The organism is Streptomyces sp. NPDC059900, assembly GCF_050270335.1.
In the GTDB taxonomy this organism is placed as follows: domain Bacteria; phylum Actinomycetota; class Actinomycetes; order Streptomycetales; family Streptomycetaceae; genus Streptomyces.
The window spans coordinates 1-56,274 of record NZ_JBNNJZ010000009.1; the positions used below are offsets into that span (position 1 = coordinate 1).

The window sequence follows — 56,274 nt, forward strand, 5'->3', positions numbered from 1 at the left end:
GTTCCCCGCGCCCCTGGCGGGGAGCGAGCCCCTTTAGGGGCGCGGGGAACTGCGCGACAAGCCCCCACGCACGTGCATCCGAACCAACGACGGGCAACCCCCGCCAGGGGCGCGGGGAACGGCGCGAGCAACCCCCACCCACCCGCAGCCGAAACACGACGGGCAAGCCCCGCAAGGGGCGCGGGGAACTGCGCGACAAGCCCCCGCGGGCCCGCGGCCGAAGAACCGCCCAAGCCCCCCGGCAGGGGTCAGCGCCAGTCGTCGCCCGGCCGCGTAGGCAAGGACGACCGCCGAGCCCGCCGCGCAGAGCGAAACGCGGCAAGCACCCTGCGCTGAGCCTCGGCGTCGACCTGCCCGCCCCGCACCGCCTCCGCAAGAAGCACGGCAACAGGCTTCCCGAAGCCCACGCCCAGCGGCTCCAGCTCCAGCTCCAGCCCCAGCTCCGACTTTCCCGTCATCCCGGCTCTCCCAACTGCAACTGCTCCGCAAGGCGTTTGAGCCCCCGATAAGAAGCGGTCCGCACCGCCCCGGGGCGCTTGCCGAGCACCCGCGCCGCCGCCGGAGCATCGAGCCCCACGACGACCCGGAGCAACACCGCCTCCGCCTGGTCCCGCGGCAGCCCCGCGATCAGCGCGAGCGCCTTCTCCGTGGAGATGGACTCAAGGGCCTGCTCCGGCGTGCTGTGCGGCCCCGGAAGATCAAGAAGGTCCTGCTCGAGCGCGGCCGGCCGCGGCCGGACCTTCTGGCGCCGCAGATGATCGAGCGCCCGGTGGCGCGCGATGGTCGCCGTCCAGCCACGGAACCCCGCCCCGTCACCGCGGAACCGCCCCAGGTCGCGCGCGATCTCCAGCCAGGCCTCGGCGGCGATGTCCTCGGCGACCTCCCCGTCATGGCCGACCAGGCCCCGCAGATAGCCGACGAGCCCCGGCTGCACCAGGCGGTACGCGACGGCGAAGGCCGCCTCGTCACCCTCCTGTGCCCGCGCGACCGCGGCGCCCAGCTCCTCGTCACGCGCCCGTGCGCGACGGGGTTCCCCTCCTCGACCCACGCTTTCCCATCCGTACCTGTGCGACGCCGCTCACCGTGTCCGTCCCCCACGCTGAGCTGCGCCAGGGCGCACGGAAATGTCACAGGCCACCCGGATGCCCTTCACAGCTGTCAGCTGACCCAGCGCAATGTCCCGCCCGTACGTCACACCTCAGGGGTGCGGGATACGTCACGTCACATTTCGCCCTTCCCCGTACAACCGTTTGCCCCTTGGGGCAGTCGTACGCACTCGCTGTGGTCAACAAGGCCAACCGCCAGCTTCGGCTACTTCGGCAACTTCGGTAACTTCGCTAAGGGGTGGGGCATTTGAGCCCGCGGGAACCACGTAGTCCGCGTAGTCCACGTAATCCGCGCGCGTCGGCGCGAGCGACGCACGCGTACAGACCGCTGAGCCTCAAGCGCAGGGCATGGCTGACGATCGGAGCCGTCGTGCTGGGCGGCGCGGGGGCCGTCACGTACGCGATGGCCGATCCGTCGACCGGGGACCTGCCCGCCGGCGTCTCGCGCGACAAGCGCCCGGTGAGCGTGCACGACATCGCGCTCAAGGCGGACGGCGCCAAGGAGAGGGAGCTGCCGCGCACGTCGACGAAACAGTTCTCGCTGCTCGGCGTCTCGTGGACCGGCGTGACGAAGGAACTCGACGGCACGGCGCAGGTCCGTACGCGCTCCGTCGAGAGCGACAAGTGGACCGGCTGGCAGCACCTCGACCTGGAGCTGCACCTGCCCGAGAAGGCCGAGGCGGGCATGCGTGCCGCGTCCGAGCCGCTGTGGGTGGGCCCCTCGGACGGCGTCGAGGTCCGCGTGGTCGCGGCGGACGGCACCTCAAGTGCCGTGCTGCCCAAGGGGCTTGAGGTCAACCTCGTGGATCCGGGCGTGACGTCCAAGGAGGCTAAGAACCCGGCGCTCGACGGTTCGGCGATGGCACCGGCGGCGTTCGCGGCGGACGCGGTGCCCGCCGACGAGACCGAGACCCCGGTACCGACTGATCCGGCGTCACCGGAGCCGACGGACGCGGAGCCGACCGCCCCGGAGCCGACCGGCCCGGCGTCACCTACGCCGTCGGACGCGCCCACGACTCCCGCGCCCACCGGCTCCCCCTCCACCTCTCCCGACCCCGACCCGGAGCCCACGGTTCCGGAGGCCCCGCCCTCCACGGTCACCAAGCCGCCCATGATCAGCAGGGCGGCATGGGGCGCGGACGAGTCGCAGGTCGAGGATCCGCCGGAGTACATAGACAAGGTCAAGGCGGTCTTCGTCCACCACACGGTCGGTACGAACGACTACAGCTGCGCCCAGTCGCCGGCCCTGGTCCGCGGCATCATGACGTACCACGTGGAGACCGAGGGCTGGAACGACCTCGGCTACAACTTCCTCGTGGACAAGTGCGGCCAGGTCTTCGAGGGCCGCGGCGGCGGCACCGATCTGCCGGTGCGGGGCGCGCACACGTACGGCTTCAACGGCGAGTCCGCGGGCATCGCGGTCCTCGGCGACTTCGAGGGCGACCCGGCGACGAACAAGCCGGCGGGCAAGCCGACCCGCGCCGCCCTCCAGTCGGTGGCCCGCGTGGCGGCCTGGAAGCTGGGCCAGTACGAGGGCAACCCGTCGGGCAAGGTCACGCTGACGGCGGCCGACGACACGGGCGTGTGGAAGAAGGGCGACACCCCGTCCCTCAACACGATCTCGGGCCACCGGGACGGCTTCGCCACAGCCTGCCCCGGCAAGAACCTCTACTCGAAGCTCACCGAGATCCGCCGCTACGCGACGAGCGCGGGCCGCAACTCGGCCGCCCCCACCGCCGACTTCAACAGGGACGGCATCACTGACCTGGTGGCGGGCACGCCCAAGGCTTCGGGCGGCGTGGGCAGCCTGACGGTCGTCCCCGGCGGCCTCGACGGCCCCGTGAGCAGCTCCAAGAAGACCCTCACGCAGTCCAGCCCCGGCGTCCCCGGCGCATCGGAGGCGGGCGACAACTGGGCCGCGGCCACGGCCTGGGGCGACCTCAACGGCGACGGTTACGCGGACTTGGTGATCGGCGCGCCGGGTGAGGACGACGCCACGAACAAGGACCGCGGCGCGGTGACGATGCTCTACGGCCCGGACTTCACCTCCGGCACGGACATGCAGCTGGCGGACGACTTCCACTACCCGGGCGCCAAGTTCGGCTCCGCGGTGGCGGTCGGCGACTTCAACGCGGACGGCAAGGCGGACGTCTTCGCGGCGTCCACCGGCACCGGCGGCACGTGGGCGGCGCGCTTCAAGGCGGGCAACGAGGTGGGCGGCACGCTGACGTCGGGCGACACGGCCATCTCGTACGCCGATGCCGCGTCCGGCGACTTCAACCGTGACGGCTACGCGGACGTGGCGCTGACCTACCGCGACCAGGCAGGACTCGGCAAGGTCCAGTGGTTCAAGGGCACGAGGTCGGGCCTGAGCAGGGTCGGCTCCCTCTCGGTCAAGGGCGGGCGCTCCGTGGCGGTGGGCGACGTGAACGGCAACGGCTACGACGACCTGGTCATCGGCCAGCCGTACACGGCGGAGTCGGGCGCGCACGCGGGCGGCCAGGTAACGGTGGTCCCCGGCACGTCAACAGGCTTCACGACCACCGGCATGAAGACGATCCACCAGGACACGTCCGGAGTGCCGGGCGCCGCCGAGTCGGGCGACGCGATGGGCTGGTCGGTCTCGGCGGGCGACTTCAACCTGGACGGTTACGCGGACGTCCTGACGGGCGCCCCGAACGAGGACATCACGCGCGACGCAAAGGCGAGGACGGACGCAGGCACGACCCTCCTCCTGAAGGGCACGTCATCAGGCCTGACGGGCACAGGCTCGCAGGCCTTCACCCAGGACACGGAGGGCATCACCGGCTCCACGGAGACGGCGGACCGCCTCGGCTCCTCGGTGGTCCTGACGGACCTGTCGGGCTACGGCCGCGCGGACCTGGCGATCGGCGTGGACGGCGAGGACGAGGGCAACGGCACGATCCTCCAACTGGACACCGGCGCATCGGGCGTCTCGACATCGAGCGGCGTCTACTACGGCCGCACGCAACTGGGCACCCCGGCGACGGCCCACCTGGGCGAATCCCTGACCCCCTGACCCCGTAACCAAGGCCGCTGACTGAGGGCCCTCCGTTGCAGAAAAGTCCCACTGCTCTCCCGCAAACGCCCAGGTCACTGGGTGCCGGGGTGGGACTTTTCTGCAACTCACCACCACCCCCGGTTGATCGCCACGACGAACCGCTCGACGGCGGCTCTGCGCCGAGCCTCGGAGCCGAACCGCCACGCTCGGATGTCCTCCCCGCAGGTAACGGTGAACTCGCGCCGCTTCGAGATGAGTTCGGCCGAGCAATCGCGTCTCGGCGCCTGCCAGACAAGCGCTGTCGGAATGTCGGTCACCCGGTTGTGGGCGAACACCAGAACCCGCCGATTGGTGACCACGAGGAAACATCCGGCCCCGACCAGCCTCCTGGGGAAGGAGGTCCGGACAGACCGCACCGGAAAGACCGTCACCGGCTCCTCCCCGTCATCCAGGAGGGCCCGCACCCGCTCGGGGTTCCTCCAGGCCTGCCCGCCGTACAGCACGGTGTACGTCAGCCCCTGCACAAGCCGAACATCAGCGCGTTCGAGTCGATGCCAAGTACGGCATACGCCAGGAGGAGCACCAAGGGGAGGACGACCAGACAGCGCACGACCAGCACGACCCGGTTCCGCAAGCCGCGTCGACGCACCCGGCCCAACCCCGCCTCAAAGTCCCCCATAAGCCACCGCTCACGGCTCCTCAACACTCGACACAGACCCGTCTCTCCCTGCGTACGGCGTATTCGCCGCCCGTGGTACGGCGTCGAGAAGGCCCCGTGACCTCCAGCTGCCGTGCGAGCCGTCGCAGTCCTCGATACGTCGCGGACCGCACGGCCCCCGGGCGCTTCCCGAGAACACGCGCGGCTGCCGCGCCGTCAAGCCCCACCACCACACGCAACAGCACTGCCTCACCCTGGTCCGGGGGCAGCTCCGCCACAAGCCCCAGCACACGCGAGGTGGTCATCGACTCCACGACCTCACCGGCGGTGTCGTCGGCGGCAGGCAGGGCGAACGCGTCCCACTCCAGCAGGGAGGCACGGGGCCTGCTCTTCTGACGACGGAGGTGGTCGATGGCGCGGTGGCGCGCGACGGTTGCGCTCCAGCGCCGGAAGTCGGCTCCGCCCCCACGGAACCGCCCCAGGTCCCGGACAATCTGCAACCACGCTTCGGAAGCCACGTCCTCGGCATCCTCACGAACAAGCCCGCGCAAATACCCGAGAAGCCCCGGCTGAACGCACCGATAGACGATGGCAAAAGCCGCTTCGTCCCCGCCCCTGGCACCCCCCAGGGCCCGCGTCAGCTCCTCGTCGCTGCCCCCTGCACGGCAACGCTGTTCCCCACCCTGCCCCACGCTCTCCTCTTAACCCCGTTGACACTGTTCACCGTGCCCGTGCCCTCAAAGCGTCAAGAATCATGCCGCATTTCGCGTACGGCCGGGCAGGGTTAGATAGAAAGTCTGCAGGGACTTCTCGGCAGAATCTGTGGCGGCTTCAAAGCAATTGATCACTTTGCCCAGTGGATTCCATACGCGGCCGTCCGGCATGCGTACACCCACAGATTGTCCGAAGTAGGCGCGCTGTTCTTTGTCGAAATCGACCCAGACGGCGCCGGCGCGACGCACGAGCACTTCCCCTACGTAAGCGCCGAGCCCGAAGAGTGCCCCGGCGACCTCGTCGCGACCGCGGCCGCCCTTGCGCAGGCCCGCGATGAGGAAGTCGACCACGCGCAGACTCGCGACGGAGAAGTCGAGCGGCAACCGATTCCGCACGGTCACCCGAGCCACGAACTCGCGAGCCCGCCCCCGCATCTCCTCAGCTCCCGGCACTTGTCTTCTACCCTCATCGTCCACGACTCCCACCCCTTCGGCTCAGCTGTCGAGAGAGCGCGACGCACCCTCCCTCCACCAAGCGAAAGCCGCTCCTCGACCATGACGGCTGCCAGCCGTGTCTATTCTCACTCGGTAAATTTCTCCGGCTCGTACAACCATCCACCCGGCTCGAGCGTCTACCCCTCTCCCCCTCAAAGCCCTATGAGTGGAAACGGATCCGTACCACCAGAACATCCGCATCCAGGCCCAGCAGATACCGGTCCGCGAACCTCAAGTATTCCAGCGTCCTCGCGAACCTTTCTCGAATGTTCCCTACACAGGAATCATCCCGCCACTTACCGTCGAGCCCTATCAGAGCCGCCGTAGGGATAACTCGGCTTCGTTCTCTCTCCAGAAATTCAGCCCACCCGAGTTCAAGCCGGGCGACTGGGTCATCGGCCTCTTGCACCACTGTCGAGGTCATCAGACCGGACGCAAAGGCTGCCCGGATGAAGGGCTGTTCCATGTAGTCCTGACGCGCCTGCGTCACGGGATAGGTCGCATCGCGCGCGAAGCGGTCGAGGAAATCGCGCAGCGGGCTGGCCGCCTGGCTGCGCTCGGCGAGGGCGCTGAGGGCCTGCCACGTGGCGAGGGCCTTCTCTTCGGCAGCAGCTCGGTCCGTGTCGAAGTCCAGAAGTCCTCTAGGTCCTCCGTCACAACGGGACCTGGTACCGAGGCGCTTCTCACCCTCTCTGTATACGGGGTTACGGATGATCCGCGGGTCGTCCTCGAAACCGGAACGGACACGAAGCCCCCTCTCGTCGTCACCGCCGAAAACGTGCCACCAGTCCCATTCCCCCTGCCACTCACCCCCCGACACCCCGGAATCCATATTCTGGTCGTACGGCGCCATGACCTCCACGAGTGCGTCATGGACGCGCTCGGGCGCCACGGGCGGCAAACACACTGTGACGATATTGGTAGCCATTTGAATCAACCATTCTGTGCGAGTTCAAAGGCGGGATGCCAGGGGCCGCCACCCCCCGCAAGAGTGCGGGGGGTGGCGGCGCAGGTCGGACCCTACGCCTGCGGAGTATCGCCGCAGCTCATAGGCCAGACACAGCTGTCACCTCGGGTGACCTTGTACGCGTCGTACCAGAAAGCTAGTTCGCCCAGAATTCCCATACCGCCAAATATTTTACCGCCGAGCTTTCCGGACCTTCCTCCTCCCTTTCCGCCGCCACCCCGCACGCCCGGCGAGCCGTTCGGGGACGGGGCGCGGCTCCCGAACTCGCCGGTGTCGAACCCCGAATCCAGGTGAAGCACTCGTACGTTCGCATTTCCTGCGAACCGTTTCGACACCTTCTCTGCCTGTTCTCGGCTCGTGGCGTTGAAGACCACGTGCTGCGTCTGCTGCTTCCTTCCTCCCAGCATCTTGTTTTTAATGGTTCCGGCTATGTCGTCGATATTCGACGATGTAGAGGTCGTGTCGTCGACCGACTCCACACTGGCGATCACCCCCAATTTCCAGGTGACCTTGATGATGTCGGAGGTCGTTCCCCTGACTGTCTCTTTCCCGTCCACACCCATGATGGTCCCCTTTGCGACGATTGCCCTTTCGGCGTCCTGGAACAGATAGCGGGAACCGTTCCCGGTGCTCATGTCGTACGCCTGACCACTCGCCACAAGCTTGGTGTTCATATGTGCGAGACTTTGCCTAGTGGAGTCCGAGTCGCCATCTTTCGAAACGAGATGAGGTACTGCGTTGGCGTCCACATAGACATCTCCCAGGGCGTCCTTCAGGAAGCTCAGCGGGGACCAGGTCTTACTGGGATTTCCGGGGTCGGTCTGGTGTCCGTCGAGCTCGATCAGGCTCGTCGGGTTCCCCCCGGCAAACGCATAGCGATTCCCCGTAAGAGGATCGCCACCCAGGTCCATGTCCGAAAGAGCCCCGTTATACATATCCCGAGTGGTGAACCGATTGAGCCCCGGACTGTAATCGCGGAACCCCATGTCGTACGTCGCCGAAGCCGCGTCCCAGCGCTTCGAGTTGAAGCGGTACGGGTTGTACGACTCCTTCGTGGGGTTGCCCGCTTCCGGCTTGTCGATGCCCGTGAAGTCGGCGGAGTCATCCGAGCCGTACGCCGAATAGCCGTACGTCGCCTTCGTGTTGCCGTCCTTGTCGGTCAGCGTCTCGACGTCCGTGTGGCTGTTGTAGCCGTAGAAGGTGGACTCCCCGGCCGAGCCGTCCGCCGCGTGCTTCACCTGTGAGAGGCGATCGCCCCACGGCCCGTACTGGTACGACTTCGTCAGCTTGCCGGCGACCTCCTCACCCAGGACCTCGCCCGACATGCCGAGGTAGGTGTAGTCCGTCGACTTGCCTCCCGCGTCCGTCCGTGACGACGTGCGGTCCAGTGGGTCGTACGCGTACTTCGTCGTCTTCAAAGCGCCCGTCGACGCGTCCGCCTTCTCGTGCTGCTTCACGCGGTCGAAGCCGTCGTACCCGTTGCGCTCGATGACCTTGCCGCCCGCCGTCACCGACTCCTGGCGGCCGAAGGCGTCGTACAGGTGGGAGGCCGATGCGCCGCCCGTCGTCGTCTTCAGCAGACGGTTGCGGTCGTAGCCGAACGTCGTCGTCTTGCCCTTGACCGTCTGCGAGATGACGTTCGCGTTGTCGTCGTGGACGTATGTCTCGGTGCCTGCCCCGTCGCCCGTACGCGTCGACTTCGCGAGGCGGTCCGCCGGGTCGTAGGTGTAGGCCGTCGTCGACGACACGTACTTCGCGTGGTCGTCGGCGTTCATCTTCTTCGCCACGTCCTGCGCCTTGTTGCCGTTGGCGTCATAGGCGTAGGTGTGGGACGAGACCAGCGCGCCGTTGCCCGGCTTCTTCTCCGTCTGGGACTTGAGCGCCCCGTCCAGGTAGTAGACGTAGTCGACGGTGTTCTTGTTGGCCTTGGTCTCCGTCTTCCGCTCGCCCCGGTAGGTGTAGTCGTAAGACGTCACCTTCGGGGAGGCATCCGACGCGGACTTGCCCACCGTTGCCGTCTTGACCAGCTCACGCAGGTCGTACGTGTACTTCGCGTACTGGTCCGGGTGCTTGAGCGTCTCCGGTTGGCCGTTCGCGTCGTACGTGTAGGAGGTGGTCTTCTTCTCCTGGCCCGCCAGGGCCTCCGCCACCTTCTCGACCTGGTTCAGGCCGGTGTACGACATCGTGTACGCGTCGACCTTCGTGCTGGTCGAGGTGTCGTCGATCGAGGTGAGATTGCCGTTGACGTCGTACGCGTACGCGAAGCGCTTGCGCTCCGTGTCCGCGGCCTTCTCCGCCGAGTTGTCGCGGACCAGCTTCACGGTGTCCGCGGCCGCCTTCAGGTCGGCGTTCTCGCCCTTCTTGTAGGTGGTCGCCGCCCCGAGCTTCGTCCACTCCCCCGACTGCTCGGACTGCTCGTACGCCGTGTACTTGCCGGCCTTCGCGATGTTCAGCTTCCAGGTGTGCGGGGACGACTTCGTTCCCTTGCCCCCGGTCACCTGCGACTCGTACGCGACCAGCTCGTTGGCCCCCACCGGGATGCCGTCGTCGTCACGCGACTTGAGCTTGCCGTCGGGGTAGTGGCCCCACCGCATGGTCCGGCTCGTCGAGCCGCCCGCCGACGTCAGCTGGCGGGCCGTCTGCTGGCCCAAGGCGTTGTAGTCGTACGTCGTGCGGATGTCCCACACGTCCAGCGACGTCTTCACCCAGCCGTTGTCGTAGTAGCCGTATGTGGTGTCGTTGCGGGTGCTCTCGCCCTCCGAGGGCGGCATCGACGTCTTCTGCACCCGCCCCACGGCGTCATACGTCGTCTCCGACCAGACCTTCTTGTTGTAGCGAGGGTCCTTCGGGTCGTACGGCTGGATCTGCCGGGAGGGGCGGTTCAGGGGGTCGTACGTCGTCTCGGCGACGAAGTCGTCGGGCTCACCCTCAGTCGCCACACCGCGCGGCGTGAAGACCTTGATCTGGTTGCCGACCTCGTCGTAGCCGAACTTCGTCGTACGGACCGTCGTGCCCTCGTGCGGGGCCTCCACCACCGCGAGCTTGCCGCGCTCGTCGTAGTGGTTCCGGGTCGTGTTGTTCTCCGCGTCCGTCGTCGAGACGGTCAGGGAGTCCTTGTCGTACGACTGCTTGACCGTGCGCCCGGCCGCGTCAGCGACGGCCACGACGCGGTGGTTCATGTCGTAGTCGGTCTTGGTCGTGTAATCGTCCGGGTCAGGAGTCGCGTTCTTCTTGGGGTCGATGACACGGACCGGGTTGCCGACCCCGTCGTAGACGTAGCTGACCTTGTCCTTCTTGGCGTTGACCACCGATTCGAGCTGGTAGATCGCGTCGTAGTGGTTCGTCGTGACGTAGTCGTCTGGGTTCGAGGGCGTGGCCGTGCCCTTCGGTTCCGTCGTCGTCTTGAGGTTGCCGACGCTGTCGTACGTGTACGCCGTCTTGCGCTCACCGGACGTGTCCGTGTCCTTCGGCGCGGTGGCCGTCAGGATCTGGTCGGCCTTGTCGTAACTCGCTGTCGAGACGGCGCCGTTCGGTGCCGTCGACTTGGTGACGTTGTCGTTCGCGTCGTACTCGGGAGCCGGCGTCGTGATGAAGACGCCCGCTGCCTGGTCCTTCGGTGTCTTCGACACCAGTGGGCGGCCGAACGCGTCGTACGTCTGGGTCGTCTTCTTGCCCAGCGCGTCGACGACCTCGGTCACCTGGCCCCTGGCGTCGTACTCCGTCGTCGAGATCTTCGCCAGGGCGTCCGTCGTGGTGCGCGGGTAGCCCGCCGCGACGAAGTCCTTGTAGGCCGTCGGGTTGCCGTTGGCGTCCGTCGCCCGCGTCAACTGGCCGTAGGCGTCGTACTCGTACGACGTCGTGTAATCGCCGTCCTCCGACGAGGCGACGCCCTTCGGGTCCGTAACCGTCTTCAGGTTGCCCTTGGCGTCATGGTCGAACTGCCAGACACGGCTCTCCGCCGAGGTCTTCTTGATCAGGTCTGCCGAGTAGCCGTCCGCACGGGTCTTGTACTCGTAGCGGACCGAGTGGGCCGGTGACTTGCCCGGCGCGCATTCCGCGGCGTCCGGCACACCGCCCTTGTTCTCCTCCGCCGAGCGCTCCCAGAGCGGGTAGCCGGTCTTCTCGTCGTAGCAGTACGCCGTCTTCGCTCCGTTGTTCTCCTCCAGGAGCGTGACGTTGTGGTCGGCGTCCCACGTCATCCTGGTCTTCTCGGACTTGGCGTTGGTGACCTGCACCGGACGGTCCTGTGCGTCCGTCGCGTACGTCGTCGCGTTCTTCTCGGCGTCGGTGACCTTGGCCTCGGTGCCTCCGTCCGTCCTGGACGTGTACGTGAAGCCGGTGGCTGCGCGCTGCCGGTCCGTGATCGTCTTGACCGACCAGCTGGACTCCGGGCCGTCTCCGTACTCGACGTCGGTGGCGTTGCCACGAGGGTCGGTGACCTTGGTCAGCTTCGTGTTCTTGTTGCCCTGCGCCGCTTCGTAGCCGAAGGAGAAGACCTTCGGCTGCGCCGTGCCCTCGCCGTCCGTGAGGCGGCCGAGGTGGCCCTTCTCCGTGTAGAGGAAGGAGAGCTTGCGGCCCGAGATGTCCGTCATGGACTTCAGGTGGTCGTAGATCTTCGGGTTCCACAGGTCCGTGCCCGTGGCCTTCTCGCTCTTATCGTCGATGTAGTCGTACGTCGCGTCGCCGGCCCCGTAGTAGTCGAGCTTCAGGGAGCTGCGACCTGCCGGGTCCTTGATCTCCTTGAGGAACTTCACCCAGCGGTTGCCGGAGTCGCGCACCTCGTAGACGTACGTCTGGGTGTTGCCGTTCTTGTCGACGACCGAGGTGAGGTAGCCGTCGCAGCCGATCACGAAGCGGGTGCCGTCGGGACGGGTCAGGGTCCAGGCGTCCGGGACCTCTGGGCTGCTGCCGGTCTGGCAGACCTTCACGACGTCCGGCTTGGAGGTGAGCCGGTAGTGGTAGCCCGCCGACGGCTTCCAGCTGCCGTCACCCTGCTTCCGGAACAGGTGCTGCGTGCCGTCACCGTCGATGACGTACGCCTCGCCGGGGTCGGCGTCCGGGTGGAAGTCGAGCATCGCGCCGAGCCGCAGCGGGCCCGCCGCCTGCGCCGACCAGCCGTATCCGAGCTGGCTGTCGGAGGAGTCCTGGGCGTTGTAGGTGAAGCGCGCGAAGGTGTTGATTCCGCGGCCGGGGTTGGTGAACGCGTTGTACGACCAGACCGCGTTGCCCGATCCGAGGTTGCCCATCAGGGTCGAGCCCGCGCCGGTGTTCTTGCCCGTGTACGCGTGCTGCTTCTCCATGCCGACGCGGTCCGCGGTCGGGTCCTCGACGGCGGTCGCCTGCTCCAGACCTCCGATGCCCGGCTTCTGGGAGAGCCAGCTGTTGTCGGCCTTGTTGAGGATGTCCCAGGTGAGCGTGTAGCCGGAGCGCCGGTTGCCGTCGGCGGTGTACGGCGACTTGACCGTCGCCTCGACGGTGGCGGTGGCCCCGGGAGCGAGGGCCGGGATGTCCGCCTTCAGCTGGTTGTCGGCGGTGGTGGCGTCCGTGCCGTCCGGCAGGGACCACTTGTACGACAGCGCGCGCTCGCCCGCGGGCCAGGCGGTGGTCGTGGTGTTGGCGACCGTCACTTCCACCGGATACGTGTTGTTCTCGGACATGCGGGTGGGCGTGTCCGGTGCGTAGTACGTGTCCCAGGGGGTGGGTTCGGCGGTGATGACCCGGAGCTGGGGCCGCTGTGCCGCGTCGGCCGCCTCGCTCGACAGGAAGCGTGTGGGCTTGTGCCGCCGGGGCGCTGAGGGCTCAGCGTCCTTTGACGTCAAAGGCGGCTCATCCGCGGCGTTCAGGAGGACGCCCTTGTTGGTGCTCGGGCGCTTGGCCCACTGACGGGCGAGCGAGGTGACGTCCCAGGCGTACGCCCCGCCCTGGCCGGTGGTGTCGGAGACGGCCGCCGAGGCGTCACCGCCGCTCGCGGACCATGGGGTCTTGGAGGTCGATTTCTTCCAGGTGGCGGACTTCTCGTTGAACTCGCTTTTCAGCGGGCTGAGTTCGATGAGCCGAGCCTTGGCCGCCCCCTGCCCGGTCTCCCGCAGGCGCAGCTCGGCCTGGAGGACGGTCGCCTTCTTGGGAACACCGAAGGTCGGGAACCTCAGGGCCGCGCGGGTCGTGCCGTAGACACCGTCGCCCGCTCCGACGCTCAGCCACTTCTCGTCTAGGTTCACACCCGGCTTGGCGGAAGAGAGGGTGGCGTCGGACTGCCCCGCCCGCAAGATCCGCAGCGTGTGTCCGGCCTTGGGCACGCCCACACGGCGCGCGGGCGAGGCGAGTAATCGTCCGTCTCTGGTCTCCGCCAGGAGACGATACGAGTAGTGGCGCCCGGTCTCCGTCGCGCTGTTCGCGCGGGTCGGCTCGGCGGTCGTGTCCCTGTAGGAGGTCGCACCTTTGCCGAGCGGGGCCACGAGAGTGGCGCGGGTCACCTTGAAGTCGGCGCGGGTGGAGCGGTGCAGCTGGTATCCGACCAGGTCGTCGCCCTTGCCCTTTCCGGATACGTACTTCGGCCAGGACAGTTCGGGGCCGGTGGCGTGCACCACGGTGGGGGCGTTGAGGGTGGTCCCTCCCGCGCCGTAGGTGACTTGAGGGTCGCGGGAGTTGGTGGGGTACTTCCGGGGCGGGGTCCTCGGGATCTTGGGGCCCTTCGCAGGGCCCTCGTCCGCCGCCGGCGCCCGCACGGGCGCCGATCTCTCCTCCGCGTGGGCGGCCGCAGGCAGCACAGCGCCCACCACCGCCGACGCGACAAGGCCGACCAGCAGCCTTCGATAACTGTTTCTCACCGTGTCGACTACCCTTCCGGAGCCTTCTTTCGTAAATTCGCGCAGCTCGCCCGCACGAAAAGAAAGAGGGCAGGATCGAGTACCGCTCGAGGAATTCCAGGAGCGGCGCAGAAGCATGGATCAAGTAGCAGGCGAGAGTTCTACGCAGTTGTTCGACGCGGCGTCAACCGCCGTGGCATTACGGACAATCGGTGATCCATCGCCAGCAGCCGATCAATTCGGCAGGTGATAAGTCCGTTATATTCCCACCCTGGTGAACACTCGCGAAGGTGTTGTATAACCAACCGGATTCACAGGGCTGCCACTGGCTCGAATCACCTATGGGGGCAGGGAAAATGGACAGCGAATACGAGACAGTCGGCGAGATCTCTAATCGGCGCGTGATAGCCGTGGGCACGACGCTGCTCGGCGTCTTCTGCACGGCATTCGTCGCGTGGGGCTTCCTCGGCGACGACCAGCCGGAGGAACGCCCGGTGCCCACCGCCTCGGTGACCTACGACATCACCGGCACAGGACTGGCCAGCGTCTCGTATCTGGCACGGAGCGCGGAGGGCAGCGCCACTGTCGAGAAGGGCGTTGAACTTCCGTGGCGAAAAACGGTGCGCGTGCCGCTCGGCAAGGACCCGGCCGTCAGCATCCAGCTCGGCAAGAAGGGCGGCCAGGCAAGTTGCTCCCTGGCGGTCCGGGGTGAGCACAAGCAGCGGGCAACCGCGTTCGGCTCCTACGGGAGGGCCACCTGCACCGCCGATTCCGCCGAGTAAGGCCCCCGGGTAGTCAGACCCGGCTCCCCCGCACCCGTCGTGAGACAACGGCGCGCAGTACCCGTCGGCCCTCCGTGGAGACGTCGAGTGCCTGGCGCAGGCCGGCCGTGCTCGTGGCTGCGCCGGGGGTGGCGAGGAGTTCCAGGATTCGGATCTGGCGTCGCAGTTCCGCGGCCACCAGTGGTGGCATTCCCTCCGTGTGGCCCTCCCGGCGTGCGTGCAGCCGGGTCGAGTCGTCCGGCACCGGGTCCAGCAGGCGGTGGATCTGCAGTGCCGCGACGGAGCAGGCGTCGGCCCATTCGCGCAGTTCGGCGGCGGTGCGCCGGGAGGGCGCCGCGCCCAGCATCCGGTAGGCGAGGGTGATGGCCTCGTCCGCGGAGGAGTCCTCCAGGACGTCCGCGCCGCCCAGCGCCACCCGCGCCTCCGCGAGCGCCGTGTCCCAGGCGCTGCCCTCCGCGAGGCGCCCCCACAGCGGGCGCAGCACCTCGTCGCTGCCGCCCAGCAGCGGTACGCACCGGTCGAGGCAGGCGAGCCCGCTGGCCGCCAGGCCCCTCTCGTCGGCGTCGGCTATCAACTCGACCAGACTCAGACTCGGACTCAGTCCCGGGCCGCCCATGGTGTACGCCTTCCGTTGCGGACAGTGCGAAGTGCGACAGTGCAGGTGACGTTGCGTTGCGTTGCCTTGCTCGTCCCCTACTGCGCCCGGACCGCCGGGAACGTCACTGCGGCACCACGCCGAGCCGCCCGAGGAAGCGGAAGAAGAGCTCTTCGGCCGATGGCTCGGCCGCGGCGTTCAGTACGTCGAGGAGCGGTCCCGCCGTCACCGTGCTGCCCGCCTCCGCCGCCCACGACACCGCCCGTTCCGCCGCGTCGCGGGGCTCAAGAAAGTAGTCGTCCAGGCTCAGGCCGTCGTCGCCGAGGTAGCCGTTCATCGCCTCGCGGGCCAGGCACGTCGTCCACGCGCCGCTCTCCGGGGCCGCCGCCTCCACGACCACGCAGTCGCTGTCCATGACGTACCCGAAGAGGGCGGGCGAACCTGTCTCCAGGGCAAGGGTGTTCATGTTGCCGACATCGCGCGCGCCGTCGCCGCCCGGCACCTCCCACACCTGCCAGCCGTCGTCGCGCTGCACGAGGAGGCTGAGCTCGTCCCGCACGCTCGCGATTGCCGCGAGCTCGACGAGCGGCCGCTCGCTCCTGCCCACGACGTAATAGCCCCAGTAGCCCATGCCGCGTCTCCCCGTGTACTCGAATCTGCTCAACTGCGCTCGACGGCCGCGCACGACGGCCGTGGTCGGCTTTGGCCGAATACACCACAGATGTAAGCAAGTTCGCCACCAGTTCGCCGCCAAAGAGCCGAAAACGGAACTCGTGGACCCATCGGGCCGCTCGGGCCGGCCACCGACACACCGCAGCCCGCCACAGACACACCGCAGAGGCCGCCCGCGCCCTTCCCGGGGCGCCGCAGAGGCCGCCCGCGTCCCTCCCCGGGGCGCCGGCGGCCTCCGGGATTTACCCCACCTGGTCCGCCAGCTTCACGAATTCGCCCCAGGAGGGGCCCGGCGTACGGGAGTCCCACAGCTTCTGGACCGTCGCCCGCAGCGGCATCCGGATCCCCTGCGCGACCTGCTCCTGCGTCTGCGAGTTCGCCAGGTCGCACCAGACCGCGAAGGAGCCGCCGAGGATCTGGTCGTCGTAGTCCGCGCTCACCGGCTTCGTCCCGCGGATCACGCGCGGGGTCCACTGCTCGTAGATCCGCTGCCCGGTGGGATAGCGGAAGTCGTTGGGCTGGCCGAGGACGTAGTAGAGGTACTCGTCGTTGTAGTTGACGACATCGCGGCCCTCCTTCAGATACTCCGTCGGCTCCCTCGCCCCGGTCTCCTTGCCCGTCCAGTACGCGACGGTGAGGTCGTCGTCGGCCTTCTCGGTGCCGCCGCGGAAGAATCCGTCGTTCCACGCCCTGAGCCCGCGCTCGTAGGGGCGCATGGTCTCGGCGCGGTCGTTGAGCCAGCCGGTCGCCAGGTCCTGGATGCGGGCGCCGGACCCGTACTTGTCGCGGGCCGCGGAGGCCAGCTGCGGATAGCTGGCCTCCGGGTTGCTGACCGTGAGGGCCTGGTACTCGTCGGCGCCGAGGTGCCAGTAGCGGCCGGGGAAGAGGTCCGCGTACTCCTCCAGGAGGTCGTCGATGATCTCCGCCGCCTGCGGCTTCGAGATGTCGACCGCGCCGCGCGACGCGACGCCGCGGGTGTCACGGAGCTGGAGCGAGGGGTGCGCGGCGATGACCGCTCCGAGGTGGCCGGGCGAGTCGATCTCGGGCACGACGGTGATGTGGCGGCTCGCGGCGAGCTTGAGGATGCCGCGGACCTGGGCCTTGCTGAGGTGATCGCGCGAGACGATCTCCGGGTGCGAGTCCGACTCGATTCGGAAGGACTGGTCGTCGGAGAAGTGCAGGCCGAGCTGGTTGTACTTGAGGTCGCCGAGCTCCCGGATGCGGTCCTCGATCCACTTCGCGTCGAAGTGCTTGCGCGCGATGTCCATCATGAATCCGCGCTGCGGCTTGGCGGGACGGTCGCGTACGACGCCTTCGGGCGCCGTCCTCCCGCCGTGCACCTCCTGCTTGAGGGTGCGGGTCCCGTAGAAGACGCCCGCCTCCTCCGGGGCGCTGATCTTCACGCGCTGCGCCTTCACGGAGAGGGTGTACGACTCGTCCCTGCCCTCGGAGGCATCCGCGTCCCCGGGGGCGAGCGCGAGCTCCACGTCTCCCTTGCGCGGGTCGGCGTCACCGGCGTACTTGAGCTTCAGCTCACCGGCGAGCAGCTTGCCCTCGTCCGCGAGTTCGTCGTCGCCGACGACCACGCGCCCGCCGCCCCCGGGCTTCCACCCCGGCCCGCGCGCCGCCTTGTGCTCGCGTACGGCGGGGATGGTGGCGGGGGTCTTGGACAGGGCGTACGACTTCGAGGGGGTCGGCGAGGCGGACCTGCTCTCGGACGGCGCAGCCGTACCGGCGGACGGCGACCCGTCCCCGCCGCCCCCGCCGTCCGGCCAGACGGCCACGGTCAGGGCGGCGGCCCCGGCGGCGACCGCCGCGGCGCCGAGGGCGAGCCGGCGGGGGATCACTGGTCGCCGCCCCGGAGCGGGGCGGTCCCGGCACTACGGACATCAGGCAGGAGAACGCTGCGGACATCAGACAGATGGACGCTGTGGACATCAGGCGGGAGAACGCTGTGGGCATCAGACAGATGGACGCTGTGGACATCAGGCAGGTGGGCGCTACGGACATCAGCAGTCAGAGCCAGCATCCGCCCACGGTAAAGCGGGGCCCGCGGCCACCCCGTCCACCACGCGAAACGAAACTCTCCCATCCGGGTGATATTTAACGCATCCGTCCGCCACTGGTCACCACACCTCGCTAGCGTTACGACAAAACCCCCACAGCCCCTCATCGATGCCCCCTGCCCTGGAGCCCCCGCTGCCCACGCACAGTTCGCCACCCGTCCCGGAGCAACTGAACGCCGCAGAGCCCGGCGCCGCCGAAGCCGCGCTGCTCACCTGCTGCGGCAGCCACCTCTGGGCCCGCCGCCTGGTCGCCCACCGGCCGTACCCCGACCTGGACGCCCTGCTCGCCGCCTGTGACGAAGCGGCGTACGACCTCCCGCTCGCGGACCTCTACGAGGCTCTGGCCTGCGAACCTCTGCGTCCCGTGCTCCCCAGGCAGGGCACCTACACCGCCGCCCACACCGCCCTGCGGGCCGCGCACGCCGCGTACGAGAGCCGCTTCGGGCACGTCTTCGTGATCTGTCTGGACGACGTCCCGCCGAGCCAGGCCCTCGATCATCTGCTCGCCGGAATCCGCGCGCGGCTCACCAACGACCCGGAGGAAGAGCGGGTCCTGGCGACCGAAGAACTGAGGAAACTGGCCCGCGGGCGACTCACCCGTCTGGTGCACGACCTGAATAGCCCGTACGTGCCTGTTTGATTGCCTGTTTGATCACACCTGGCTACCCCGCGCGAGCGAACCGACAACTCGTCGATACGATGACGAGCGGCCGGTGGACCGTACCCGGCCGGGCCCGTCCGACCACCCAAGCCGGCTGGCCCCAATCCCCGCTCCCGGAGGGTTCTGCCGTGCCGGCTGGAACGCTGTACCGCGGCCGGGAAGGAATGTGGTCCTGGGTGGCTCACCGAGTCACCGGCGTCCTCATCTTCTTCTTCCTGTTCGTGCATGTGCTGGACACCGCTCTCGTCCGCGTCTCCCCGGAGGCGTACGACGATGTCGTCAGCACCTACAAGACCCCCCTCGTCGCACTCCTTGAGTACGGCCTGGTGGCCGCCATCCTCTTCCACGCCCTGAACGGCCTGCGTGTCATCGCCGTCGACTTCTGGTCGAAGGGCCCGCGCTTCCAGAAGCAGATGCTCTGGACCGTCGTGGGCATCTGGGTCGTCCTGATGGTGGGGGCGCTCTACCCGGTCCTCGGCCACGCCGTCCGCGAAGTCTTCGGGAGCTGACGCCAGACATGTCCGACACCACGCTCGAGAAGTCCGGCGGGTCCGGAGTGGGCCCCGTCGAAGGCGCCTCGCTCTACGACGCCGACAACCCGGCGCCTCTCATCGAGGCCCCGCGCAAGCGCACCTCCAAGACCCCGCGCTCGACCCGCGGCAACTTCGAGATGGCCGCATGGCTCTTCATGCGCCTGTCCGGCGTCGTCCTCGTCGTCCTGGTCCTGGGCCACCTGCTGATCCAGCTGGTGCTCGACGGTGGCGTGAGCAAGATCGGCTTCGCCTTCGTCGCCGGTCGCTGGGCCTCCCCGTTCTGGCAGGTCTGGGATCTGCTGATGCTGTGGCTCGCGATGCTGCACGGAGCCAACGGCCTGCGCACGGTCATCAACGACTACGCGGAGCGCGCCAACACGCGCCTGTGGCTCAAGGGCCTGCTGTACACCGCCACGGTGTTCACCATCCTTCTGGGCACGCTGGTGATCTTCACCTTCGACCCGAACATCCGCTAAAGCCGAGGCGAACCCAGTGAAGATTCACAAGTACGACACTGTCATCGTCGGCGCCGGCGGCGCGGGCATGCGCGCGGCGATCGAGTCGACGAAGCGCAGCCGCACCGCGGTCCTGACGAAGCTCTACCCCACCCGCTCCCACACGGGCGCGGCGCAGGGCGGCATGGCCGCCGCGCTCGCCAACGTGGAGGAGGACAACTGGGAGTGGCACACCTTCGACACGATCAAGGGCGGCGACTACCTGGTCGACCAGGACGCCGCCGAGATCCTGGCGAAGGAGGCCATCGACGCGGTCCTCGACCTGGAGAAGATGGGCCTGCCCTTCGGCCGTACGCCCAAGGGTGAGATCGACCAGCGCCGTTTCGGCGGTCACTCCCGCAACCACGGCGAGGCTCCTGTCCGCCGTGCCTGCTACTCGGGCGACCGCACCGGCCACATGATCCTCCAGACGCTCTACCAGAACTGCATCAAGGAGGGCGTGGAGTTCTTCAACGAGTTCTACGTCCTGGACCAGCTCCTGGTGGAGGTCGACGGCGTCAAGAAGAGCGCGGGCGTCGTCGCCTACGAACTGGCGACCGGCGAGATCCACATCTTCCAGGCGAAGGCCGTGGTCTACGCGTCGGGCGGCACCGGCAAGTTCTTCAAGGTGACGTCGAACGCGCACACGCTCACCGGTGACGGCCAGGCGGCCTGCTACCGCCGCGGTCTGCCGCTGGAGGACATGGAGTTCTTCCAGTTCCACCCGACCGGCATCTGGCGCATGGGCATCCTTCTCACGGAGGGCGCCCGCGGTGAGGGCGGCATCCTCCGCAACAAGGACGGCGAGCGCTTCATGGAGAAGTACGCGCCGGTCATGAAGGACCTCGCGTCCCGTGACGTCGTCTCGCGCTCCATCTACACGGAGATCCGTGAGGGCCGCGGCTGCGGCCCCGAGGGCGACCACGTCTACCTCGACCTCACGCACCTCCCGCCGGAGCAGCTGGACGCCAAGCTCCCGGACATCACGGAGTTCGCGCGCACGTACCTCGGCATCGAGCCCTACACGGACCCGATCCCGATCCAGCCGACCGCGCACTACGCCATGGGCGGCATCCCGACGAACGTCGAGGGCGAGGTCCTCGCGGACAACACCACGGTGGTCCCGGGCCTGTACGCGGCGGGCGAGGTCGCCTGCGTCTCCGTCCACGGCGCCAACCGCCTGGGCACCAACTCGCTCCTGGACATCAACGTCTTCGGCCGCCGCGCGGGTATCGCCGCGGCGGAGTACTCGGCGAAGAACGACTTCGTCGAGCTCCCGGAGAACGCCGAGGAGCTCGTCGTCGCCCAGGTCGAGCGCCTGCGCGACGCCACGGGCAACGAGCGGGTCGCCGAGCTCCGCAAGGAGCTCCAGGAGACCATGGACGCCAACGTCATGGTGTTCCGCACGGAGCAGACGATCAAGACGGCGGTGGAGAAGATCGCGGAGCTCCGCGAGCGCTACCTCAACGTCTCGATCCAGGACAAGGGCAAGCGCTTCAACACCGACCTCCTGGAGGCCATCGAGCTGGGCAACCTGCTCGACCTGGCCGAGGTCATGGCGCAGTCGGCCCTGGCCCGCAAGGAGTCGCGCGGCGGTCACTACCGCGAGGACTTCCCCAACCGCGACGACGTCAACTTCATGCGCCACACCATGGCGTACCGCGAGGTAGGCGACGACGGCGCCGAGTCCATCCGACTCGACTACAAGCCGGTCGTGCAGACCCGCTACCAGCCGATGGAGCGTAAGTACTGATGGCAACCCCGACCCTCGACAAGGAAGACGCCAAGCCCGAGGCCGGCTTCGCCGACTCCCCGTACATCACGGTCACCTTCCGCATCCGCCGCTTCAACCCCGAGGTCTCGGCGGACGCGACGTGGGAAGACTTCGAGATCGAGATCGACCCGAAGGAGCGTGTCCTCGACGCCCTTCACAAGATCAAGTGGGACATGGACGGGTCGCTGACCTTCCGTCGCTCCTGCGCCCACGGCATCTGCGGCTCGGATGCCATGCGCATCAACGGCCGCAACCGCCTGGCCTGCAAGACCCTGATCAAGGACATCAACCCGTCCAAGCCGATCACGGTCGAGGCGATCAAGGGTCTGACGGTCCTGAAGGACCTGGTCGTCGACATGGACCCGTTCTTCCAGGCATACCGCGACGTCATGCCGTTCCTGGTGACGTCCGGCAACGAGCCGACGCGCGAGCGCCTTCAGTCCCCTGAGGACCGCGAGCGTTTCGACGACACCACGAAGTGCATCCTGTGCGCGGCGTGCACGTCCTCGTGCCCGGTCTTCTGGAACGACGGCCAGTACTTCGGCCCCGCGGCGATCGTGAACGCCCACCGCTTCATCTTCGACTCGCGTGACGAGGCGGGCGAGCAGCGCCTGGAGATCCTGAACGACAAGGACGGCGTGTGGCGCTGCCGCACGACGTTCAACTGCACGGACGCGTGCCCGCGTGGCATCGAGGTCACGAAGGCGATCCAGGAGGTCAAGCGCGCGCTGATCACGCGTCGCTTCTGAGACCTTCTTCGGTCATACGCGGGTGGCCCCGCTCCTGGTTTCGTACTGGGGGCGGGGCTTTCGCCGTCTCGGGGCCTTCGCCGTCAGGGGCGCGGTTGCCCGGGGCGGTGGTCGACAGCGGTCAGGTCGATCTCGACGTCGAAGGGCGAGGAGGCCTTGAGCCGGTCGTGGAAGATGCCGATCAGTCCGTAGGCCTTCGTGGCCGGGTCGAGTTCGAATACGTAGACGACCGGGAGCCCCTTCTCCTCGTCCTGCTCGACACGCCAGAAGTGCGGGACGCCTGCCTCCGCGTACTTGCGGGGCTTGACTTCACGGTCGCGCTCGCGGGAGTCGGGGGAGGCCACTTCGATGGCGAGGAGGACGTCTTCCGGCTTGTGCCAGGTCTGATGCGCACCGGTGGCAGCCTCGACAGGAACCACCAGGAGGTCAGGCTCCGGACGGTTCCTGGCATCCAGCTTGATCGTGAACTCCCGGTCGACTTCCAGATGCTCCGGCGCCTGCTGGAGGAGGCTGTGCTCCAACAGACGCATGCAACGCATGTGGAACCGGGTCTGCGGACTCATGAAGACGAGACTCCCGTCGATCAACTCCGTGTGCGGCGGGAGGCCCGGAATCCGGTCGAGGTCGTCAGCGGTCCAGCCCTCGGCGGGCGGGATCGGCCAGCGGTACGCCGACTCGTCCTCGAGCCCGTTCCCGGATGCGGCGCTCATGATTGCTCCCATGCGACGGAGTCTCGCGTTGCGCCTCAGCGTACCGAGCGGGAATCCCGCGGCCTCACTCATTCGAGTACGGGGCGTGCCACTCCGCCAGCAGCGAGGCCAGTCAACTGCGTCGAACTTGCCGCCACCCCGGACAGCACGCTGCACCTGCGCGAATCCGATGAGCCTGCCATCACCCTGCCCCTGCGACCCGCTTCCCTCACGTCCCTCTTGAGGGCGATACGCCTCGAAAGCGGCCACGCATAGCCGCAGGGATAGCGTGGGTTCACTCGCATTGCCCCCACCCCGAACGGGAGCCCAGAGTGAACCGCCCCACCTGTCTCATGGCGTCCGCGATTGTCGTGTCCGCTGCCCTGCTACTGACCGCGTGCGGTTCGGGCGGCAGCGACGCCGACACTGCCGACAAGGCCAAGGGGGCGGGTGACGGGGACGAGAAGGCGTCGGCCTCCAACGGCACAACGTCGCAGCCGGACGGATCCAAGCGGCCGGAGATCAAGCTGCCCAAGTCTTTCCAGGTCGACTTCACCGGCTGGAAGAACAGCGGACCCGGAGCTCCAGGCCATCATGGATGACGGCAAGGAACGCCTCCTCTCCTCGTACTCCGCGATCATCAAGCGGGACCCGCAGTACGACGGCTTCACCTTCTACAACACCAGTGACGCACTGCGTACCGGAACTACATGGATCAAGCAGTTCACGGACGACGATCTGACCCTTATCGGCAAGGGGCGCGTCTACCAGCCGCAGCCCCGCATCAGCCCCGACGGTTCCGGAACGCTCTTCTACTGCGTCGACGAGAGCAAGGGTTCCACCAAGCACCGCAAGACCGGGGAAATCACCACCACCCCCGCCAAGACGGCCTTGGTGCAGTACCGGACCAAGCTGAGCAAGACCGACGACGGTGTCTGGAAGACCACGACGGTCCAGACGGAGCCGGGAGCCTGCAAGTGAGCGCGAGAGCCTGATGCGGATCCCGTTCCCTTTTGGGAGCGGGATCCACGGCCTTCTGCGCCTCTCGGGACAAACGCCCTCAGTATCCGGTTGGTGTCCCCAAGGTCCCCGCAGATAGCGTGTGTTCGATTGCAACTTCCCCCACACACGCATCACCACCCAACGGGAGAGTCCAGAGTGAACCGCCGCCCCATCCGGCTAGTGACGGCCGCGCTTGCCGTGTCCGCAGCCCTGTTGTTGAACGCGTGTGGATCGGGGGGCGACAAGGACTCCTCGGACAAGATCGAGGGGGCGGGTGACGGCGGCTCGAAGGCTTCCGCTTCGGCCGATCCTTCCGACGGGCCCGGCAAAGCCGGACGTCCGGCGATCAAGCTGCCGAGCTCGTTCAAGATGGAGTTCGTGGGCTGGACCAACAGCGACCCGAAGCTGCAGGCGATTCTGGACGACGGCAAGGAGGCGCTGCGCGCCGATCACGCCGCCATCATCGAGGGCGACCCGGACGCGTCGTACGTGAAGTTCTACAACAACCCCACCTCAGAGGCGTCGTCCAAGAAGTGGATCAAGGGGTTCGTCGACAAGGACCTGACCCTGACCGGCGAAGCGCGGATCTCCAAGCCCCAGGTGCGGATCAACAGCACCGGCTCGGGGATCTTGTTCTACTGCATGGACGAGAGCAAGGGGTTCACGAAGAACCTCAAGACGAAGGAAGTCGAGGGCACGCCCAAGGGCCAGAGCCCGCGCGTGCAGTACCAGACCCGGCTCGACCGCACAAAGGACGGTGTCTGGAAGACGAGTTCGTCCACGACGAAGCGCGGGGGCTGCTGATGACCTTGCGCAAGACCGCAAGGCTCGGGGCACTCCTGACCTCCTCCGCCGCAGTGCTCGTCGCGCTCTCCCCCAGCGCTTACGCGTGGGGCGGGGACGATCCCGGCAAGCAGCCGGCGCCGCCGGCCAACAAGCCCGCCGGCGGGGCCTCGGGCAATACGCTCATGGCCGGAGGGACGAGCGTCACGGTTAAGCAGGTCAGCGGCGGCAAGGGGGGCGGGGGCGGTTCGTCCGCCAAGACCGTCACCCCGGTCGACCCGAACTGGAAGCCCCCGTCCTGCTGGTACGAGCCGGTGGCGACGCCCGAAGAGCTGAAGGCCGGTGTCGAGAAGGTCAAGAATGGTGAAGGCCGCGACGCCGGGACCGTCCCTGTGACGCCGTCCCTCGGCTGGGGCGAGGAACTCATGGTGGACCACTATGAGAAGGGGAAGACCCAGTCGGACGGCGCCGAGGGGTACAAGAACTACAACATCGGCAAGAAGGGCATGTTCTGGCGAGGGGTGATGAACCCCGATGTCGAGGACACCTTCGAGGCGCGTGACTGCGAGCAGCTCCTCTTCTGGCAGAACGCCAACACAGTCCCCGACATCCCGAACTCCCCCACTCCCAAGGTCCTGGCCAGCTACGCCTACAACAAGATCAAGGTCCCCGACACCAAGGTCGAGCTGAAGCCGGAAGCCGCCTCCAAGGTGAACATGCCGACCTGGGTCTGGCTGGACAAGGGCACGTTCGAGGACGTCAAGGTCCGTGCCGAGCTGCCCGGCACGGGTCTGTGGGCGGAGACCACCGCCAAGCCCGTCGCCCTCCACCTGGAACCCGGCACGGGAGACGCGACGACCTTCCCGGCCTCGGGCGACTGCAAGATCAACGACGACGGCAGCATCGGCACTCCGTACACGAAGGGCTCCTCGAAGCAGGACCCGCCGTGCGGCATCGCCTACCTGCGCTCCACCAACGGCACCCCGTTCCAGATGAAGGCCTCCCTGACCTGGGAAATCTCCTGGGAGGGCTCAGGCGGAACCGGCGGCGACCTTCCGAACGGGACGTTCGACGGGACGCAGGCAATCGACGTCGAGGAAGTCCAGTCGGTCAACCGATAGACGACATCACAGCAGGGACGAGAGGGACGGCATGGGGAGCCGATCATTTGACGCAGCAGGGAAGCGTGCGTGCTTTTGTTGCGGGTTCCTCACCCTCGAATCCCGAGGACGCTTCGAAATCTGCCCGGTGTGCGGCTGGGAGGATGCCTGGCAGGACGATCACAACGCCGACGAATATCTCGGGGGGCCAAATCAGGTGACGCTGAGCGAAGCCCGTGAGAACTTCGCCGCTTTCGGCGCATCGGAAGAGCGCCGGAGAAAGGTGTGCGGGAACCCCTCCCCTGCGAATCCCCGAATCCCTGACACCATCACGCGTCGCGTCTGAGTTCCTTCTCGTTCGTACGTGACCGTAGGCCTCAGCTGTCGGCCATTCGGCACCCCCAAGCGCCCTGCGGATAACGCGTGTTCAGTTGCAACCTTCCCTGCCTTTTCGTTGCCTCCACCCCACGGGAGAGTCCAGAGTGAAACACCCCGTCCGTCTCGTGGCGGCCTCGCTGACCGCGTCCGCAGCCCTGCTGTTGACCGCGTGCGGATCGGGGGGCGATGGTGACTCCTCCGGCAAGACCAAAGCCGTGAATGACAGCGGCGCGGAGGCTTCCGCCGGCGCGTCGGCGAAGCCTGGCGGGGCGGAGCGGCCGGATATAAAGCTCCCAGCCGAGTTCCGAGCGGACTTCGCGGGCTGGACGAACAGCGACCCGAAGCTCCAGGCGGTCCTGGACGACGGCAGGGAGGAGCTGCGGGCGAAGTATGCGGCGATCATCGAGGGCAACCCGGAGTCGGACGCGGTGGCGTTCTACGACTCGGGCACCTCTCTCGTCACCGCCCGAAAGTGGATCAAGAGCTTCGTCGAGACCGATGACAGCCTGATCGGCGAGATCAAGGCCTACGACCCCAAGGTCAACGTCAGCAGCAAGGACACAGCGGTGTTCTTCTACTGCGTCGACGAGCGCAAGTCGTCCACGAAGAACCGCAGGACCGACAAGGTCACGGCCACCCCCGACAGCCCGGACTCCGTGCTGCAGTACCGGGCCAGGCTCGCCAAGTCCGAGCAGGGCGTGTGGCAGACCGTCTCCCTGGAGACCATCCCTGGCGGGTGCAAGTAAATCGTGGGCCGGTCCGAGGCGGTGACGTAGCGGTGGGTCCTCTCGATCGACCGGGCGCCGATCGGCCGCACCCGGTGTCGCCAACCGGGTGACATGGGCGCACTGGCGGGGCACGGCTGCTCGTGGAACGCCGGATGGCAGGTCATGAGACTTACTCTGACGGAATGTCAGACAACCAGTCGGTCGGCCTGTCCGTTGAGCAGTCCGTTCGTCAATCCGGTGACCCGTCGGCCGAAGCGCAGTCCATCGAACTGCTCGGGTTCGACAACGTTCTGTTTCCCGTCGGTGATCTCGAAGAAGCCGTCAGCTTCTATGAGCGCGCCGGGTTTCCCGTGACGCATCGGATCGATGAGATCGGGCTCGCGATCCTGAAGGTGGGCAAGGAGACGCCGGGGATTCTGCTGCGGGTGGAGGACGGGGTCGAGCATCGGCCGGTGGCGTGGTCCGCGCCGCGGGTGTGGCTCGAGGTGGGGGACGCGCGGGCCGCCGGGCGGGCCCTGGAGGCCTCCGGGCTCAAGCCGCTCGCCCCCGCCGCCTCCGTGGCCACCGGGTGGACCGTCGAGGTCGCCGATCCGTGGGGCAACGTCGTGGGGTTCACCGACTATCGCAAGCGGCCCGAGCTCGCTCGGAGTTAGAGGGCGGGGGGCCGCGCGTCAGGGCGTCCCCTGCGACAGTGGTGATACCGGCCTCTCGAAGAAGGTTTCCAGGGACACCGTCGCCTGAGTGCCGCTCACCCCGTCGATCCCGTACAGCCGCCGCAGCACGTCCTGGAGTTGCTCCGTCGTGCCCGTGCGGACCTTCACCAGGACGCTTGCCGCGCCCGCGATGACGTGCGCCTCCTGGATCTCGGGGATCGCTGCGAAGTCCGCCGCGCGGTCCCCCATCCACGCCGTCGAGTCGACCATGACGAAGGCCAGTACGCCCTGGCCCACGGCTGCCGGGTCGACCTCGACCGTCGTGCGGCGGATCACCCCGCGCTCGCGCAGTTTCCGTACCCGTTCGTGGGCCGCGCCCGCCGACAGGCCCACCGCCTTGCCCAGGTTCGCGTACGACTGGGCGGCGTCCTGTTGCAGCAGCGCGAGCAGCTCTCGGTCGGTGTCGTCCATGGGGTGCGCTCCTGTCGTCCGCCCGGTCGCCCGGCCGCCAGTCACTTGGTCACTCTTGACGTTAACCATATCTCGTACTGCAGTATCCTCGTACTACAGGATGTGATTCAGTAACTTTCTCATTCCGTCAGATCAGACAGGGGTCGTCATGCCTGCCCAAGTGTCTCCTCAGAAGGTCCCGATGTCGTACGAGGTGCTGGACGAGCGCTTCCGTACCGGGCGGTGTGCCAACGGGGACGCCAAGCTCGAAGTGCTCTACGACGACTGCCGGTGGGCCGAAGGGCCGCTCTACCTGCCCGCCTGGCGCCAGCTCGTCTGGAGTGACATCCCCAACGACCGGCTTCTCCGGTGGGACGAGGCCACCGGTGCGGTGGGCGTCTTCCGTTCGAACGCCGGGTACGTCAACGGCAACACCCTCGACCGCGAAGGCCGCCTGATCTGCTGCGAGCAGGGCAACCGCCGCGTCACCCGCACCGAACACGACGGCAGCGTCACCGTCCTCGCCGACCGCTTCGAGGGCAAGCGGTTCAACAGCCCGAACGACGCCGTGGTCCGCTCGGACGGATCGGTGTGGTTCTCCGACCCCGACTTCGGCATCACCAGTGACTACGAGGGTCATCGTGCGGCTGCCGAGATCGATGGCTGCCACGTCTATCGGATCGATCCCGTGAGCGGAGACGTGCGGATCGTCGCCGACGGCTTCGAGGGGCCGAACGGGCTCGTCTTCTCGCCCGACGAACGGCAGTTGTACGTGTCCGACTCACGCGCCCGCCACATCCGCGCCTTCGACGTGCGCGAGGACGGGACGGCCCTGTCGGACGGCGTCGTCTTCGCCGAGTCGAAGGAGACCGGCTTCGACAACATCCGGTTCGACGACGAGGGGCGGTTGTGGGCCGCCGCATTCGGGGACGGGGTGCACTGCTACGACCCCGACGGCACCCTCATCGGGCGGATCACCGTCCCCGAGGCCGTCGCCAACATCGCCTTCGGCGGGCCGAGGAACAACCGGCTCTTCATCGCGGCGACGACCTCGCTCTACTCGCTGGTGATGTCCGTGACGGGGCTGCCGAGGGTCCGGGCCGGGCGGGCCTGACCCAGCCGCTAGTTCACCGCGTCCATCTCGCCCTGCGCCAGCTCCACGTCGTACACCAGCGGCCCGTCCGCGACCATGACGTGCCGCGCGCGGGCCGCGTACCCGGGAGCCGTCGCGGCAAGGAGGTACGCGCCCGCGGACGGAGCCGCGACGATGTACGAACCGTCCGCGAGGGACGTGACGCGGTCCAGGCGGGTGCCTCCCTTGGAGAGGAGGGTCAGGACCGCGCCCTGCACCGGCTCGCCCTCCGCCGTGCGGATGAAACCGTGCACCACGGAAGCGCCGCCGTGCACCACGGAGGCGCCCCCTTCCCCGTCGGGCTCCTCCACGCGCGCGTGGGGCACACGTACCGGCCCGTCCGTGTCCACCGTCTCCACCGGCTCCACCGGCGCCTCCCTCGGCTCCACCGCCAAGTGCGGCAGGCGCTTCTCCAGGCCCGCCGGAAGCCACCAGTTGGCGCGGCCCAGCAGATGCATGGCGGCCGGTACGAGGGCCGTGCGCAGGATGAACGCGTCCAGGGCGACCGCCGCCGCGAGGCCGATGCCCGCCATCGCGCCCTCCATGTCGCCGCTCAGGACGAACGCGGAGAAGACGCAGATCATGATCAGGGCCGCGCAGTTGATGACCCTGCTCGTCTCGGCGAGACCCACCCGCACGGCGCGGGCGTTGTCCTTGGTGTGCACCCACTCCTCGTGCATGCGGCTGACCAGGAACACCTGGTAGTCCATCGAGAGCCCGAAGAGCAGCGACAGCATGATGACGGGCAGGAAGGCGGTGATGGGGCCCTCCTTGCCGACGCCGAGGATCTCCGTGCCCCAGCCCCACTGGAAGACCGCCACCAGGACGCCGAAGGACGCCGCAGCCGCGATCAGGTTCATCAGGGCCGCCGTCAGGGGCACCACCAGGGAGCGGAACGCGATGAGCAGCAGGAGGAAGCCGAGCGCGATGATCGCTCCTACGAAGTAGGGCAGCCGGTCGCCCGTCACCGCGGCGAAGTCCTTGAAGATGGCGGTCACGCCGCCTACATGGGCTTCGACTCCGGCTTCGGGGATCACGTCTCCCCGTAGCCGGTCGATGAGCTGGTCCGTCTCCTCGGACTGAGGAGAGGTGGTCGGGACGACGGTGATGACCGAGATTCCCTCTGCGGGCGGGGCGGCAGCCACCTGCGCGACGCCCTCTGTCTCGCGGATGGTCGCCACCAGGCCCCCGGTGTCGGCTTCTTCGGCCACTACTTGGAGGGGGCCGTTGAATCCCGGACCGAATCCGTCGGCCAGCATGTCGTAGGCCTGGCGGGTCGTCGTCGACTCCTGGTGGTTGCCCTGATCGGTCGCACCGAGCCGCAGGGAGAGCAGCGGAAGCGCCAGGAAGGCCATCACCACGAAGGCGAGTGCCGCCGTCGAGCGAGGGCGCCTCTGGACGTACGAGGACCAGCGCGCCGCGAGGCCGCTCGCCTCGGCGGGCTCCGGTCCCGTCACGGCGAGCCGGCGCCGCTGCCTGCGGCTGAGCACCCGCGGGCCGAGAAGACCGAGCAGCGAGGGCAGCAGCGTAATGGCCGCCAGGACGCTCAGGACCACCGTCAGGGAGGCCGCGATGACCACGCCGTCCAGGAAGCGCATGTTCATCACCAGCATCCCGGCGAGCGCGATGCACACCGTGCCGCCCGCGAAGAGCACCGCGCGGCCCGAGGTGTTCAGGGCCTGCACCGCGGACGCCTCGGGTTCCATGCCGCGCAGGATGCCGCGCCGGTGCCGGGTGACGATGAACAGCGCGTAGTCGATGCCGACGCCGAGGCCGATCAGCGAGCCGAGCAGCGGGGCCACTTCGGGGATGTCCGTGACGTGGCTGAGCAGCATCGTCGACAGCATGCCGAGGCCCACTCCGAAGACCGCGATGACGATCGGCAGGAGCATCGCGAAGAGCGAGCCGAAGGCCAGGAAGAGGACGACGGCCGCCGCCGCGATGCCGACCATCTCGGCGATGCCGGTGGGCGGCTCCTGGATGCGGGTGATCGCCTGGCCGCCCAGTTCGACCTGGAGGCCGGCGCGTTCGGCGCCCTGAGCCGTGTCCACGACGTCCTGGACGAGGTCCTTGGGGACCGAGTTCGCCTCTTCGGCGAAGGTCACCCTGGCGTAGGCGATGCGTCCGTCCCCGCTGATCTGTGCGGAGCCCGCCTCCCTGGACGCGTACGGGCTCACGACTTCGCCGACGCCCTCCATGCCGGCGATCTCCTTGAGCGCGGGCTCGATACGCGAACGTACGTCCGCGTCACGGGCCGAAGCGCCCTCGTCGACGCGCCAGACGACCGTGTCGGTGTCTCCGGAGCTCTCCGGGAAGGCCTTCGTCATCAGGTCGTACGCGCGCTTGGAATCCGTGTCCGGCAGGGAAAACACATTCGAGTAGTCGGTGCCCGCCGAGGTTCCGGCGGCGCCCAGACCGAACAGGGCTCCCACCCACAGCACAAGGACCACCAGACGGTGCCGATAGCACCACCGCGCCAATGCCGCCACGATCCACTCCTCCTCCGTGTCGTCTCAGGGTCGTCAGGGTCGTAAGGGTCGTCAGGTCCCCCGGGTCCATGCGTCCAGGAGCCTCAGCATCGGCGGCGGCGCGCCCCTGGAGCGCGGCGCGGCCATGATTCTCAAGTAACTCCAAGGCACGGCCCGGGACTTCGTACAACGAGCGCGCCGATACTGGGGGCATGAGCCACGCCGAAGGCCAGCAGGGAACAGATGTCGGAGTACCGCAGGGACCGGGCGCCGCGGCCACCGGCCCGGTCTCCGCGGCCACCGGCCCGGTCTCCGCGGCCACCGTCCTGGTCGTCGAGGACGAGCCGAGCATCGCCGACGTGCTCGCCATCGCCCTGCGCTACCACCGATTCGACGTGATGGTGGCGGGCACGGTGCGCGATGCCCTGGCGCTCGCCGGGCGCACCCGGCCGGATGTGGCGCTCCTGGACGTGATGCTGCCGGACGGCGACGGCCGCGCCCTGGCCAGGGAGCTGCGTGACCGGCACCCCGAAGCGGCCCTGCTCTTCCTGACCGCGCGGGACGCGCCCGCGGAAATCGTGGGCGCCCTCGGCTTCGGCGACGACTACATCACCAAGCCGTTCAACATCGACGAGGTCATCGCCCGTATCGGCGCGGTCCTGCGCCGCACCAGGTCCGTCGACGTACTCCCCCAGCGCCCGCCGCTGCGCCACGGCGATCTGGAGCTGGACGAGACGACGTACGTGGTGCGCCGGGCGGGGCGCTCGGCGCAGCTCACGCCCACCGAGTACGCCCTGCTGCGCTTCCTGGTCCGCAACGGCGGGCGCGTGGTGCCCAAGGAGCAACTCCTTCGCCATGTGTGGCAGTACGAACACCCGGCCGAGTCGACCGTCGTGGAGACCTACATCAGCTATCTGCGGCGCAAGCTGAACGCCCTGGGACCGCCGGTGATCACGACCCGGCGGGGTGTCGGATACGGCCTGGCATGAGGCGTGCGCACCGCGGCATGAGCTCGCTGCGCGCCAAGCTGACGTGGGTGAACGTCGCCCTGCTCGCCCTCGGCGTGATCGTGGCGACCGGCGTCAGCGTCATGGGCATGCGCCACTATCTGCTCGACAGCGTGGACGCCGAGCTGACGCAGTCCCGCAGTTCGCTCCTGAGCACCGGGCTCACCATGAAGGACGTCGAGCAGCTCAGCGAGCTGGGCATCGCCCTCGACAAGCTCTCGCCGGGCGGCAGGGAGAGCGCGAGCGTCCTCCCGCGCGGGGACACGCTGTTCGTGGCGGTGGACCGGCACGGCGACCCCGTCTCCATCGGCACGCTCGCCCCGACCCCGCGCCAGCGCACCCTGGCCGACGCCGTCGACGACCCCGGAACGGTCGCGCGCGAGACCGAGCCCCGGGACGTCACGCTGGACGGCGACGCCCACCGCATGGTGGGCGCGAAGCTCGCCGACGGCACGACGGTCCTGATGGCCGCGGACACGGAGGACGTCGAGTCGGGCATCAACAAGGCGCTCAAGCTCGACGCCGCCTTCGGAGTGGTCCTGCTCGGGCTGCTCGCCGTCCTGACGATGATTTCCGCGCACCACCGGCTGCGCCCCCTTGAGGACATGGTCGAGACCGCGTCGGCCATCGCCGAGGGGGATCTGACCAGGCGCGTTCCGTCGAGCCGGGCCCCGGCCATGGAGACCGAGCAGCTGCGGGTCGCCCTCAACTCCATGCTCCACCAGGTCGAGTCCGCCTTCGACACCCGCGAGCGCAGCTCTGCACAGCTGCGCCGCTTCGTCGCCGACGCCTCGCACGAGCTGCGTACGCCCTTGTCGGCGATCCGCGGCTATCTCCAGCTGTACGACAAGGGGATGCTGCGCGATCCGGCGGAACGCACGCGCGCGTGGAGCCGCGTCATCGCCGAGACCGACCGGATGGGCCGCCTCGTCGACGAGCTGCTCACCCTGGCCCGCCTGGACCAGCAGCCGGAACTTCGCTTCAGGAACGTCGACCTGAGCCGTCTCGTACGGGATGCCGCCGACGATCTGCGGGTGCAGGAGCCGGAGCGTCCGCTCACGGTCCGCGCCGACGGGGCGGTGCTGATACGCGCCGACGAGTCCGGGCTGCGTCAGGTGCTGGGCAATCTCCTCGGCAACGTACGCGTCCATACGCCCGCCGACGCGCCGGTCACGCTGGGCGTGGAGCGGCAGGACGGGGTGGTGCGGCTGCAGGTCGCCGACCAGGGGCCCGGCCTCGCGGAGGACGACGCCGCGCGGGTGTTCGACCGGTTCTTCCGGGCGGGCGGGGGTGCGGGCAGCGGTCTCGGCATGGCGATCGTGCAGGGGGTGGTGACGGCGCACGGCGGCGAGGTGGGGGTGGAGACGGCGCCGGGGGCGGGTCTGACGGTGACGGTCACTCTGCCTGCGGGGTGACAGGCCCTAGGACCGCACCAGCGCCCACACCGTCTTCCCGTGCCGGCCCCGTTGCCAGACCCCCCATGCCTCGGCGATGTTGTCGAGCAGGCGCAGGCCGCGGCCGCTCTCCTCCAAGATGCCCGCTTCCCGCAGCTGCGGGCTGGCCGGGCTCTCGTCGGAGACCTCTATGAAGCAGTCGCCGTCGGAGAGCACCGTGATCGCGACCTCGAACTCCCGCTCCTGGACGCGCCCGTGGCAGACGGCGTTCGTCACCAGCTCCGAGACGAGGAGCACCGCGTCGTCGAGCGCAGCGCTCTCCTCCTTGTGCCCCCAGGCGGCCAGATGGTCGTGCACGCGGAGCCTGGCGAGGGAGACCGATGCCGGATGCGGTGGCAGCCGGAAGGCGTGACGTCGCAGCAACGTTCCCCCCTAGGGCACACCAAAGCGCCAAGAACTACTCACACTTCCAACACTTAATGCTGCGCAGAGGTAGTACTCCGTGTCACACCGTCACCCTCCGGCCCGACTGTATCCAGCCAGACCCGTACAGTGTCGAACCGATGCGCGATTACGCCTGGCGGGAGGCCAGTTCGACGACCGTGACGTCGGACGGCGCCCCAACACGCACAGGCGGCCCCCACGCACCGGCGCCCCGCGTGACGTACAGCTGCGTATCGCCGTAACGCTCAAGGCCGGCGAGCGTCGGGTTGGCCAGATCGGCGATGAAATTGCCTGGCCACAGCTGCCCGCCGTGGGTGTGGCCGGAGAGCTGGAGGTCGACGCCGTGCTTGACGGCGTCATGGATGACGACCGGCTGGTGCGCCAGCAGGACGGCGGCCCGCGAGCGGTCCCGGTCGCCAAGGGCCTTGCCGAAGTCGGGCCCGTGCCCCTCGCTCTCGCCCGCCACGTCGTCCACCCCCGCGAGGTCGAAGCCGGGCAGTTCGGTGCGGGCGTTCTCCAGGGGGCGCAGGCCGAGTTCGCGTACGTGATCGACCCACTGCCCGGCTCCCGAGAAGTACTCGTGGTTGCCGGTCACGAAGTACGTTCCGTGCCGCGCACGCAGCTGTGCAAGGGGCGCGGCGGCGGGCCCCAGGTCCTCGACGCTGCCGTCGACCAGGTCGCCGACGACCGCGATGAGGTCGGGCTGGGTGCCGTTGATCGTGTCGACCACCCGCTGGGTGAAGCCGCGCCCGAGAATCGGCCCCAGGTGGATGTCGCTGACCACCGCGATCCGGAACCCGTGCGCCCCGCGCGGCAGCTTGGCCAGCGGCACGGTGACGCGCTTCACCCGCGGGCCGCGCAGGACGCCGTACGTTCCGTAGCCCACCGTTCCGACGGCGACGGCCGCGGCGGTCCCGCCGACGATCCGGGAGACGAAGAGGCGGCGCGAAGGGGTGACCCGCTCCGGCCGCGGTTCGGCGGGGGCAGCAGGGGCGGGGGCTTCTTCGGCCTCTACGGAGGGGGCTTCTTCTGAACCGGCATCCTCCGTAGCGGCGGGCTTCGAACGGCGCCGCAAGAAGAAGGGCCGTACGAGCTCCCCCACCAGAAGCGCGAGCACGAGGTAGATCGACAGCGCCATCCACATGAAGCCCGGCCAGGCGAGTACCTGCTGGAGCCAGAACGGCGCCCCGGCCCGCTCGCTCGCGACCGCCGCGAACATCAGCAGCGGCCCCGCGACGAAGACCACCGCGCCCGCGCGCCGGGCGAAGCCGGGCCGGGCCGTGGTGTCCCGCACCAGGCGGCGCCACGCGTACCACTGCATTCCGGCAAGGGCCGCGAGCGCGGCGATACCGGCCAACACGAACAGGATGACCACGGAGCGCGCCCCTCGGCAGTGTTCGAACAGTTATGACGTACGGCGCAGAGCACGGACTCCGCGCAACCCGATGGCCCCTACCACCGTCCCCAAGACAAAGGAGGCGACGGCGAGCGTCAGGTGCACCCAGAAATACGCGGTCGGGTCGCCTGCGTCATCGAAGGCGAGCCCACTGCCGTCCTTCCACAGGTTCTTGACGAAAGTGATCCAGATGAACCAGCTCCACACACCGAAGGCGAGCAGGAACCAGGAGACCGGGCGGCTGAGCTTCATGCGTTCAGTATCGCGAGCCTCCATTCCGCGGCCGCGCCGGGGTGGGGAGCGGGACGGGGAGAGGCGCGGGGAGCCCGTGACACAGACCACCTCGGCGGCGACCTCGGCGGCGACTTCCCCAGCGACGCCCTGTACGTTCTTCGCCGTGCCTGCCGTAAAAAAGACCGCCTTGTTGGTCACTTCCGCCGCATTGCTGACCATGTCGACCACAGCTCCCGCATGGGCGGACGACAAGCCGGGGGGCGAGGACAAACCCAAGCCGCCCGCGTCGATGTCGACCGTCGGCGGTGCCAAGCTCGGCGAGCCCGGTACCCAGGTGAGTCTCAAAGCGGGCGCGCCCGTGCTCCCCAAGAAGCTGTCGGCGCGCTCCTGGATGGTCTCCGACGCCGAGACGGGCGAGGTCCTCGCCTCGCACAACTCGCACTGGCGGCTGCCGCCCGCGAGCACCCTGAAGATGCTCTTCGCGGACACGGTCCTGCCGAAGTTCCCCAAGTCGCAGGAGCACAAGGTCGAGCTCTCCGACCTGGCGGGCATCGGCGCGGGCAGCAGCATGGTCGGCGTCAAGGAGAACGAGACGTACTCGGTCCACGACCTGTGGCTCGGCGTCTTCCTGCGGTCGGGCAACGACGCGGTGCACGTCCTTTCGGCGATGAACGGCGGGGTCCCGCAGACCGTCAAGGACATGCAGTCGCACGCCGAAGAGCTGCAGGCCCTGGACACGCACGTGGTCAGCCCCGACGGCTACGACGAGAAGGGGCAGGTCTCCTCCGCGTACGACCTGACGCTCTTCGCCCGCTCCGGGCTCCAGAAGAAGGACTTCCGGGAGTACTGCTCGACGGCCACCGCCAAGTTCCCCGGCGAGACCAAGAAGATCACGAAGGGCAAGGACAAGGGCAAGAAGAAGCGCGAGTCCTTCGCGATCCAGAACACCAACCGACTTCTTACGGGTGACATCGGCCTCGACGCCTACAAGGGCATCGCGGGCGTCAAGAACGGCAGCACGACGAACGCGGGCAACACCTTCACCGGTGTCGCCGAGCGCAACGGCAAGGTGCTCCTGGTGACCGTCATGAACCCCGACTCCGGGGAGCAGCACGCGGTCTACAAGGAGACCGAGCGCCTTCTGGACTGGGGCTTCGCGGCCTCGGGCAAGGTCGATCCGGTGGGCGAGCTGGTCGCTCCGAAGGGTGCCGGTACGGGCAGCGGCAAGGGGGCTCCCGGAGCGGGCAAGAGCCAGGCGGACTCGGCGAAGAAGGTGGCGCACGCCTCCGACAAGGCGTCGGGCGGCGGCGTCGGCATCGCGCTCGGCGTCGTGGGCGGCGTTCTCGTGCTCATCGCCGCCGGGTGGTTCGTGATCAGCCGCCGGATGCCGCTGCCGGACCTGGTGCGGCGGAAGAGCCGCCGCTGACGCCCTCGCCGTCCGCCTGCTTCTGCTGGTCCCGCTGCTCCTGCTGTTGTTCTTCCTCCGTACGCCGCTGCTGCCGCGTCGCCGTCCAGGCGGCGCAGAACAGCAGGAGCTTCGCCGTGAAGTTGATCCACAGGAGCAGCGCGACGGGCACCCCGAAGGCGCCGTACATGCTCTTCGCCGCGACGCCCTTCATGTAGCCGCCGAGCAGCAGCTTGAGCAGCTCGAATCCGGCCGCGCCGATCAGCCCCGCGGTGATCAGATGGCGGCGCGGCGGCTGTACGTCCGGAAGCAGCGTCAGGACGTACAGGAGCAGCAGGAAGTCCGCGAAGACGGCGATGGCGAACGCGACCGCCTGGAGCAGCACCCCGCCCCAGCCGTTCTCGGAGACCCCGAGGAGATCGGCGCTCCAGCCCACCGCGGTCGACGCGAGGGTCGACGCGGCGACGGACGCGAGTCCCGCGCCGCCGAGCCCGAAGAGCACCCCGGCGTCCTTGATCTTGCGCATGACGGGGTTCTCTTCGATGTCCTCCAGCTCCCAGACGGCGCGCAGGCACTCCCGCATCGAGCCGACCCAGCCGATGCCGGTGAAGAGCAGCAGAGCGCCCGCGACGAGGCCGACGGTGCCCGCGTTGGCGACCAGCGCGTCGAGGTTCAGCTGGTCGGAGATGCCGGGGACCTGCTTGGAGATGGTGTCCTCGAGCTTGTTCTGCTGGCTCTTGGAGAGCGTCGCGGCGGCGACCGCGGCGGCGACGGTGATCAGCGGGAAGAGCGCCAGGAAGCTGATGAAGGTCATCGCGGCGGCGAGGCGGGTCCAGTGCACGGTGTCGAGCCGCTCGTACGCGCTCCACGCGTGCGTGCGCATCAGACGCTCCACCTGGGGTCCGATACCGGGGAGCTTTTTCAGCCAGTCCATGATGCCTCCCTGCCCGCTGTACGGAAGACCAAGGTCCGGGTACCCCAGAAACGCAGAACTGTGGCGAGTGCCATGCCGACTCCCGCACCGGAGACAGTGTCGGCGCGCTGTGAGGTGAGGCCAAGGCCATAGTGAGACACCGCGATGCAGAGCAGCTGCACCACGGCGCCGGCGATGTTGACGGCGACGAAGACCCCGTACTGGCGCAGGCGCGAGGCCCGCGGCATTCCGGCCTCCTCGCGCCGCCGGTAGGTGCCCAGCGCGTTGCCCGCGTACGCGACCGTGCAGCCGGCCACGAAGGACAGCGCCTTGGCGGTCAGCGGGTCCAGGCCGACCGGCCCGCGCAGCCAGACGAAGAGGCCGAGGTCGACGGCGTACGCGCAGATCCCGGCGGCCGCGAAGCCGAGGAGTTCGGGGCCCATGGCCCGCAGCCGCTCCTTGAGGGTGTTCACCCCGCAGGCGCTCACCAGTCGGCGACCGCGAGGCCGTACATCGCGATCCACACCAGGCCGATGACGGCGAGCGCCCGGTCGCGCAGCACGACGTCCTCGGGCTCGCCGGCCGTGCCCCGGTCGGCGAACACGGCGTACCGCAGGACCGCGAGCACGAAGGCGGCCATCGACAGCTGCCGCCAGGGCAGCGTGCTGCCGTTCGCGGTACCGCCGCTCTCCATGGCCCACAGGCAGTACGCGAGTACGGCGACACCGGCGGCCAGCTGCCAGACGAAGCGGAGGTAGCCGGTGGTGTATTCGGTGAGCAACGCGCGCGTGGCGCCCAGCTTCTCGGAGCTGCCGGACATCTGGACGGCTTCGGAGTAGCGCTTGGCGGAGACCATGAAGAGCGCGCCGAAGCCCGTGGTGATCAGAAACCAGCGCGAGAGGGGAATGCCGAGCGCCACTCCCCCGATCATCGCCCGCATCAGGAAGCCCGTGGTGACGACGGCGAGATCGACGACGAGGACGTGCTTGAGGCTGACGCAGTAGGCGAGTTGCATCACTACGTAGGCGGCCAGCAGGGCCGCCGTCAGGGGCGTGCAGAACACCGCGGCGGCCAGTGGCGCGAGCACGGCGAGCAGCCCGCCGACCCCGTACGCGACCGTCACCGGCACCTGTCCCGCGGCGACCGGTCTGCGGCACTTGGTGGGGTGGGCGCGGTCGGCGTCGGCGTCGCGCGCGTCGTTGATCAGATAGACGGCTGACGCGGCGGCCGTGAACAGCGCGAACACCAGGAGGAGTTGGATCAGGGAGTGGCGCGAGAAGAGCTCGCCGGCAGCGGCGGGGGCCGCGACGACCAGGACGTTCTTGACCCACTGGCGGGGGCGCGCGGTCTTCAGGAGGCCCAGCGGCAGGGCCAGGGAGTCCGGCCCTGGCGGCCGCGGCGGCCGGGGGCGTTCGAGCAGTGCGGTTTCGTCAGCCACGCGCGCGGCCCCCGTTCATCCAGGACGAGCCCACGCGCGCGGTGACGGCGCCGAGGGCCGCGCCCGCCGCCACGTCGCTCGGGTAGTGGACGCCGACGACCATCCGCGAGACGCACATCGCGGCGGCGAGCGGCGGGACGACGCGGGCCCCCAGAGGGCTCAGCGCGCCGTAGGCGACGGTGGCCGCGGCGGCCGAAGTGGCGTGCGAGCTGGGGAAGGAGTGCCGCCCAGCGGTCCTGACGAGGGGCTGCGCGCCCGGGCCGCCGCCGGGGCGCGGGCGCCGTACGACGCGCTTGACGCCCATGCTCACCAGGTGCGCGGCGGCGGTCAGCGCCGTGGCGCGCAGCCATGTGCCGCGCCGCTCGCGGTCGACGGCGGCGCCCGCGAGCCCCGCGAGGAGCCAGAGGGCGGCGTGCTCGCCGGCCTGCGACAGGCCCCGTGCGGCGGCGGCCACGCGCGCGTCGGAGCCGCAGTCGCGCAGGGCCGACAGCAGCCGGTGGTCCATGTCGTGCATGTGGCCTCCCTCTACGGGGACTTCGAAAACCTGACCTCCCGACCCTCCTAGGTAACCTCTCAATATTTACGCCAATATAGGACGACACTCCATCAATCACCCATTTCGGTGAGGGGCTGGATGTATATGAGCAAACTGCCCTTACTCGGACGATACGGTCACGCCTATGCCTGCCGACTCCGCTCCGACCGCCGACTCCGCAACCGCGACGACGCCCGAGACCGTGTCCGTGTCGGGCTGGGGGCGCACCGCACCCTCCACCGCCCGCCTGATCCGCCCCCGTTCGCCCGAGGAGGCCGTGGCCGCCCTGAGCGCCTGCGGGGAGCGCGGCGGCATCGCCAGGGGCCTCGGGCGTGCCTACGGGGACGCCGCGCAGAACGCGGGCGGCGCGGTGCTCGACATGACCGGCATGGACCGCATCCACGCCATCGACGCGGACGCGGGCACCGTCCTGTGCGACGCCGGGGTCTCCCTGCACCATCTGATGGAAGTCCTGCTTCCGCTCGGCTGGTTCGTGCCCGTCACGCCGGGGACCCGCTATGTGACGGTCGGCGGCGCGATCGGCACCGACATCCACGGCAAGAACCACCACGGCTCCGGATCGTTCTCGCGCCATGTGATGGCCGTGGAACTGCTCACCGCGGACGGCTCGGTGCAGGCGGTCGAGCGCGGCAGCGCCCTGTTCGACGCGACGGCGGGCGGCATGGGCCTGACCGGCGTGATCCTCGCCGCGACGCTGCAACTCCAGCCGGTCGAGACCTCGTTGATGACGGTGGACACGGAGCGCGCCACCGACCTCGACGACCTGATGGCCCGCCTCACCGCCACCGACCACCGCTACCGCTACTCGGTCGCCTGGATCGACCTCCTCGCGCGCGGTGCCTCGATGGGCCGCGCGGTGCTCACGCGCGGCGACCACGCTCCCCTGGACGCCCTTCCGCCACGCGCGCGCAGCGCCCCGCTGACGTTCCGCCCCGGCCGGCTGCCGTCCGCCCCGCGCTTCCTGCCCGAAGGGCTGCTCGGCCGGAAGTCGGTGGGGCTCTTCAACGAGCTCTGGTACCGCAAGGCCCCCCGCCTGCGGATCGGCGAACTCCAGAAGATGTCGACGTTCTTCCACCCCCTGGACGGCGTCCCGCACTGGAACCGCGTGTACGGCCGCGGCGGCTTCGTGCAGTACCAATTCGTCGTCGGGTACGGCAAGGAGGAGGCCCTGCGGCGCATCGTGCGGCGCATCTCGGACCGCGGCTGCCCGTCGTTCCTCGCCGTCCTCAAGCGCTTCGGAGAGGGCGATCCGGGCTGGCTGTCCTTCCCGATGCCCGGCTGGACCCTCGCCCTGGACATCCCGGCGAACCTGCCGGGCCTCGGCGCCTTCCTCGACGAACTCGACGAGGAGGTCGCCGCGTCCGACGGCCGCGTCTACCTGGCCAAGGACTCCCGTCTGCGGCCGGAGATGCTCGCCGCGATGTATCCCCGGCTCGACGATTTCCGCGCGCTGCGGGCGGACCTCGATCCGCGCGGCGTGTTCCGCTCGGACCTCTCGCGCCGCCTCGCCCTCTAGCACCTCAAGGAGTTGGCCCCATGAAGGACGCCTTCGGCACCCCCCAGTCCCTGCTCGTACTCGGCGGCACCTCCGAGATCGGCCTCGCCACCGCCCGCCGTCTGGTCGCGCGGCGCACCCGCACGGTCTGGCTGGCCGGTCGTCCTTCGCCGGGCCTGGAGAAGGCCGCCGCGGGCCTGCGCGAGCTGGGCGCGGACGTGCGCACCGTCGCCTTCGACGCGCTCGACTCCGAGTCCCACGAGGCGACGCTCGGCAAGATCTTCGCCGAGGGCGACATCGACATGGTCCTGCTGGCCTTCGGCATCCTCGGCGACCAGGCACGCGACGAGGACGAGCCGCTCTCGGCGGTGCGGGTGGCGCAGACCAACTACACCGGCGCGGTCTCCGCGGGCCTGGTGTGCGCGCGGTCGCTCCAGGCCCAGGGGCACGGCGCCCTGGTGGTGCTCTCGTCGGTCGCGGGCGAGCGCGCCCGCCGCACGAACTTCATCTACGGCTCGAGCAAGGCGGGCCTCGACGCCTTCGCGCAGGGCCTGGGAGACGCGCTGCACGGCACCGGCGTGCACGTGATGGTGGTCCGCCCCGGCTTCGTGCGCTCCAAGATGACGGCGGGCCTGGAGGAGGCGCCGATGGCGACCACTCCGGAGGCGGTCGCCGAGGCCATCGAGACGGGCCTGCGGCGGCGCTCGGAGACGGTGTGGGTGCCCGGAGCGCTGCGGGTGGTCATGTCGGCGCTGCGGCACGCGCCGCGGGCGGTGTTCCGGCGGCTGCCGCTCTAGGAGTACAGGTCTCGGAGCACAGGTCTAGGAGTACGGGCCCGGCTCAGCGGGCGGGCAGCGTGCTGTGCGCGGCCGGGGCCGTGGCCTGGGGCGGCACCACGGGGCCGCCACCGCCGAAGGCGAACTCGCGCAGCTTGCGCCAGATTCCGTCGGCGCCCTGTTCGTAGAGCGCGAAGCCGGTGCACGGCCACTCGGCCGTGTAGTCCGAAAGCTCCTCATATGCCCGGTCCATGGCTTCTTCAGAGATGCCGTGCGCCACCGTGACATGCGGGTGGTACGGGAACTGGAGCTCGCGCGCCATGGGCCCGGAGGCGTCCCGCACCCGCTCCTGGAGCCAGCCGCAGGCCGCGCCGCCCGCCATCACCTGCACGAAGACGACGGGCGACAGCGGACGGAACGTGCCCGTCCCGGAGAGGCGCATCGGGAAGGGGCGCCCGGCGGCCGCGACGGCCCCCAGATGCGCCTCAACCGCGGGCAGCGCCGTTGCGTCCACCTCTGTGGGAGGCAGCAGCGTGACGTGCGTGGGGATGCCGTGTGCCGCGGGGTCACCGAAGCCCGCGCGCCGCTCCTGGAGCAGGCTGCCGTGAGGCTCCGGAACCGCGATCGACACACCGATCGTTACGGTCCCCACGTCGTACTCCTGTCGGTCGGATGGCGGGCAGAGGGCGCTGCTGTATTCGGCTTGTGGCAGGGGGCTGCGTGCGTGGCTCAGTGCTTGGCGGGCAGGAGGCCCACCGCGTCGTACGCACGGGCGAGGGTCTCCGCGGCGACGGTACGCGCCTTCTCCGCGCCCTTGGCCAGGATCGAGTCGAGCGTCTCCGGGTCGTCCAGGTACGCCTGGGTGCGGTCCCGGAAGGGCGTCACGAAGTCGACCATGACCTCGGCGAGGTCCGTCTTCAGCGCACCGTAGCCCTTGCCGGCGTACTTCTGCTCCAGTTCCGGGATACCGGTGCCGGTGAGCGTGGAGTAGATCGAGAGGAGGTTGCTGACACCGGGCTTCTCCACGGTGTCGTAGCGCACGACGGTGTCGGTGTCGGTGACCGCGCTCTTGACCTTCTTCGCGGTGGCCTTGGGCTCGTCGAGGAGGTTGATCAGGCCCTTGGGGGTGGACGCCGACTTGCTCATCTTGATCGACGGGTCCTGGAGATCGAAGATCTTCGAGGTCTCCTTGAGGATGTACGGCGCCGGGACGGTGAACGTCTCGCCGAGGCGGCCGTTGAAGCGCTCCGCGAGGTCGCGGGTCAGCTCGATGTGCTGGCGCTGGTCCTCGCCGACCGGGACCTGGTTGGCCTGGTAGAGCAGGATGTCCGCGACCTGGAGGATCGGGTACGTGAAGAGGCCCACGGAGGCGCGGTCCGCACCCTGCTTGGCCGCCTTGTCCTTGAACTGCGTCATGCGCGACGCCTCGCCGAAGCCGGTGAGGCAGTTCATGATCCAGGCGAGCTGGGCGTGCTCGGGGACGTGGCTCTGGACGAACAGCGTGCAGCGCTCGGGATCGAGGCCCGCGGCGAGCAGCTGGGCGGCGGCGAGGCGGGTGTTGGCACGCAGGTCGGCCGGGTCCTGCGGGATCGTGATCGCGTGCAGGTCCACCACCATGTAGAACGCGTCGTGGGACTCCTGCAGCGCCACCCACTGGCGGACCGCGCCAAGGTAGTTGCCGAGGTGGAACGAGCCCGCGGTGGGCTGGATTCCGGAGAGCACGCGAGGACGATCAATGGCCATGGGACTCATTCTCTCAGGTGTCTCTCATTGCTCGGAAACAGTCGTGTGACGGGTGTGCCGCGATCTTGTGATCCGGCGCGGGCATACCGCTCCTTGGGGCGGTGCGGGGACGGCTGACCCGGCGTCCGGGCCGTGACTGTCGTCGGCCGTCGCCAATGAGACGAGGAACACAGTGACTGGGGGGTCGGACATGCGGATGCGCAAGCGGATACGGACCCGGATGCGTGAGCGGATGCTGCGGACGGCAAGGGGACTGTGCGGGTCGGTGGCGGGGCTCGCGGCGGCGCTCGTGCTGGTGCTGGCGGGAGCGCCGTCGGCGGTGGCGGGCGGGCCGACGAGCGTCCTCGTGGTCTCGCCGGAGAGCGGGCATAGCGCGGCGCTCCATGTGAGCGACAAGCAGTACGGCGAGCTGCGGCGCTGTCTCGGCGAGCCGGGCGAGGGCAGTCGCGAGCAGCCGCCGGGCCTCGCCATGAGCGAGGGCAGCCGGCAGATCAACGTGACGTGGATGGTGCACGACGTACTGCCGTGGCGGGTGGACCGGGCCTATCCGGTGGCCCCCGGCTCCAAGGCCGGCGGGAAGGCCGGGGCCGTGTGGATCCATACGACGACGGACGTCACGTCGATGGCCGGCACCTGGCACCGGGCGAAGGACCCGGCCCGTCTGACGGCACTGTTCGAGAAGCTCGGGGTCATGGGGGCTCCCTCGGACGACGGCAGTCGGGCGGTGGCCCCCGGGGCGGGCGGGGCGGGCCCGGACGTGGCGGATCCGGCACCGCCGTCGGCGTCCACCCCGGGGGCCGGGTCCGGGCAGGCGGCCACCGGACGGGCGGACGGCACGCGGGGCGACGGCGGCACGGACTGGTGGTGGGCGATACCGGGCGCGGCGGCAGGGGCTGCGGGGGCCCTGCTGCTGCGCGAGCGCCGGTCGCTCCCTGCCGCGCTGCGCGGGCGGCGGCCCCATGAGGACGGACCACGGCAGGAGTTGCGTGACCTGTGACCTGTGACCTGTGGCGGGCCCCGGCCGCCCCCGGCCGCCCCCGGCCGTCGAGCTGACCGGCCGGGGTACGGCTGTCCGGGGTGATCGTCCGTGCGCCCGCGGGTCAGTGGTCCGGCAGGCCCGGGGCGGGGTGGGCGGTCATCAGGTCGGCGACCTCGGAGCGGATCTTCGTCAGGGCGTCCTCGTCACCGGCACGGGCCGCGGCGACGCCCCGGTCGATCCACTCGGCGACGGTCGGCATGTGCTGCGTGCCGAGGCCGCGGGAGGTGAGCGAGGGGGTGCCGATGCGGACGCCGGAGGGGTCGAAGGGCTTCCGAGGGTCGTACGGGACGGTGTTGTGGTTGACGACGATCCCGGCCCGGTCCAGGGCCTTCGCGGCGACCTTGCCGGGGACGTCCTTGGGGGTGAGGTCCATCAGGATCAGGTGGTTGTCGGTGCCGCCGGAGACCAGGTCGAAGCCGCGGGCGAGCAGGGCTTCGGCGAGGGCACGGGCGTTGGCGACGACCGCGTGGGCGTAGTCGCGGAAGGCGGGCCGCGACGCCTCGTGCAGGGCGACGGCGATGGCCGCGGTGGTCTGGTTGTGCGGGCCGCCCTGGAGGCCGGGGAAGACCGCCTTGTCGATGGCCTTGGCGTGCTCCTCGCGGGACATCAGCATCGCGCCGCGCGGGCCGCGCAGGGTCTTGTGGGTGGTCGTGGAGATCACGTCGGCGTGCGGCACCGGTGACGGGTGGGCGCCGCCCGCGATCAGGCCCGCGATGTGCGCGATGTCGGCGACGAGAACGGCCCCTGCCTCCCGGGCGATCTCGGCGAAGGCCGCGAAGTCGATGGTGCGGGGCAGGGCGGTGCCACCGCAGAAGATCAGCTTCGGGCGCTCCTTGAGGGCAAGGTCGCGCACCTCGTCGAAGTCGATGCGGCCCGTGTCGTGACGGACGCCGTACTGGACGCCGCGGAACCACTTGCCCGTGGCGGAGACGCCCCAGCCGTGGGTGAGGTGACCGCCCATGGGCAGGGCCATGCCCATCACCGTGTCGCCGGGTTCGGCGAAGGCGAGGTAGACGGCGAGGTTGGCCGGGGAGCCGGAGTAGGGCTGCACGTTGGCGTGCTCGACGCCGAAGACGGCCTTGGCCCGGGCGACGGCGAGGCGCTCCACGGGGTCGATGTTCTGCTGGCCCTCGTAGTAGCGGCGGCCCGGATAGCCCTCGCTGTACTTGTTCTGGAGGACCGTGCCGGAGGCTTCGAGCACGGCCGTGGAGACGTAGTTCTCGCTGGGGATCAGGCGGAGCGTGTCGGCCTGGAGCTGCTCCTCGGCGGCGACCAGGGCGGCGAGTTCGGGGTCCTCGGCGGTGAGCGCGGGGTGGCCGATGCTGTTCGGCGCGTCCGCGGGATGCGGGGAAACCCGGGAATCGGGCGAAGAGGGGTGAGTCATGGCGTCCTCCGGGGCGAGCGGTCAGTGTCCGGTCGTGGTCCCGGGGTGCCCAGGCGGTCGGCACCTCGAAGGTCTGGCCCCGCACGGCTTCCCCGGGGTCCGTTCCCCGTACGCCAGTCGCCGTGCTGTAGAGACGAGCCTAGCGGGCACGCCGGGTCGGCGGGTTTCCTCGTCCACGATCCGAGCGACGATAGAAATGGGCGCCACACCCGCCCCCTGCCGCAGGACGAACGGAGACCCCGTGTCGACTACCGAAGAGTTCATCACCTCGGCCGAAGCGCACAGCGCGCACAACTACCACCCCCTGCCCGTCGTGGTGGCGTCGGCGGAGGGTGCCTGGATGACCGACGTCGAGGGGCGCCGCTACCTCGACATGCTCGCCGGATACTCCGCGCTGAATTTCGGGCACGGCAACCGCCGCCTGATCGACGCGGCCAAGGCACAGCTGGAGCGGGTGACGCTCACCTCGCGGGCCTTCCACCACGACCGCTTCGCCGAGTTCTGTACGCGGCTCGCGGAGCTGTGCGGCAAGGAGATGGTGCTGCCGATGAACACCGGGGCGGAGGCCGTGGAGACGGCCGTGAAGACCGCCCGGAAGTGGGGATACCAGGTCAAGGGCGTGCCCGACGGGCGGGCGAAGATCGTGGTCGCGCGCGACAACTTCCACGGCAGGACCACGACCATCGTCAGCTTCTCGACGGACGCCGAGGCGCGGGCGGACTTCGGCCCGTACACACCGGGGTTCGAGATCGTTCCGTACGGCGATCTGACGGCGATGCGGGCGGCGGTCACGGAGAACACCGTGGCCGTGCTCCTGGAGCCGATCCAGGGAGAGGCCGGGGTCTTGGTGCCGCCGGCCGGATATCTGGCGGGCGTGCGGGAGTTGACGCGCGAGCGCAACGTCCTGTTCATGGCGGACGAGATCCAGTCGGGGTTCGGCAGGACGGGGAAGACGTTCGCCTGCGAGCACGAGGGCGTGGTGCCCGATGTGTACGTCCTGGGCAAGGCGCTCGGCGGGGGTGTCGTGCCGGTGTCCGCGGTGGTGGCGGACGCGGACGTGCTCGGGGTGTTCAAGCCGGGCGAGCACGGCTCGACGTTCGGCGGCAATCCGCTGGCGTGCGCGGTGGGGCTAGAGGTCGTGGCCATGCTGAGCACGGGCGAGTACCAGCAGCGGGCCACCGAGCTCGGCGAGCATCTGCACGCCGAGCTGGGGCTGCTCACCGGCACGGGCGCGGTGACGCAGGTGCGGGGCCGCGGGCTGTGGGCGGGCGTCGACATCGAGCCGTCGCACGGCACGGGCCGTGAGATCTCCCGGAAGCTGATGGACCTGGGCGTCCTCGTCAAGGACACCCACGGCTCGACGATCCGGATCGCTCCGCCGCTGGTGATCAGCAAGGAGGACCTGGACTGGGGGCTTGACCAACTGCGGGCTGTGCTGGCCTAGTCGGCCTTCCCGTCGGTGCCTGCCTCGCTCGCGGGGGCCGGGGTCTCGTGGCCGCGGGTGTACGCGGCCGCGTAGCCGTCCTCGCCGAGGGCCGTACGGGAGCGGTGCTCGGCTCGGTCGACGTCGTGGCGTTCGGCGGGCGGCAGGGGGCTGCCGGTGCCCTCGCGGAGGGCGGCGGCGGTGCCGAGCAGCTCGGCGGCGCGGGTGTGGTCGCCGGCGAGGGAGCGGGCTCCGGCCAGGCCTTCGAGGGCCAGGGCGACCGCGCGTTCGTCGCCGGTGCCGCGGGCCACGGCGAGGCCCTCCCGGTGCAGCTCCTCCGCCCGCGCCGCGTCACCGCGCTGTTCGGCCACGTATCCGAGCTGGGCCAGGATCAGGGCGGTGCCGGACGGGACGCCGAGCCGGCGGTTCCAGGCGAGCCACGGCAGGAGGTACTTCTCGGCCGCGTCGAGGTCGCCGAGGCGGCGGGCGCCGATGGCTAGCCCCGTCTCGGCGAACTGCTGCGCGGGCCCGTGCGAGTGCTGCGCGGCGAGGCGTGCGGCGCGCTCGTGGAAGTCCGTGGCGGCGGTGTAATCACCGGTGAGCAGCGCGATCCGGCCGAGGCGGGCGAGGCGGAAGGACACCTCGGTCCACAGCTGGAGTTCCTCCGCGCCGCGCATGCCCTCGTTGTGGAGCTCGGCGGCGCCCTCGTAGTCGGCGGCGATCTCGGCGAGTACGCCGAGCTGTTCGGAGGCCTGCAACTGGCCCCAGCGGTCGCCGAGTGCGTCGAACAGGGCGGCGCTGGCCTCCGCGTCGCGGCGCAGGGCCGCGAGGTCGCCTCGGTAGAGGGCGCGGGTGGCGCGGGTGCTGAGGGTTGCGGCCACGCCCCAGCGGTCGCCCGCCGCGCGGAACTCCTCCAGGAGCGCGTCGACCCGGCTGTCCTCGCTTTCCGTGCGGTCGAATCCGCTGCGGGCGTGGGCGAGGAGCCAGCGGGACCGGGGGTCGGCGAGGCCGTCGGCGTTCCCGACGGTGCGGGGGGTGTCGTCGCCGGTGAGCAGGGCGAGGGCGGCGCGGGCCGTGCGGGCGGAGGCGCGGGGATCCGCGCCCGCTTCCGGGGCCGTTTCCGTGGCCGTGGCCGTTCCCGTCGTCGGCGGCAGGCTCAGGGCCAGGGTGAGGGAGCGTTCCGCCTCGCCGAGACGGCCTCGCAGGAACCAGTACCAGGTGCAGTGGTTGGCCAGGAGCAGCGTGAGGGTGGCGTCACCGTCGGCCGCGGCCCAGTCGAGAGCGGCGCGCAGGTTGACGGCCTCGCCGTCGAGGCGGTGCAGCCACTGCTGCTGGCGGGGGCCGAGGAGGTGCGGGACGGCGCGTTCGGCGAGGTCGGCGTAGTGCTGGGCGTGACGGCGGCGGACGGCACGCGTCTCCCCCGCCCGGTCGAGCTGTTCGAGGCTGTAGGCGGCCACGGATTCGAGCAGGCGGTAGCGGACACCGCCGGCGTGGTCGGCACCGGGGGCCGTGGCGAGGAGGGAGCGGTCGACGAGGCGGGTGACGAGGTCGAGCACGTCGGGGTCGTCGTACAGCGCTTCGGCCGACGCCAGGGTGAAACCGCCGTTGAAGACGGCCAGTTGGCGCAGTGCGCGCTGTTCCTCCGGGTTCAGCAGGTTCCAGCTCCAGTCGATCATCGCGCGGAGGGTGCGCTGCCGGGCGGGGGCGTCCCTGCGGACCTGGTTGAGCAGCCGGAACCGGTCGTGCAGCCGTTCGGCGAGGGTGTGGATGCCGAGGGTGCGTACGCGGGTGGCGGCCAGTTCGATCGCGAGCGGGATGCCGTCGAGGCGACGGCAGATGAGCGCGGCGGCGGGGGTGGTCTCCGCGTCCAGTGCGAAGCCGGGGGCAGCGGCGGCGGCCCGCTCGCCGAACAACGCCAGGGCCTCCCCCTCCGCGAGCGGCGCCACGGCCTCCAGCGTCTCGCCGGAGAGGGCGAGGGGTTCCTGGCTGGTGGCGAGTACGCGCAACTCGGGTGCGTGCCGTAGGAGTTCCGACAGCAAGGCGGCCACGGGCTCCAGGACGTGCTCGCAGTTGTCGAGCACGAGGAGGGTGCGCCGGGGCGCGAGAGCGCGGGCGAGGAGTCGCACCAGGGCGGGTACGGCATCGACACCGGCACCCACACCATCGACGCCCGCTCCGGGTGCCCCCGGCACGTCGCGGATGCCCAGTGCGGCGGCCACTGTTTCGGCGACGTCGGCCTTCGTACCGGCCAGTTCCACCAGCCAGACGCCTTCCTCGAAGTCGTCCGCGAGGCCGGTCGCCGCCTCCAGTGCGAGGCGCGTCTTGCCGACGCCGCCCGGTCCCGTCAGGGTGACCAGGCGCGCCGCTCCGACCAGCTTCCGCACCCTGGCCACCGCGTCCTCGCGGCCGACGAGGGCGGTGACGGGGGCGGGCAGGTTCGTACGGGGACGACGCGCGCGGTCGTCGGCTCGGGCCGCCGGTGCCGCCCCCGCTGTCCCCGTCCCCGGCCTCGCGGCCGCCGACCCCGCTCCCGCTCCCGGCAGGTCCAGTTCCGGGGACTGGCGGAGTATCGCCTCGTGCAGTGCGGCGAGTTCCGGGCCAGGGTCGATGCCCAGGTCATCGGCCAGGCGCTCGCGCAGATCGCGATAGGCGTCCAGCGCCAGGGCGGGGCGCCCCGCCAGATACAGCGCCCTCATGTACGCGCCCCGCAGCCTCTCCCGCAGCGGCTGCTCGGCCGCCAGGGGCGCCAACTCATCGGCCAGCGCGATGCGTTCCGACGTTCCGCCCACGTCAAGGCGCAGTTCCGCCCGTACCTCCTGAGCCGTCAGCCGCTGTTCCTCCAGGCGGGCCACCGCCGCCCGCGCGAAGTCGGCGTCACGGAAATCCGCGTACGCCGGTCCACGCCATAGCGTCAGGGCCGCCGAGAGGAGCGAGATCCTCGTACGCGGGTCGGGGGACTCGTCACCGTCGTACGCGCGTGAAGTCAGCGCCGCGAACCGGGCCGCGTCCGTCAGCTCCTCCGGCGCCGTCCCCGCCGGGGCCCGCAGCAGATACCCGGCCGGGCCGTACGCCACGAGTTCCCGCGCGCCCGGTTCCGCCTTCTCCAGGGCCCTGCGCAGCTGGGAGACCTTGGTCTGGAGGGAGTTGGCGGGGTTGCCGGGCAGGCGCTCGCCCCACAAACCGTCGATCAGGACGTCCGCGGAGACCGGGCGCCCCTGGTGGATCAGGAGATGCGCGAGCAGGGCACGGACCTTCGGCTCGGGAACCGGGACGACCGCACCGTCCGCCGTGCGCACCGTCAACGGGCCCAGCACCTCGAATCGCATGCCGCCACGTTAATGCGGCCCGCGGCGGCCTCCGTCAGCGGCCGTGCGCCAGCCGTCAGCGCCCGTGCGCCAGCCGTCAGCGGTTCGTGCGCGGCCCCCGGCACTGTGGTTCCCGTGACCAGGAAAGCCCGGCCACACGCCCGGCGAAACCCGCCCCGTCCCGAAAGGACCACCCACCATGTCCAGCCCCGTCACCCCCACCACTCCCCGCACGCCCACCACCTCCCGCGAAATCCGCCTCGCCGCCCGCCCCACCGGTGAACCCACCGCGTCCGACTTCGAGTTGGCCACCACCGCCGTCCCGGAGCCCGGCGAGGGGCAGATCCTGGTCCGCAACACCTGGATGTCCGTGGACCCGTACATGCGGGGCCGCATGGACGACGTCCCCTCCTACATCCCGCCCTTCGCGCTCGGCGCCGCCCTCGAAGGCAGCGCGGTCGGCGAGGTCGTGGCATCCCGCGCCGAGAGCGTGCCGGTGGGCGCGACGGTCACGCACTTCCTCGGATGGCGCGAGTACGCCGTCCTGGACGCCGCCACCGCCACGGTCATCGACACCACGCTCGCCCCGGAGTCCGCCTACCTCGGCCCCCTGGGCACCACGGGCCTGACCGCGTACGCCGCACTGACCCGCACCGCCCCGGTCCGCGAGGGCGACACCGTGTTCATCTCGGCGGCGGCGGGCGCGGTCGGCAGTGTCGCGGGGCGGATGGCCCGCGAACTCGGCGCGGCCCGCGTGATCGGCTCGGCGGGCGGCCCCGCGAAGACCAAGAAGCTGCTCGACAGCTTCGGCTACGACGCCGCCATCGACTACCGCCAGGGCGGCATCCCCGAACAGCTCGCCCAGGCAGCGCCCGACGGCATCGACGTCTACCTGGACTCCGTCGGCGGCGACCACCTGGAGGCCGCCATCGGCGCCATCCGTACCGGCGGCCGTATCGCCCTGGTCGGCGCCATCAGCGGCTACAACGCCACCGCGCCCGCCCCCGGCCCGAACAACCTCTTCCGTGCCGCCACCCACGAGGCGACCCTGCGCGGCATGCTCGTCAGCAGCCACTTCGACCTGTTCCCCGAGTGGATCGGCAGGGCGGCGGGCCTGCTCGCCGACGGCACCCTGCCCGACGAACAGACCGTCGTCGAGGGCATCGAGCAGGCACCGGACGCCTTCCTCGGCGTGCTGCGCGGCGCCAACACCGGCAAGATGCTCGTCCGGCTGTGAGTCCTCAGCGTTTGGCGCCGACCCCGCCGAACATGGCCACGTCCTCGGCGTCCGCCGCGTCCTGCGTACGCCAGCGGTTGCACGAGACCACACCGGGCTCAAGCAGCTCAAGGCCCTCGAAGAACCCGGTGACCTGCCCTGGCGTGCGCTGCGTCAGCTTGGGCGTGCCGTTCTCGTTCCAGAACGCCACCGCCTCGTCCACGTCGGGCATGTCCGGGCTCGTGATGGTGTGCGAGAGGACGAGGTGGCTGCCGGCGGGCAGGGCGTCGAGCAGGCGGCGCACGATGCCGTACGCCTCGGAGTCGTCCTCGATGAAGATGACGACTCCGAGCAGGATCAGCCCGACCGGCCGGTTGAAGTCCAGTGTCTTGGCGGCGTGATCGAGGATCGTCTCCACGTTGCGGAGATCCTCGTCGAGGTAGTCGGTCCTGCCCTCGGGAGTGCTGGTGAGCAGGGCGCGGGCGTGGGTGAGGACCAGCGGGTCGTTGTCCACGTAGACCACACGCGACTCGGGGGCGATCCGCTGGGCGACCTCGTGGGTGTTGTCGGCGGTCGGCAGGCCCGTGCCGATGTCGAGGAACTGCCGGATGCCGCACTCGGTGACGAGGTGGCTCACCGCGCGCCCGAGGAACTGCCGGTCGGCGAGCGCGTAGTCACCGATACCGGGGTGCAGGGCGCGGATCTGGTCCCCGGCGGCCTGGTCGACGGGGTAGTTGTCCTTGCCGCCGAGCCAGTAGTTCCAGATCCGGGCCGTGTGAGGCTGCGTGGTGTTGATCCTGCTGTCCGACATGTTCGCTCCGCCTCCGAGTGTGTCATCGATCAACCGGCAGCGTACTAGGGGGGTTTGGGTTTGCCCCCGGCCCTCGACCGCTGCCGCAGCCGCTGCCCCTGCCGCTGCCGCTGCCCCTCAGAGGATCACGTGCGGCAGGAACCTCGCGTACTCGTCCGTGATCAGGCCCGACGACTCCCGGATGCCGAGCCCCGCCGACTCGTCCTCGACGACCCACGCGCCGAGCACCACGCGGTTGCCGTCGAAGTCGGGCAGCGGCGCCAACTCCTGGTAGCAGCAGGCCTCCTCGCGTACGAGGGGCCCGGCGGTTTCCGTGCTCGGCGGGTGGATGGTGACTCCGGCGCCTTCCCGGCCGAGGAGCGGCTTGGCGACGTAGCCCCGGCCGGATACAAGGTCCCGCGGGCCGTCCAGATAGGCGGGCAGGAGATTGGGGTGGCCGGGGTACAGCTCCCAGAGGATCGCGAGCAGCGCCTTGTTGGAGAGGAGCATCTTCCAGGCGGGCTCGATCCAGAGGGTGGAACCGGTGCCGCCGCCGTTGTCGAGGGTCTCCAGGACGTGCGGGGCGAAGCGGTCGGTGGTCAGCCACTCCCACGGGTAGAGCTTGAAGCAGCTGCGGATGAAGCCGAGCTTCTTGTCGACGAAGCGCCGCGAGAGACGGTCCCAGCCGATGTCCTCCATGGAAATCGCCTCGGTGTCGAGCCCGGCCTGCTGCGCGGTCTCGCGCAGATACGCGACCGTCATCAGGTCCTCGCCGAGTTCGTCGCCCGCCGAGTGCGCGAAGTACAGCGGGCCGCCGGGCGGCAGCAGCGGGGCCTGCTTCTTCCAGGCGTCCACGAGGCGTTCGTGCAGGGAGTTCCACTGGTCGGCGCCCGGGAAGCACTCCTCCATCCAGAACCACTGGGGGCTCGCGGCCTCGACCAGGGAGGTGGGGGTGTCGGCGTTGTACTCCAGCATCTTGGCCGGGGCGCCGCTCCTGCTGTCGTAGTGGAGGTCGAATCGCCCGTAGAGGGAAGGGAGTTCCGCCTTGCGATGCCAGGCCTCGGTGACCGCTTCGGCCACTCGGGGGTCCGTGATGCCGAGGTCGGCGAGGCGGTCCTGCTCGACGATGTGCCCGGCTGCCGCGAGGCACATCGCGTGCAGTTCCTCGACGACCTCTTCGAGGGCTTCGACCTCGGGCAGCGAGAAGACGTAGCAGGCGGACTCGTCCCAGTAGGGGCGCAGCGAGTCGTCGGGGTAGCGGGTGAGGGGGTAGATGAGCCCCTGGTCCTCGACGGTCTGCTGCCAGCCGGGGCGGGGGGTGAGGGTACGGCGTTCCATGGCCTCGGGTCTCGGGTTCCGGGTGTCGCGTTTCGGTGCGGGGTTCCGGTCTCTGCCGTGGCCGGTTCAGCCGCCGCCGCTGCCCGAGCAGCCGAAGCCGTCGCGGTCGACCGCCTCGCTGCGGCTGAAGGTGCCGTAGTCGGCGCGGCGGCCGTCGACGTCGGCGTCGTAGTACCAGTCGGCGTCCACGCGGCCCGACTTGCCCGTGCCGGACGAACTGCCGCCGGTCTTGCGCGCCTTGCCGGACGAGGACCCGGAGCCTGACGAGGACGAGCCGCTCTTGCAGTTCTTGTCGGCGACGATCTTGTAGCCGGTGAGGTAGTCGTAGCTGTCGCGGTCCACGCACCGCTTGTCCGGTTCCGAGCCGCACGAGGTCAGGGCCGCCGCGAGGACTCCCATTCCGCCCAGTACGACCGTGCTGGACCGCAGCCTGCGCCGCTGCGTCTTCTGTTCTTGCTCCGCTGCCATGTGCACTGCCCCCGTTGTCGTGTACTTGATCGGCATTCAGCGTAGGTAAGGATTCGCGCGCCGTGCCAACCGACTCCGCGGAAACCCCCTCCTCTACAGTCACTTCGTGTCTCTTGGGATGATTTGCGCACTTGGTTCAGCGGTCTGCTTCGGTACGGCCTCCGTCTTCCAGGCGATCGCCGCGCGCGCCACCGCGCCGGGGACGGGCTCCGGGGTCGATCCCGCGCTGCTGCTGCGCGCGGTGCGGCAGTGGCGGTACGTCCTGGGCCTCGGGCTCGACGGGCTCGGATTCCTGCTTCAGATCGTGGCGTTGCGGTCCATCCCGATCTACGCCGTCGGTGCGGCGCTGGCCGCGAGCCTCGCCGTCACGGCGGTGGTGGCCTCGCGGTTGCTGCGGGTGCGGCTGAGCGGGGTGGAGTGGGCGGCCGTGGGGGTGGTGTGCGCGGGGCTCGCGATGCTGGGGCTCGCTTCGGGGGACGAGGGGGAAGGCGCCGGGTCGACGACTCTGCGGTGGGTGATCCTGGGCGTGGCGGTGGGGGTCCTCGGGCTCGGGGCCGCGGCGGGGCGGTTGCCGGGGCGGGGGCGGGCGTTGGCTCTGGGGCTCGGGGCGGGGTTCGGGTTCGGGGTGGTGGAGGTGGGCGTACGGCTCATCGACGATGTCTCGCCGGGGGCGTTGGTGCGTAATCCGGCCGCCTATGCCCTGGTGGTGGGTGGGGGTGCGGCGTTTCTGCTGCTCACCTCCGCCTTGCAGCGGGGGTCGGTGACCACCGCTACCGCGGGGATGGTGATCGGGGAGACGGTGGGGCCCGCGGTGGTGGGGGTGGTCTGGCTGGGGGATCGGACCCGGGAGGGGTTGGGGTGGCTCGCGGTGCTGGGGTTCGTGGTGGCTGTGGCGGGGGCGTTGGCGCTGGCGCGGTTCGGCGAGGCGCCGGCTCCTGCGGAGGGCGGGGCGGTGGAGGGGGTCCGATAAGGGCGGTCCCTGCGGGGCTCTCCCCAATCCCACCCCTTCCCGAAACCGGGGGCTCCGCCCCCGG

Annotated in this window: 51 protein-coding genes and 1 riboswitch; of the genes, 24 read left to right on the forward strand and 27 right to left on the reverse strand. The window is 69.6% G+C overall.

Annotated elements, in window-relative coordinates; genetic code table 11:
• Positions 1 to 248: 248 nt before the first annotated feature.
• Together ACQKIP_RS03010 and ACQKIP_RS03015 are read right to left on the reverse strand one after the other, a co-directional pair.
• Positions 249 to 458, reverse strand: coding sequence for a hypothetical protein (locus tag ACQKIP_RS03010; protein WP_365865923.1), 210 nt, complete (start codon positions 456 to 458; stop codon positions 249 to 251).
• On the reverse strand, positions 455 to 1,048 hold the full coding sequence (locus ACQKIP_RS03015; RefSeq protein ID WP_365865922.1) for an RNA polymerase sigma factor: 594 nt from the start codon (positions 1,046 to 1,048) through the stop codon (positions 455 to 457). The genes ACQKIP_RS03010 and ACQKIP_RS03015 overlap by 4 nt, the downstream gene beginning before the upstream one ends.
• Positions 1,049 to 1,476: 428 nt before the next feature.
• On the opposite strand from ACQKIP_RS03015, the gene ACQKIP_RS03020 reads away from it, so the two are divergent.
• On the forward strand, positions 1,477 to 4,146 hold the full coding sequence (locus ACQKIP_RS03020; RefSeq protein WP_365865920.1) for an FG-GAP-like repeat-containing protein: 2,670 nt from the start codon (positions 1,477 to 1,479) through the stop codon (positions 4,144 to 4,146).
• 107 nt (positions 4,147 to 4,253) lie between these two features.
• Here ACQKIP_RS03020 and ACQKIP_RS03025 read toward each other — a convergent pair whose 3' ends face one another.
• From ACQKIP_RS03025 to ACQKIP_RS03045, 5 genes are all read right to left on the reverse strand, one after another.
• Complete coding sequence (locus tag ACQKIP_RS03025) at positions 4,254 to 4,652, reverse strand: hypothetical protein (RefSeq protein WP_365865919.1); 399 nt, start codon at positions 4,650 to 4,652, stop codon at positions 4,254 to 4,256.
• A gap of 175 nt (positions 4,653 to 4,827) precedes the next feature.
• On the reverse strand, positions 4,828 to 5,478 hold the full coding sequence (locus ACQKIP_RS03030) for an RNA polymerase sigma factor (protein WP_365865917.1): 651 nt from the start codon (positions 5,476 to 5,478) through the stop codon (positions 4,828 to 4,830).
• 60 nt (positions 5,479 to 5,538) lie between these two features.
• On the reverse strand, positions 5,539 to 5,934 hold the full coding sequence (locus ACQKIP_RS03035; protein ID WP_365865978.1) for a hypothetical protein: 396 nt from the start codon (positions 5,932 to 5,934) through the stop codon (positions 5,539 to 5,541).
• Between the two features lie 220 nt (positions 5,935 to 6,154).
• Positions 6,155 to 6,922: a hypothetical protein gene (locus tag ACQKIP_RS03040; protein WP_365865915.1), complete on the reverse strand. Its 768-nt coding sequence runs from the start codon at positions 6,920 to 6,922 to the stop codon at positions 6,155 to 6,157.
• Positions 6,923 to 7,014: 92 nt separating this feature from the next.
• Entirely contained in the window at positions 7,015 to 13,788 is a 6,774-nt protein-coding gene (locus tag ACQKIP_RS03045; protein WP_365865913.1) for a DNRLRE domain-containing protein, read from the reverse strand.
• 335 nt (positions 13,789 to 14,123) lie between these two features.
• Here ACQKIP_RS03045 and ACQKIP_RS03050 point away from each other — a divergent pair, with 335 nt between their 5' ends.
• Positions 14,124 to 14,549 (forward strand): hypothetical protein, encoded by a 426-nt coding sequence (locus ACQKIP_RS03050; protein ID WP_365865912.1) that lies wholly within the window; start codon positions 14,124 to 14,126, stop codon positions 14,547 to 14,549.
• A 13-nt stretch (positions 14,550 to 14,562) separates the two neighbouring features.
• On the opposite strand, the gene ACQKIP_RS03055 is transcribed toward ACQKIP_RS03050, so the two are convergent.
• From ACQKIP_RS03055 to ACQKIP_RS03065, 3 genes are all read right to left on the reverse strand, one after another.
• Positions 14,563 to 15,138: a hypothetical protein gene (locus ACQKIP_RS03055; protein ID WP_365865977.1), complete on the reverse strand. Its 576-nt coding sequence runs from the start codon at positions 15,136 to 15,138 to the stop codon at positions 14,563 to 14,565.
• 130 nt (positions 15,139 to 15,268) lie between these two features.
• Positions 15,269 to 15,775 carry a hypothetical protein gene (locus ACQKIP_RS03060; RefSeq protein WP_365865975.1) on the reverse strand — a complete coding sequence of 169 codons (507 nt, stop codon included), beginning with the start codon at positions 15,773 to 15,775 and terminating at the stop codon, positions 15,269 to 15,271.
• A 283-nt stretch (positions 15,776 to 16,058) separates the two neighbouring features.
• A complete protein-coding gene (locus ACQKIP_RS03065) occupies positions 16,059 to 17,660 on the reverse strand; it encodes a beta-N-acetylhexosaminidase (RefSeq protein WP_427742032.1) in 1,602 nt (533 codons plus the stop codon).
• Positions 17,661 to 17,991: 331 nt separating this feature from the next.
• Here ACQKIP_RS03065 and ACQKIP_RS03070 point away from each other — a divergent pair, with 331 nt between their 5' ends.
• The 5 genes from ACQKIP_RS03070 (at position 17,992) to ACQKIP_RS03090 (ending at position 22,093) form a co-directional block, all read left to right on the forward strand.
• Positions 17,992 to 18,522: a 2-oxo-4-hydroxy-4-carboxy-5-ureidoimidazoline decarboxylase gene (locus tag ACQKIP_RS03070; protein ID WP_365865909.1), complete on the forward strand. Its 531-nt coding sequence runs from the start codon at positions 17,992 to 17,994 to the stop codon at positions 18,520 to 18,522.
• A 149-nt stretch (positions 18,523 to 18,671) separates the two neighbouring features.
• Positions 18,672 to 19,052, forward strand: a complete 381-nt coding sequence (gene sdhC / locus ACQKIP_RS03075; protein ID WP_283779093.1) for a succinate dehydrogenase, cytochrome b556 subunit — start codon at positions 18,672 to 18,674, stop codon at positions 19,050 to 19,052.
• A gap of 8 nt (positions 19,053 to 19,060) precedes the next feature.
• A complete protein-coding gene (locus ACQKIP_RS03080) occupies positions 19,061 to 19,552 on the forward strand; it encodes a succinate dehydrogenase hydrophobic membrane anchor subunit (protein WP_363208840.1) in 492 nt (163 codons plus the stop codon).
• Between the two features lie 16 nt (positions 19,553 to 19,568).
• Positions 19,569 to 21,323, forward strand: coding sequence for a succinate dehydrogenase flavoprotein subunit (sdhA, locus tag ACQKIP_RS03085; RefSeq protein WP_365865907.1), 1,755 nt, complete (start codon positions 19,569 to 19,571; stop codon positions 21,321 to 21,323).
• Entirely contained in the window at positions 21,323 to 22,093 is a 771-nt protein-coding gene (locus tag ACQKIP_RS03090) for a succinate dehydrogenase iron-sulfur subunit (RefSeq protein WP_365865906.1), read from the forward strand. Before sdhA ends, ACQKIP_RS03090 begins: the two co-directional genes overlap by 1 nt.
• Positions 22,094 to 22,176: 83 nt before the next feature.
• Here the strand turns inward: ACQKIP_RS03090 and ACQKIP_RS03095 are convergent, their stop codons facing one another.
• Positions 22,177 to 22,803: a Uma2 family endonuclease gene (locus ACQKIP_RS03095; protein WP_365865904.1), complete on the reverse strand. Its 627-nt coding sequence runs from the start codon at positions 22,801 to 22,803 to the stop codon at positions 22,177 to 22,179.
• A gap of 311 nt (positions 22,804 to 23,114) precedes the next feature.
• On the opposite strand from ACQKIP_RS03095, the gene ACQKIP_RS03100 reads away from it, so the two are divergent.
• The 7 genes from ACQKIP_RS03100 to ACQKIP_RS03130 all read left to right on the forward strand — a co-directional run bounded on the left by ACQKIP_RS03100 (position 23,115) and on the right by ACQKIP_RS03130 (position 27,426).
• Positions 23,115 to 23,384 carry a hypothetical protein gene (locus ACQKIP_RS03100; protein ID WP_365865903.1) on the forward strand — a complete coding sequence of 90 codons (270 nt, stop codon included), beginning with the start codon at positions 23,115 to 23,117 and terminating at the stop codon, positions 23,382 to 23,384.
• The gene (locus ACQKIP_RS03105) at positions 23,377 to 23,763 is read left to right on the forward strand and encodes a hypothetical protein (protein ID WP_365865901.1); all 387 of its coding nucleotides are present in this window, start codon (positions 23,377 to 23,379) and stop codon (positions 23,761 to 23,763) included. The genes ACQKIP_RS03100 and ACQKIP_RS03105 overlap by 8 nt, the downstream gene beginning before the upstream one ends.
• 177 nt (positions 23,764 to 23,940) lie before the next feature.
• Positions 23,941 to 24,588: a hypothetical protein gene (locus ACQKIP_RS03110; RefSeq protein ID WP_365865899.1), complete on the forward strand. Its 648-nt coding sequence runs from the start codon at positions 23,941 to 23,943 to the stop codon at positions 24,586 to 24,588.
• Positions 24,588 to 25,688 (forward strand): hypothetical protein, encoded by a 1,101-nt coding sequence (locus tag ACQKIP_RS03115; protein ID WP_365865897.1) that lies wholly within the window; start codon positions 24,588 to 24,590, stop codon positions 25,686 to 25,688. Before ACQKIP_RS03110 ends, ACQKIP_RS03115 begins: the two co-directional genes overlap by 1 nt.
• 31 nt (positions 25,689 to 25,719) lie before the next feature.
• On the forward strand, positions 25,720 to 26,013 hold the full coding sequence (locus ACQKIP_RS03120) for a CPCC family cysteine-rich protein (RefSeq protein WP_365865895.1): 294 nt from the start codon (positions 25,720 to 25,722) through the stop codon (positions 26,011 to 26,013).
• Positions 26,014 to 26,149: 136 nt separating this feature from the next.
• Positions 26,150 to 26,791, forward strand: a complete 642-nt coding sequence (locus ACQKIP_RS03125) for a hypothetical protein (protein ID WP_365865894.1) — start codon at positions 26,150 to 26,152, stop codon at positions 26,789 to 26,791.
• A gap of 164 nt (positions 26,792 to 26,955) precedes the next feature.
• On the forward strand, positions 26,956 to 27,426 hold the full coding sequence (locus tag ACQKIP_RS03130; protein WP_365865893.1) for a VOC family protein: 471 nt from the start codon (positions 26,956 to 26,958) through the stop codon (positions 27,424 to 27,426).
• 18 nt (positions 27,427 to 27,444) lie between these two features.
• On the opposite strand, the gene ACQKIP_RS03135 is transcribed toward ACQKIP_RS03130, so the two are convergent.
• Positions 27,445 to 27,897, reverse strand: a complete 453-nt coding sequence (locus ACQKIP_RS03135; RefSeq protein WP_365865891.1) for an Lrp/AsnC family transcriptional regulator — start codon at positions 27,895 to 27,897, stop codon at positions 27,445 to 27,447.
• Between the two features lie 181 nt (positions 27,898 to 28,078).
• On the opposite strand from ACQKIP_RS03135, the gene ACQKIP_RS03140 reads away from it, so the two are divergent.
• A complete protein-coding gene (locus ACQKIP_RS03140) occupies positions 28,079 to 28,990 on the forward strand; it encodes an SMP-30/gluconolactonase/LRE family protein (RefSeq protein WP_365865890.1) in 912 nt (303 codons plus the stop codon).
• A gap of 8 nt (positions 28,991 to 28,998) precedes the next feature.
• Here ACQKIP_RS03140 and ACQKIP_RS03145 read toward each other — a convergent pair whose 3' ends face one another.
• The gene (locus ACQKIP_RS03145; protein WP_365865973.1) at positions 28,999 to 31,488 is read right to left on the reverse strand and encodes an MMPL family transporter; all 2,490 of its coding nucleotides are present in this window, start codon (positions 31,486 to 31,488) and stop codon (positions 28,999 to 29,001) included.
• Between the two features lie 200 nt (positions 31,489 to 31,688).
• Here ACQKIP_RS03145 and ACQKIP_RS03150 point away from each other — a divergent pair, with 200 nt between their 5' ends.
• Together ACQKIP_RS03150 and ACQKIP_RS03155 are read left to right on the forward strand one after the other, a co-directional pair.
• Positions 31,689 to 32,465 (forward strand): response regulator transcription factor, encoded by a 777-nt coding sequence (locus tag ACQKIP_RS03150; protein ID WP_365865888.1) that lies wholly within the window; start codon positions 31,689 to 31,691, stop codon positions 32,463 to 32,465.
• On the forward strand, positions 32,462 to 33,898 hold the full coding sequence (locus ACQKIP_RS03155; RefSeq protein ID WP_365865886.1) for a sensor histidine kinase: 1,437 nt from the start codon (positions 32,462 to 32,464) through the stop codon (positions 33,896 to 33,898). The genes ACQKIP_RS03150 and ACQKIP_RS03155 overlap by 4 nt, the downstream gene beginning before the upstream one ends.
• Before the next feature lie 6 nt (positions 33,899 to 33,904).
• On the opposite strand, the gene ACQKIP_RS03160 is transcribed toward ACQKIP_RS03155, so the two are convergent.
• The 3 genes from ACQKIP_RS03160 to ACQKIP_RS03170 form a co-directional block, all read right to left on the reverse strand.
• A complete protein-coding gene (locus ACQKIP_RS03160; RefSeq protein WP_365865884.1) occupies positions 33,905 to 34,300 on the reverse strand; it encodes an ATP-binding protein in 396 nt (131 codons plus the stop codon).
• Positions 34,301 to 34,448: 148 nt separating this feature from the next.
• Positions 34,449 to 35,696 carry a metallophosphoesterase gene (locus tag ACQKIP_RS03165; protein ID WP_365865882.1) on the reverse strand — a complete coding sequence of 416 codons (1,248 nt, stop codon included), beginning with the start codon at positions 35,694 to 35,696 and terminating at the stop codon, positions 34,449 to 34,451.
• Between the two features lie 30 nt (positions 35,697 to 35,726).
• The gene (locus tag ACQKIP_RS03170; RefSeq protein WP_160506782.1) at positions 35,727 to 35,969 is read right to left on the reverse strand and encodes an SCO4848 family membrane protein; all 243 of its coding nucleotides are present in this window, start codon (positions 35,967 to 35,969) and stop codon (positions 35,727 to 35,729) included.
• Positions 35,970 to 36,114: 145 nt separating this feature from the next.
• Here ACQKIP_RS03170 and ACQKIP_RS03175 point away from each other — a divergent pair, with 145 nt between their 5' ends.
• Positions 36,115 to 37,377: a D-alanyl-D-alanine carboxypeptidase family protein gene (locus tag ACQKIP_RS03175; protein WP_427742023.1), complete on the forward strand. Its 1,263-nt coding sequence runs from the start codon at positions 36,115 to 36,117 to the stop codon at positions 37,375 to 37,377.
• Here ACQKIP_RS03175 and ACQKIP_RS03180 read toward each other — a convergent pair.
• Genes ACQKIP_RS03180 through ACQKIP_RS03195 form a run of 4 tightly spaced genes read right to left on the reverse strand, consistent with a single transcriptional unit; the run spans position 37,325 to position 40,221 of the window.
• Positions 37,325 to 38,290 (reverse strand): YihY/virulence factor BrkB family protein, encoded by a 966-nt coding sequence (locus tag ACQKIP_RS03180; protein ID WP_365865878.1) that lies wholly within the window; start codon positions 38,288 to 38,290, stop codon positions 37,325 to 37,327. The two genes, ACQKIP_RS03175 and ACQKIP_RS03180, sit on opposite strands and share 53 nt — an antisense overlap.
• On the reverse strand, positions 38,278 to 38,712 hold the full coding sequence (locus tag ACQKIP_RS03185; protein ID WP_365865971.1) for a GtrA family protein: 435 nt from the start codon (positions 38,710 to 38,712) through the stop codon (positions 38,278 to 38,280). The genes ACQKIP_RS03180 and ACQKIP_RS03185 overlap by 13 nt, the downstream gene beginning before the upstream one ends.
• A 41-nt stretch (positions 38,713 to 38,753) precedes the next feature.
• Complete coding sequence (locus ACQKIP_RS03190) at positions 38,754 to 39,707, reverse strand: decaprenyl-phosphate phosphoribosyltransferase (protein WP_427742024.1); 954 nt, start codon at positions 39,705 to 39,707, stop codon at positions 38,754 to 38,756.
• The gene (locus ACQKIP_RS03195) at positions 39,700 to 40,221 is read right to left on the reverse strand and encodes a phosphatase PAP2 family protein (RefSeq protein ID WP_365865876.1); all 522 of its coding nucleotides are present in this window, start codon (positions 40,219 to 40,221) and stop codon (positions 39,700 to 39,702) included. Before ACQKIP_RS03195 ends, ACQKIP_RS03190 begins: the two co-directional genes overlap by 8 nt.
• A gap of 166 nt (positions 40,222 to 40,387) precedes the next feature.
• Here ACQKIP_RS03195 and ACQKIP_RS03200 point away from each other — a divergent pair, with 166 nt between their 5' ends.
• Both ACQKIP_RS03200 and ACQKIP_RS03205 read left to right on the forward strand, forming a co-directional pair.
• Positions 40,388 to 41,779: an FAD-binding oxidoreductase gene (locus ACQKIP_RS03200; RefSeq protein ID WP_365865874.1), complete on the forward strand. Its 1,392-nt coding sequence runs from the start codon at positions 40,388 to 40,390 to the stop codon at positions 41,777 to 41,779.
• 20 nt (positions 41,780 to 41,799) lie between these two features.
• A complete protein-coding gene (locus ACQKIP_RS03205; protein WP_365865872.1) occupies positions 41,800 to 42,555 on the forward strand; it encodes a decaprenylphospho-beta-D-erythro-pentofuranosid-2-ulose 2-reductase in 756 nt (251 codons plus the stop codon).
• A gap of 43 nt (positions 42,556 to 42,598) precedes the next feature.
• Here the strand turns inward: ACQKIP_RS03205 and ACQKIP_RS03210 are convergent, their stop codons facing one another.
• On the reverse strand, positions 42,599 to 43,186 hold the full coding sequence (locus ACQKIP_RS03210; protein WP_365865870.1) for a 2'-5' RNA ligase family protein: 588 nt from the start codon (positions 43,184 to 43,186) through the stop codon (positions 42,599 to 42,601).
• A gap of 77 nt (positions 43,187 to 43,263) precedes the next feature.
• On the reverse strand, positions 43,264 to 44,277 hold the full coding sequence (trpS, locus tag ACQKIP_RS03215) for a tryptophan--tRNA ligase (protein ID WP_365865868.1): 1,014 nt from the start codon (positions 44,275 to 44,277) through the stop codon (positions 43,264 to 43,266).
• A 190-nt stretch (positions 44,278 to 44,467) separates the two neighbouring features.
• Between trpS and ACQKIP_RS03220 the strand changes: the two genes are divergently transcribed.
• Complete coding sequence (locus tag ACQKIP_RS03220) at positions 44,468 to 45,274, forward strand: hypothetical protein (RefSeq protein WP_365865866.1); 807 nt, start codon at positions 44,468 to 44,470, stop codon at positions 45,272 to 45,274.
• A gap of 103 nt (positions 45,275 to 45,377) precedes the next feature.
• Here the strand turns inward: ACQKIP_RS03220 and glyA are convergent, their stop codons facing one another.
• On the reverse strand, positions 45,378 to 46,700 hold the full coding sequence (gene glyA / locus ACQKIP_RS03225) for a serine hydroxymethyltransferase (RefSeq protein ID WP_365865864.1): 1,323 nt from the start codon (positions 46,698 to 46,700) through the stop codon (positions 45,378 to 45,380).
• 40 nt (positions 46,701 to 46,740) lie between these two features.
• A riboswitch (ZMP/ZTP riboswitch) is annotated at positions 46,741 to 46,831 on the reverse strand.
• A 110-nt stretch (positions 46,832 to 46,941) separates the two neighbouring features.
• Here glyA and rocD point away from each other — a divergent pair.
• Entirely contained in the window at positions 46,942 to 48,144 is a 1,203-nt protein-coding gene (rocD, locus tag ACQKIP_RS03230; protein WP_365865862.1) for an ornithine--oxo-acid transaminase, read from the forward strand.
• Here rocD and ACQKIP_RS03235 read toward each other — a convergent pair.
• Complete coding sequence (locus ACQKIP_RS03235) at positions 48,141 to 51,449, reverse strand: AfsR/SARP family transcriptional regulator (protein WP_365865860.1); 3,309 nt, start codon at positions 51,447 to 51,449, stop codon at positions 48,141 to 48,143. The two genes, rocD and ACQKIP_RS03235, sit on opposite strands and share 4 nt — an antisense overlap.
• A gap of 178 nt (positions 51,450 to 51,627) precedes the next feature.
• Between ACQKIP_RS03235 and ACQKIP_RS03240 the strand changes: the two genes are divergently transcribed.
• Positions 51,628 to 52,665, forward strand: a complete 1,038-nt coding sequence (locus ACQKIP_RS03240; RefSeq protein ID WP_365865858.1) for an NADP-dependent oxidoreductase — start codon at positions 51,628 to 51,630, stop codon at positions 52,663 to 52,665.
• Between the two features lie 4 nt (positions 52,666 to 52,669).
• On the opposite strand, the gene ACQKIP_RS03245 is transcribed toward ACQKIP_RS03240, so the two are convergent.
• The 3 genes from ACQKIP_RS03245 to ACQKIP_RS03255 all read right to left on the reverse strand — a co-directional run bounded on the left by ACQKIP_RS03245 (position 52,670) and on the right by ACQKIP_RS03255 (position 55,240).
• On the reverse strand, positions 52,670 to 53,455 hold the full coding sequence (locus tag ACQKIP_RS03245; protein ID WP_365865856.1) for an SAM-dependent methyltransferase: 786 nt from the start codon (positions 53,453 to 53,455) through the stop codon (positions 52,670 to 52,672).
• 117 nt (positions 53,456 to 53,572) lie between these two features.
• Positions 53,573 to 54,772 (reverse strand): glutathionylspermidine synthase family protein, encoded by a 1,200-nt coding sequence (locus ACQKIP_RS03250; RefSeq protein WP_365865854.1) that lies wholly within the window; start codon positions 54,770 to 54,772, stop codon positions 53,573 to 53,575.
• Between the two features lie 66 nt (positions 54,773 to 54,838).
• Positions 54,839 to 55,240: a hypothetical protein gene (locus tag ACQKIP_RS03255; RefSeq protein WP_365865852.1), complete on the reverse strand. Its 402-nt coding sequence runs from the start codon at positions 55,238 to 55,240 to the stop codon at positions 54,839 to 54,841.
• Between the two features lie 118 nt (positions 55,241 to 55,358).
• On the opposite strand from ACQKIP_RS03255, the gene ACQKIP_RS03260 reads away from it, so the two are divergent.
• The gene (locus ACQKIP_RS03260; protein WP_365865968.1) at positions 55,359 to 56,210 is read left to right on the forward strand and encodes a hypothetical protein; all 852 of its coding nucleotides are present in this window, start codon (positions 55,359 to 55,361) and stop codon (positions 56,208 to 56,210) included.
• Positions 56,211 to 56,274 lie beyond the last annotated feature (64 nt).

Bases quoted from the DNA above. Each gene is read 5' to 3' on its own strand.
- ACQKIP_RS03010 (WP_365865923.1), bottom strand. From the start codon at position 458: ATGACGGGAAAGTCGGAGCTGGGGCTGGAGCTGGAGCTGGAGCCGCTG.
- ACQKIP_RS03035 (WP_365865978.1), bottom strand. From the start codon at position 5,934: ATGCGGGGGCGGGCTCGCGAGTTCGTGGCTCGGGTGACCGTGCGGAAT.
- ACQKIP_RS03040 (WP_365865915.1), bottom strand. From the start codon at position 6,922: ATGGCTACCAATATCGTCACAGTGTGTTTGCCGCCCGTGGCGCCCGAG.
- ACQKIP_RS03050 (WP_365865912.1), top strand. From the start codon at position 14,124: ATGGACAGCGAATACGAGACAGTCGGCGAGATCTCTAATCGGCGCGTG.
- ACQKIP_RS03060 (WP_365865975.1), bottom strand. From the start codon at position 15,775: ATGGGCTACTGGGGCTATTACGTCGTGGGCAGGAGCGAGCGGCCGCTC.
- ACQKIP_RS03070 (WP_365865909.1), top strand. From the start codon at position 17,992: ATGCCCCCTGCCCTGGAGCCCCCGCTGCCCACGCACAGTTCGCCACCC.
- ACQKIP_RS03080 (WP_363208840.1), top strand. From the start codon at position 19,061: ATGTCCGACACCACGCTCGAGAAGTCCGGCGGGTCCGGAGTGGGCCCC.
- ACQKIP_RS03090 (WP_365865906.1), top strand. From the start codon at position 21,323: ATGGCAACCCCGACCCTCGACAAGGAAGACGCCAAGCCCGAGGCCGGC.
- ACQKIP_RS03095 (WP_365865904.1), bottom strand. From the start codon at position 22,803: ATGAGCGCCGCATCCGGGAACGGGCTCGAGGACGAGTCGGCGTACCGC.
- ACQKIP_RS03105 (WP_365865901.1), top strand. From the start codon at position 23,377: ATGGATGACGGCAAGGAACGCCTCCTCTCCTCGTACTCCGCGATCATC.
- ACQKIP_RS03115 (WP_365865897.1), top strand. From the start codon at position 24,588: ATGACCTTGCGCAAGACCGCAAGGCTCGGGGCACTCCTGACCTCCTCC.
- ACQKIP_RS03120 (WP_365865895.1), top strand. From the start codon at position 25,720: ATGGGGAGCCGATCATTTGACGCAGCAGGGAAGCGTGCGTGCTTTTGT.
- ACQKIP_RS03130 (WP_365865893.1), top strand. From the start codon at position 26,956: ATGTCAGACAACCAGTCGGTCGGCCTGTCCGTTGAGCAGTCCGTTCGT.
- ACQKIP_RS03135 (WP_365865891.1), bottom strand. From the start codon at position 27,897: ATGGACGACACCGACCGAGAGCTGCTCGCGCTGCTGCAACAGGACGCC.
- ACQKIP_RS03140 (WP_365865890.1), top strand. From the start codon at position 28,079: ATGTCGTACGAGGTGCTGGACGAGCGCTTCCGTACCGGGCGGTGTGCC.
- ACQKIP_RS03150 (WP_365865888.1), top strand. From the start codon at position 31,689: ATGAGCCACGCCGAAGGCCAGCAGGGAACAGATGTCGGAGTACCGCAG.
- ACQKIP_RS03155 (WP_365865886.1), top strand. From the start codon at position 32,462: ATGAGGCGTGCGCACCGCGGCATGAGCTCGCTGCGCGCCAAGCTGACG.
- ACQKIP_RS03170 (WP_160506782.1), bottom strand. From the start codon at position 35,969: ATGAAGCTCAGCCGCCCGGTCTCCTGGTTCCTGCTCGCCTTCGGTGTG.
- ACQKIP_RS03180 (WP_365865878.1), bottom strand. From the start codon at position 38,290: ATGGACTGGCTGAAAAAGCTCCCCGGTATCGGACCCCAGGTGGAGCGT.
- ACQKIP_RS03185 (WP_365865971.1), bottom strand. From the start codon at position 38,712: ATGGGCCCCGAACTCCTCGGCTTCGCGGCCGCCGGGATCTGCGCGTAC.
- ACQKIP_RS03195 (WP_365865876.1), bottom strand. From the start codon at position 40,221: ATGCACGACATGGACCACCGGCTGCTGTCGGCCCTGCGCGACTGCGGC.
- ACQKIP_RS03200 (WP_365865874.1), top strand. From the start codon at position 40,388: ATGCCTGCCGACTCCGCTCCGACCGCCGACTCCGCAACCGCGACGACG.
- ACQKIP_RS03205 (WP_365865872.1), top strand. From the start codon at position 41,800: ATGAAGGACGCCTTCGGCACCCCCCAGTCCCTGCTCGTACTCGGCGGC.
- trpS (WP_365865868.1), bottom strand. From the start codon at position 44,277: ATGGCCATTGATCGTCCTCGCGTGCTCTCCGGAATCCAGCCCACCGCG.
- ACQKIP_RS03220 (WP_365865866.1), top strand. From the start codon at position 44,468: ATGCGGATGCGCAAGCGGATACGGACCCGGATGCGTGAGCGGATGCTG.
- glyA (WP_365865864.1), bottom strand. From the start codon at position 46,700: ATGACTCACCCCTCTTCGCCCGATTCCCGGGTTTCCCCGCATCCCGCG.
- ACQKIP_RS03235 (WP_365865860.1), bottom strand. From the start codon at position 51,449: ATGCGATTCGAGGTGCTGGGCCCGTTGACGGTGCGCACGGCGGACGGT.
- ACQKIP_RS03240 (WP_365865858.1), top strand. From the start codon at position 51,628: ATGTCCAGCCCCGTCACCCCCACCACTCCCCGCACGCCCACCACCTCC.
- ACQKIP_RS03245 (WP_365865856.1), bottom strand. From the start codon at position 53,455: ATGTCGGACAGCAGGATCAACACCACGCAGCCTCACACGGCCCGGATC.
- ACQKIP_RS03250 (WP_365865854.1), bottom strand. From the start codon at position 54,772: ATGGAACGCCGTACCCTCACCCCCCGCCCCGGCTGGCAGCAGACCGTC.
- ACQKIP_RS03255 (WP_365865852.1), bottom strand. From the start codon at position 55,240: ATGGCAGCGGAGCAAGAACAGAAGACGCAGCGGCGCAGGCTGCGGTCC.
- ACQKIP_RS03260 (WP_365865968.1), top strand. From the start codon at position 55,359: ATGATTTGCGCACTTGGTTCAGCGGTCTGCTTCGGTACGGCCTCCGTC.